A 57,671-nucleotide genomic window follows, 5' to 3' on the forward strand; every position below is an offset into this window, starting at 1 on the left:
GTGTCAGTGGAACTTTGGCAGCAGTGCGTGGAGCTTTTGCGCGAGGAGCTGCCTGCCCAACAATTCAACACCTGGATCCGTCCACTACAGGTCGAAGCCGAAGGCGACGAGTTGCGCGTCTATGCACCGAACCGTTTTGTGCTGGACTGGGTCAACGAAAAGTATCTTGGGCGCGTCCTCGAACTGCTGGATGAGCACGGCAACGGTATGGCGCCGGCGCTTTCCTTATTAATAGGTAGCAAACGCAGCTCGGCTCCGCGTGCGGCCCCGAATGCCCCGTTAGCCGCTGCGCAAGCGTCTCTGGCCCATGCCAACAACGCACCGGCAAGCGTGCCAGCGCCGGCCCCGGCGCCAACTTCGGCGAAGCGTTCGACGCAGAGAACTGCTGAAGTCAGCGAAGAGCCTTCTCGCGACAGCTTCGACCCGATGGCCGGTGCAGCGTCGCAGCAGGCGCCGGTTCGCGCCGAACAGCGCACTGTGCAGGTCGAAGGTGCGCTCAAGCACACCAGTTACCTGAACCGCACGTTCACCTTTGAAAACTTCGTCGAAGGTAAATCCAACCAGCTCGCCCGCGCGGCGGCCTGGCAAGTGGCGGACAACCCGAAGCATGGCTACAACCCACTCTTCCTATATGGTGGCGTTGGCCTGGGTAAAACTCACTTGATGCACGCGGTGGGTAACCATCTATTAAAGAAGAACCCGAATGCGAAGGTCGTGTACCTGCATTCCGAGCGTTTCGTGGCCGACATGGTCAAGGCGCTGCAACTGAACGCCATCAACGAGTTCAAGCGCTTCTACCGTTCGGTGGATGCCTTGCTGATCGACGACATTCAGTTCTTTGCCCGGAAGGAACGTTCCCAGGAAGAGTTTTTCCACACCTTCAACGCTCTGCTTGAAGGTGGCCAGCAGGTCATTCTCACTAGTGACCGCTACCCGAAAGAAATCGAAGGCCTTGAAGAACGTCTGAAATCCCGCTTCGGCTGGGGCCTGACCGTTGCCGTCGAGCCGCCGGAACTGGAAACCCGTGTAGCAATCCTGATGAAGAAGGCCGACCAGGCCAAAGTCGATTTGCCGCACGATGCAGCTTTCTTCATTGCCCAGCGCATTCGCTCCAACGTCCGTGAGCTGGAAGGCGCGCTAAAACGCGTGATTGCCCACTCGCACTTCATGGGCCGCGACATCACCATCGAGCTGATTCGCGAATCCCTGAAAGACCTGTTGGCGTTGCAAGACAAACTGGTCTCTGTGGATAACATTCAGCGTACCGTCGCCGAGTACTACAAGATCAAGATTTCCGATCTGCTGTCCAAGCGCCGTTCGCGCTCGGTGGCACGTCCGCGTCAGGTCGCCATGGCGCTGTCCAAAGAACTGACCAACCACAGCCTGCCGGAAATCGGTGATGTGTTTGGCGGCCGCGACCACACGACTGTTTTGCACGCCTGCCGCAAGATCAACGAACTTAAGGAATCCGACGCGGACATCCGCGAGGACTACAAGAACCTGCTGCGTACACTGACCACTTGATGAACACCAGCGCAGCTTATTAAGGCAAGGGACTAGACCATGCATTTCACCATTCAACGCGAAGCCCTGTTGAAACCCCTGCAACTGGTCGCAGGCGTCGTTGAGCGCCGACAGACCTTGCCGGTACTCTCTAACGTGCTGCTGGTTGTCGAAGGCCAACAATTGTCGCTGACCGGTACCGACCTGGAAGTCGAACTGGTCGGTCGTGTGCAACTTGAAGAGCCGGCTGAAACAGGTTCCATCACCGTGCCTGCGCGCAAGCTGATGGATATCTGCAAAAGCCTGCCCAACGATGCACTGATCGACATCAAGGTCGACGAGCAGAAGCTGGTGGTGAAGGCTGGCCGTAGCCGCTTCACCCTGTCGACCCTGCCTGCCAATGATTTCCCGACTGTGGAAGAAGGCCCGGGCTCGCTGACCTGCAGCCTGGAGCAGAGCAGACTGCGTCGTTTGATCGAACGCACCAGCTTCGCCATGGCCCAACAGGACGTGCGTTACTACCTCAACGGTATGCTGCTGGAAGTCTCCGAAGGCATCATCCGCGCAGTGGCCACCGATGGTCACCGTCTGGCGATGTGCTCGATGAAGGCCGATATCGGTCAGCCGGATCGCCACCAGGTGATCGTGCCGCGCAAAGGTATTCTCGAACTGGCACGTCTGCTCACTGAGCCGGACGGCATTGTCAGCATCGTCTTGGGTCAGCATCACATTCGCGCCACCACGGGTGAATTCACCTTCACCTCGAAATTGGTCGACGGCAAGTTCCCGGACTACGAGCGCGTTCTGCCGAAGGGCGGCGACAAGCTGGTGCTGGGCGATCGTCAGGCGCTGCGTGAAGCGTTCAGCCGTACCGCGATTCTGTCCAACGAGAAATACCGCGGTATCCGTCTGCAACTGGCCAGTGGTCAGTTGAAGATCCAGGCCAACAACCCGGAGCAGGAAGAAGCGGAAGAAGAAGTGGGCGTTGAATACAACGGCGGCTCTCTGGAGATCGGCTTCAACGTGAGCTACTTGCTCGACGTGCTGGGCGTGATGACCACCGAGCAGGTTCGTCTGATCCTGTCCGACTCCAACAGCAGTGCGCTGGTGCAAGAGTCCGACAACGACGATTCGGCTTACGTTGTCATGCCGATGCGCCTGTAAACAGCTGATCCTGGATGTCCTTAAGTCGTGTTTCGGTCACCGCGGTGCGTAATCTGCACCCGGTGACCTTCTCCCCCTCCCCCCGCATCAACATCCTTTACGGCGCCAACGGCAGCGGCAAAACCAGTGTTCTGGAAGCCATTCACCTGCTGGGGCTTGCCCGTTCGTTTCGTAGCACGCGGCTGTTGCCAGTCATCCAGTACGAGCAACTTGCCTGCACCGTGTTCGGTCAGGTCGAATTGGCCGAGGGTGGCCACAGTGCTTTGGGAATATCACGCGACCGTCAGGGCGAGTTCCAGATCCGCATCGACGGCCAGAATGCCCGAAGCGCGGCGCAACTCGCGGAAATCCTGCCGCTGCAGCTGATCAACCCGGACAGCTTCCGCTTGCTGGAAGGCGCGCCGAAGATTCGCCGGCAGTTTCTCGATTGGGGCGTGTTCCACGTCGAGCCACGCTTCATGGCCACTTGGCAGCGCTTGCAGAAGGCCCTGCGCCAGAGAAACTCTTGGCTGCGGCATGGTACACTTGACGCCGTTTCACAAGCGGTTTGGGACAGGGAACTGTGCCAGGCCAGCGCTGAAATCGATGAATACCGCCGCGCTTACATCAAAGCCTTGAAACCAGTCTTTGAACAAACCTTGAGCGAACTGGTTGAGCTCGAAGGTTTGACGCTCAGCTATTACCGAGGTTGGGACAAAGACCGGGAGTTGAGTGCCGTACTTGCTGGGTCCCTGCAACGGGATCAGCAGATCGGCCATACCCAGGCTGGGCCACAACGAGCTGATTTGCGTCTTAGATTGGGTGCACACAACGCCGCGGACATTTTGTCCCGGGGTCAGCAGAAGTTGGTGGTCTGTGCATTGCGGATTGCCCAAGGGCATCTGGTGAGCCAGGCCCGTCGCGGTCAGTGTATTTATCTGGTGGATGACTTGCCGTCCGAGCTGGACGAGAACCACCGTCGCGCGCTGTGCCGCTTGTTGGAAGACTTACGCTGCCAGGTTTTTATTACCTGTGTAGATCACGAATTATTGAGGGAAGGCTGGCAGACGGAAACGCCAGTCGCTTTGTTCCACGTGGAACAGGGCCGTATCACCCAGACCCACGACCATCGGGAGTGAAGGCATTGAGCGAAGAAAATACGTACGACTCAACGAGCATTAAAGTGCTGAAAGGCCTGGATGCCGTACGCAAACGTCCCGGTATGTACATTGGTGACACCGACGATGGCAGCGGTCTGCACCACATGGTGTTCGAAGTGGTCGACAACTCGATCGACGAAGCCCTCGCCGGCCACTGCGATGACATCAGCATCATCATCCACCCGGATGAGTCCATCACCGTTCGCGACAACGGCCGTGGCATCCCGGTAGACGTGCATAAAGAGGAAGGTGTTTCCGCCGCCGAGGTCATCATGACCGTCCTCCACGCTGGCGGTAAGTTCGACGACAACTCCTACAAGGTATCCGGTGGTCTGCACGGTGTAGGTGTTTCCGTAGTGAACGCACTGTCTGAAGAGCTGATCCTGACCGTTCGCCGCAGCGGCAAGATCTGGGAACAGACTTACGTGCACGGTGTTCCGCAAGAACCGATGAAAATCGTTGGCGACAGCGAAACCACGGGTACGCAGATTCACTTCCGCCCTTCCGATGAAACCTTCAAGAACATTCACTTCAGCTGGGACATCCTGGCCAAGCGCATTCGTGAACTGTCCTTCCTCAACTCCGGTGTCGGCATCGTCCTTAAAGACGAGCGCAGCGGCAAGGAAGAGCTGTTCAAATACGAAGGTGGCTTGCGTGCGTTCGTTGAATACCTGAACACCAACAAGACTCCGGTCAACCAGGTGTTCCACTTCAACATCCAGCGTGAAGACGGCATCGGCGTAGAAATCGCCCTGCAGTGGAACGACAGCTTCAACGAGAACCTGTTGTGCTTCACCAACAACATTCCGCAGCGCGACGGCGGCACTCACCTGGTGGGCTTCCGTTCCGCACTGACGCGTAACCTGAATACCTACATCGAAGCTGAAGGCCTGGCGAAGAAGCACAAAGTCGCCACCACGGGTGACGATGCGCGTGAAGGCCTGACCGCGATCATTTCGGTGAAAGTGCCGGATCCGAAGTTCAGCTCCCAGACCAAAGACAAGCTGGTCTCTTCCGAAGTGAAGACCGCCGTCGAACAGGAAATGGGCAAATACTTCTCCGACTTCCTGCTGGAAAACCCGAACGAAGCCAAGCTCGTTGTCGGCAAGATGATCGATGCAGCACGTGCCCGTGAAGCAGCGCGCAAGGCCCGCGAGATGACCCGCCGCAAAGGCGCGCTGGACATCGCCGGCCTGCCGGGCAAACTGGCCGACTGCCAGGAAAAAGACCCGGCGCTGTCTGAACTGTACCTCGTGGAAGGTGACTCCGCGGGCGGCTCTGCCAAGCAGGGACGTAACCGCAGGACCCAGGCCATCCTGCCGTTGAAGGGTAAGATCCTCAACGTCGAGAAGGCGCGCTTTGACAAGATGATCTCTTCCCAGGAAGTGGGCACCTTGATCACCGCGCTTGGCTGCGGCATCGGTCGCGACGAGTACAACATCGACAAGTTGCGCTATCACAACATCATCATCATGACCGATGCTGACGTCGACGGTTCGCACATCCGTACTTTGCTGCTGACCTTCTTCTTCCGTCAGTTGCCGGAGTTGATCGAGCGTGGCTACATCTACATCGCTCAGCCGCCGCTGTACAAGGTCAAGAAAGGCAAGCAAGAGCAATACATCAAAGACGACGACGCCATGGAAGAGTACATGACGCAGTCGGCCCTGGAAGATGCGAGCCTGCACCTGAACGAAGAAGCGCCAGGCATTTCCGGCCCGGCGCTGGAACGTCTGGTGAATGACTTCCGCATGGTGATGAAGACTCTCAAGCGTCTGTCGCGCCTGTACCCACAGGAACTGACCGAGCACTTCATCTACCTGCCGGCCGTCAGCCTTGAAAAACTCGGCGACCATGCTGCGATGCAAGACTGGCTGGCTCAGTACGAAGTCCGTCTGCGTACCGTCGAGAAGTCCGGTCTGGTCTACAAGGCCAGCCTGCGTGAAGATCGTGAACGTGGCGTGTGGCTGCCAGAGGTCGAATTGATCTCCCACGGCCTGTCGAACTACGTGACGTTCAACCGCGACTTCTTCGGCAGTAACGACTACAAAACTGTCGTCACCCTCGGCGCTCAACTGAGCACCCTGCTCGACGACGGCGCATACATCCAGCGTGGCGAACGCAAGAAAGCGGTCACCGAGTTCAAGGAAGCCCTGGACTGGCTGATGGCCGAAAGCACCAAGCGCCACACCATCCAGCGATACAAAGGTCTGGGCGAAATGAACCCGGATCAGCTGTGGGAAACCACCATGGACCCAAGCTCGCGTCGCATGCTGAAGGTCACCATCGAAGACGCCATTGGCGCGGACCAGATCTTCAACACCCTGATGGGTGATGCGGTCGAACCTCGCCGTGAGTTCATCGAGAGCAATGCGCTGGCAGTATCCAACCTGGATTTCTGATCCCGGTCGGCACCAACAAAAAAGGCCAACGCATTTGCGTTGGCCTTTTTTTGTTGGCAGGTCAAAAGATCGCAGCCTTCGGCAGCTCCTACATTGATATCTTTATCTCGTGTAGGAGCTGCCGAAGGCTGCGATCCTTTGATCTTTATTCTTGTCCCGTCGCCACACTTTCCAGCCGATACCCGTACCCATAAATCGTCAGCAGCTGCCAGCCGCGATCCGCTGTCAGCCCCAGCTTGTTGCGCAGTCGATAGATGTGCGTGTCCAAGGGCCGCGACGAGGCGACTTCTTCATGGGGCCAGAAGCGCTCATACAGATAATCCCGTGACAGCGGTCGGCCGAGGTTGCTGAACAGGCATCGTGCGAGGCGGTATTCGCGTTCGGTCATGACGATCGGTTTGCCCTCACGGGTGACCGTCAGCTCGGCATCGTCGAACTTCAAATCATTGAAGCTCAGCACTTCGTTCGCTGCGCTGCGTGGCTGGCTGTGTCGGCGTAATACTGCGGCGACTCGGGCTTTCAGTTCATTGGGCCGGAACGGTTTGCTGACGTAATCGTCTGCGCCAGCATTCAGTGCCTGGACGATATCGCTCTCGCCGTCACGGCTGGTAAGCATGATCGCCGCTGGTGGCGCCTCCATGTGTTCACGGGTCCAGCGCAACAAGGCCAGCCCGGTGAGGTCGGGCAGTTGCCAGTCGAGAATCAGCAGGTCGAAGGTTTCCCGGCGCAACTGTCGCAGCAGGTCTTCACCGCGTTCGAAGCTATGTAGCGACCAAGGCTGTTCTCCGGGTTCGGCCATTTGCTGCAGGGTCTGCTCGACCCGGCGCAGTTCGGCAGGTTCGTCGTCCAGTATCGCAACGCGCATACGCGGTGGTTCCTTGTTGCTGGGGCAGTTGGCCGTCAACCATAGTCGCTCGGCGATTCTCAGGAAAGTAAGCGGCCCGTCGTTGGTCGACGTCCGCTATGATTCTTCGGGTCAAGTATCAGACCTGTGACCTATGAAACCATTCACCACCCCCTGCCCTTTTTCCCATGAATGACCGCAGACGGCATGAAAGCCGCGAGCCGAGCCAGGTGCAGCGACTGTTTCGCCAGTTGGTGCGCGAGTGGTTGTGGATAAGTCTAGTGCTGTTGCCGCTGACTGCGCTGTTATCTTATCGAGCGCAGGTCAATCTGAATGACGCATCCCCGGTCTTTGGTGCATTGCTCTCGGTGGGCCTGGTGGCTTGTGTTCTTGGGCTGCTGTTGTGGCGTCCTCGCCTGGCCCTTTGGATGACGCTGATCGGTATGGCCTGCGTGCTGCTGACCAGCGCCGGACTGGCGGAAATCCGCGAGTGGTGGTCGCCGACGCCAGCGGTGCTGGGGATGTTGTTCGGCTATCTGATCTGGAACTGGCGGCGCCTGAGTGTGGTGCTGACGTACTTCGGTTGGGAGCTGGCGCGGCTGGACAGCGAACCGAAAGTCTTTCCCGAACGCCGCCGCGCACAGTTCACCGGCGCTGATCACTTGCAGCGCCAGATCATGGCGCTCGAACAAGCCATGAGTCGTACCCGCGATACCCGGCGCTTTATCGCTGACGGGCTGGAATATTTACCCGTCGCCACGCTCATCAGCGATCCCAAGGGCCAGATCCTGTTGGGCAATCGCAAGGCTCGCGAGCTGTTCGATCATGCTTTGGTGGGTGACGACGTTCTCGATCAGCTGGCGCTGCTCGGATATCCAGAGTTGTCCACAGCCCCGCGTCCCCTGTTATCCGCACTGCCGTTGCTGGAATTTCGCGATCACAAGGAGCGCAGCCTGCGCCTTGAGCGTGCTGCGCTGCTGCCGGTGGACGGTGACACGCCAATCGGCTGGCTGCTGAGTTTGACCGACCTGAGTGCCGAGCGCGCCGCCGAGGAACAACGCGGCGTCTTGTTGCGCTTCCTCTCGCATGATTTGCGTGCCCCCCATTCGGCGATTCTTGCGTTGCTCGATGTGCATCGTCATCAGGCCGGAGCCGATGCGCCATTGTTCGAACAAATAGAGCGTCAGGTTCGCCAGGCTCTGGATCTGACCGACGGCTTTGTGTTGCTGGCGCGGGCTGAATCCGAGGCGTATCAGTTCCAGCCGACGTTGTTCGGGATGCTGGTGCTGGATGTGCTCGATCAGGCCTTGCCGATCGCTCAGCAGAAACGCATCGAACTGCTGCACGACATGGACGAGCAGTCCCAGGAACGGCTGGTGTCTGCTGACCAAGGCTTGCTGACCCGTGCGTTGTTCAATCTGCTGGAAAACGCCATCAAGTACAGCCCGGCTGACACCACGATTCAGTTGCGCGTCACGTGTCAGGACGATTGGCTGCGCTGCGAGCTGATTGATCAGGGCAAAGGCATTGCTGCCGCGGAACTGCCCGACCTGTTCAGCCAATACCGGCGCTTTTCTTCGGCTCAGGGCATTGATGGCGTTGGCCTGGGCCTGTCGATGGTTAAAGCCGTGGTCGATCACCATGGCGGCAGAATCGAATGCCGCAGTGTGGTCGATCAAGGCACGACGTTCAGGCTTGAGTTGCCGCTGTTCGTTGAATGAACAGGCACAAAAAAACCGGCTATATCAGCCGGTTTTTTTACATCCAAAAAAAACTTATGCACCTTTTACGGTGTTTTATGATCTTGAGAAATATATAAGTAAATCAGTAAGTTATATCTAATATTCAAGCTTTTTCAACAAAAGCGTACACAGGTTATCCACAAAATCTCAGACAGCGATCTGGTCACTTGCAGCGGGTGCCTGTGGCGCGGGTGGCAATGAACCCATTTCCCGTTGCGTCTGCTCGTTCCAGGCTTGCACCCGGTCATTCAACGCTGCAATGGCTCGCGGCCCAGTACCTTCGGCGTACATCGGTTCGCCAATGACCACAGTGATTACCCCAGACTTCTTCGCCCAACCGGTTTTTGGCCAGAATTTGCCAGCATTGTGTGCAATCGGCAGTACCGGAAGCTCGGCATTCACCGCCAAAGCGCTGCCACTGCGGGAGAATTTTCCGACAGTGCCGTAGGGCACGCGAGTGCCTTCCGGAAAGATCAGCACCCAGACATTGTCTTTGAGCAACTCATCACCTTTTGCCGCGACTTGCTTGAGCGCAGCTTTCGGGTTGTCGCGATCAATCGCGATCGGTCGCAGCATGGCCATTGCCCAGCCGAAGAACGGCACGAACAGCAATTCGCGCTTGAGCACCTGGCTCAAAGGCGAGAAATAAGCGGAGAGAAAAAACGTCTCCCAAGTGCTCTGGTGGTTCGACTGAATCACGCAGGGCCGGTCTGGCACGTTATCCGCGCCTTTGATTTCGTAACGGATACCGAGGAACACCTTGGTCAACCACAAGGCGCAACGGCACCAGTACACGTTGATAAAACGATAACGCGCCTTGAACGGCAAAAAGGGCGCGATGAAAAAGCTCAGGCTGCACCACAACAGAGACGTGGTGCCCAGCAGCAGGTAAAAGAGGAAGATTCTGATGGCCCGCAGTATCGACATGGCGACGTTTACCGTTACGGGGCAATGCCCGTCTGTTCAAGCGCACTCCCGATCAATCCCTGGTCAGGAATTTCAGAAGTACTCTAGTTGTGGATAAGTTCTGCGGCAATCGCCGCGAGATCGTCAAAAATCAGAGTGCCAACCGGCAGGGTTTTGCCCTGAGTCTTTTCGCCTTTTCCGGTCTTTACCAAAACTGGCTGTGAATCGACGGCTTTGGCAGCCTCCAGGTCACCAAGGCTGTCGCCGACGAACCAGACATTGGTCAGCGGCACGTTGTAATGCTGCGCAATGGTTTTCAACATGCCCGGTTTCGGTTTGCGACAATCGCAACCCTCGTCCGGCCCATGCGGACAGTACACGATCAGCCCGACTTCACCGCCCTGCTCCGCCACCAATGCGCGAAAACGCGCGTGCATGGCGTCGAGGGTGGCGAGGTCGTAGTAACCGCGAGCGATGCCCGACTGGTTGGTGGCGATCGCCACCGTCCAGCCGGCCTTGCTCAACTGCGCAATCGCTTCGATCGAGCCGGGCAAAGGAATCCACTCCTCCACCGACTTGATGTAAGCGTCGGAGTCGTAATTGATCACTCCGTCCCGATCGAGAATCAGCAGTTTCAACAGCAATCCCTCAACCCAGCAGCGAAATGTCGGCAACACCCAGGAACAGGCCACGCAGACGCGCCAGCAGCGCGTAACGGTTCGCTCGCACTTTGGCGTCTTCGGCATTGACCATCACCGCGTCGAAGAACGCATCAACCGGCTCGCGCAGTGCCGCAAGGCGTGCCAGCGATTCGTTGTACTGACGCGCCGCAGCCATTGGCTGCACAGCCTGATCCGCTTGCTGGATCGCCGAGTACAGCGAGAACTCGTTGGCGTTGTCGAAGTACTTGGCTTCAACCACGCTTGGCACGGCGCCTTCAACTTTGCTCAGCAGGTTGGAAACCCGCTTGTTCACCGCCGCCAGCGCTGCCGCTTCCGGCAGTTTGCGGAAGGCTTGCACCGCTTGCACACGCTGGTCGAAGTCCAGCGCCGAACCCGGCTTCAGGGCACGTACCGACAGGTAAGTGGCAACATCGACGCCTTCGTCTTCGTAACGCGCGCGCAGACGGTCGAAGATGAATTCCAGTACCGACTCATTCAGGCCGGCAGCCTTGACCTTGGTACCGAACGCATTCACGGCGAAAGCCACGGCGTCGTTCAGGTCCAGATCCAGTTGTTTCTCGATCAGGATACGCAGCACGCCCAGTGCCGCGCGACGCAGGGCATACGGGTCTTTGCTGCCGGTTGGCAGCATGCCGATACCGAAGATACCGACCAGAGTGTCGAGTTTGTCAGCGATCGCAACAGCCGCACCGGTCAGGGTCGCAGGCAGTTCAGCACCGGCACCGCGTGGCATGTACTGCTCGTTCAGCGCCAGCGCGACGTCTTGCGGCTCGCCGTCATTGAGGGCGTAGTAGTAGCCGGCGACACCTTGCATCTCCGGGAACTCGCCGACCATTTCGGTGGACAGGTCGCACTTCGACAGCAAGCCTGCGCGGGCAGCCCACGAAGCGTTGCCGCCGATGCGTGCGGCGATGTAAGCCGCCAGTTTCGAAACGCGCTCGGCCTTGTCATAGACGCTGCCGAGTTTTTCCTGGAACACCACGTTCTTCAGGCGCTCGTTGAACACTTCGAGTTTCTGCTTCTTGTCTTGCTTGAAGAAGAACTCGGCGTCGGTCAGGCGTGGGCGAACCACTTTCTCGTTACCGGCGATGATCTGCTGCGGGTCTTTGCTTTCGATGTTGGCCACAGTGATGAAACGTGGCAGCAACTTGCCGTCGGCATCCAGCAGGCAGAAGTACTTCTGGTTGTCCTGCATGGTGGTGATCAGCGCTTCTTGCGGCACGTCGAGGAAACGTTCCTCGAACGAGCACACCAGCGGCACCGGCCACTCAACCAGCGCGGTCACTTCGTCGAGCAGCGCCGGCGGAACGATTGCGGTGCCTTCCTGACGGGTGGCCAGCTCTTCAGTGCGCTTGCTGATGATCTCGCGACGCTCGTTGGCGTCGGCCAGAACATAAGCGGCACGCAGATCGGCGAGGTAGCTTGCCGGCGAACCGATGCGTACGTTTTCCGGATGGTGGAAGCGGTGACCACGGGAATCACGGCCAGCCTTCTGCGCAAGGATGGTGCAGTCGATGACCTGGTCACCGAGCAGCATCACCAGCCATTGGGTCGGACGCACGAACTCTTCTTTGCGCGCACCCCAACGCATGCGTTTCGGGATCGGCAGGTCGTTCAGCGAATCTTCGACGATGGTCGGCAGCAGGCTCGCGGTCGGCTTGCCGGCGATGCTTTGGCTGTAACGCAGCTTCGGGCCGCTCTGATCGATTTCGCTCAGATCGACGCCGCACTTCTTGGCAAAACCCAAGGCTGCCTGGGTCGGATTGCCGTCGGCATCGAAAGCCGCCTGACGTGGCGGGCCGTCGAGGTTGATGCTGCGATCCGGTTGCTGGGTGGCCAGCGCGGTAATCAACACAGCCAGACGACGCGGCGCGGCGTAGACGGTTTTTGCTTCATAGCTCAGGCCGGCAGCTTGCAGGCCCTTGTCGATACCGGCGAGGAACGCATCAGCCAAAGTGTTCAGCGCTTTGGGTGGCAGTTCTTCGGTGCCCAGTTCAACCAGAAAATCTTGCGCACTCATTGTGCAGCCTCCAGCTTGGCCAGTACTTCGTCACGCAGGTCCGGGGTCGCCATCGGGAAGCCCAGCTTGGCACGCGCCAGCAGGTAGGCTTGCGCAACGGAACGCGCCAGGGTGCGTACGCGCAGGATGTATTGCTGACGCGCGGTCACCGAGATTGCCCGGCGCGCATCCAGCAGGTTGAAGGTGTGCGAGGCCTTCAGGACCATTTCGTAGCTCGGCAGCGGCAACGGCTGGTCGAGTTCGATCAGGCGCTTGGCTTCGCTTTCATAGAAGTCGAACAGTTCGAACAGTTTGTCGACGTTGGCGTGTTCGAAGTTATAGGTGGATTGCTCCACTTCGTTCTGGTGGAACACATCGCCGTAGGTGACTTTGCCCATCGGACCGTCAGCCCAGACCAGGTCGTAGACCGAATCCACACCTTGCAGGTACATGGCCAGACGTTCGAGACCGTAGGTGATTTCGCCGGTCACCGGGTAGCACTCGATGCCGCCCGCCTGCTGGAAGTAAGTGAACTGAGTCACTTCCATGCCGTTCAGCCAGACTTCCCAGCCCAGACCCCAGGCGCCGAGGGTCGGCGATTCCCAGTTGTCTTCGACGAAGCGAATGTCGTGGACCAACGGGTCCAGGCCGACATGCTTGAGGGAGCCCAGGTACAGTTCCTGGAAGTTGTCCGGGTTCGGCTTCAGGACGACCTGGAACTGATAGTAGTGCTGCAGACGGTTCGGGTTTTCGCCGTAACGGCCGTCAGTCGGACGGCGGCTTGGCTGCACGTAGGCGGCGTTCCAGGTTTCCGGGCCGATGGCGCGCAGGAAGGTCGCGGTGTGGAAAGTGCCGGCGCCTACTTCCATATCGTAGGGCTGAAGTACCACACAACCTTGCTCGGCCCAGTATTGCTGGAGCGCGAGGATCAAGTCTTGGAAGGTACGCACGGCTGGCGTAGGCTGGCTCACGAAATTCACCTGTTTCTTGGGCTGCGATTTAAAGAGCGGGAGTATACCCGATTCAGTCGCACCTCCACCCCCTGGAGCCTTATGCCACGCTGCTTTTGGTGTACCGAAGATCCGTTGTACATGGCTTATCACGATCAGGAGTGGGGCACGCCGCTACGCGATGCGCAGGGTTTGTTCGAGTTGCTTTTGCTCGAAGGGTTCCAGGCCGGGCTTTCCTGGATCACCGTGTTGCGCAAACGCGAGCGCTATCGTGAGGTGTTGTTCGGCTTTGATGTGCAACGTGTGGCGCAGATGAGCGACGCCGAAATCGAAGAATTGATGCTCGATCCGGGGATCATCCGCAACCGCCTCAAACTCAATGCCGCCCGGCGTAATGCCCAGGCCTGGCTGGCGCTGGAAGATCCGGTGACGTTTCTCTGGTCGTTCGTCGGCGGCCAGCCGATCATCAATCATTTCAAGGATCGCAGCGAAGTCCCGGCGATCACCCCCGAAGCGCTGGCGATGAGCAAAGGCCTGAAAAAGGCTGGCTTCACGTTCGTCGGTCCGACCATTTGCTACGCGCTGATGCAGGCCTCTGGCATGGTCATGGATCACACCCGCGACTGCGACCGCTACGCGCAGCTCGTCAACGGCGGTTAGAATGGCCGCCTCGCGCACAGCACAAGATCAGGAGTGACCTGTGGAAAAGTTTAAAGGCGCCTTGCTGGTAGGCGCTCTGCGGCTGTTTGCCCTGCTGCCATGGCGGGCGGTGCAGGCCGTGGGTTCGGCAATTGGCTGGATCATGTGGAAAACCCCCAACCGCTCCCGCGATGTAGTGCGGATCAACCTCGCCAAATGTTTTCCACAGATGGACCCGACCGAGCGCGAGCGTCTGGTTGGCCAGAGTCTGAAAGACATCGGCAAGTCCCTGACCGAAAGCGCCTGCGCGTGGATCTGGCCGGCGCAGCGCTCCATCGATCTGGTGCGCGAAGTCGAAGGCCTCGACGTGCTCAAAGACGCATTGGCCTCGGGCAAAGGCGTGGTCGGCATCACCAGTCACCTGGGCAATTGGGAAGTGCTCAACCACTTCTATTGCAGCCAGTGCAAACCGATCATTTTCTATCGCCCACCCAAGCTCAAGGCTGTGGATGAATTGCTGCGCAAGCAACGCGTACAACTGGGCAACAAAGTCGCGGCGTCGACCAAGGAAGGCATTCTCAGCGTCATCAAGGAAGTGCGCAAAGGTGGTGCAGTGGGCATTCCCGCTGACCCGGAACCGGCCGAATCAGCGGGCATTTTCGTGCCGTTCTTTGCTACGCAGGCGCTGACCAGCAAATTCGTGCCGAACATGTTGGCCGGTGGCAAAGCCGTTGGCGTGTTTCTGCATGCGCTGCGTCTGCCCGATGGCTCCGGCTACAAGGTGATCCTTGAAGCCGCGCCGGAAGCGATGTACAGCACCGATACGGCAGAGTCCTGCGCCGCGATGAGTAAAGTCGTCGAGCGCTACGTCGCCGCTTATCCAAGCCAGTACATTTGGAGCATGAAGCGCTTCAAGAAGCGTCCACCGGGCGAAGAACGCTGGTACTGAGCAAATTGGCACACTCTGTGGATAACCAGTAGGAGCTGCCGCAGGGCGCGATCTTTTGATCTTGCGCCTGCGGTTATCCACAACCCGTTCATCAAAGGGCGCGAGAAGATGTCCGAACACCGCAAATCATTCCGCATCAAGATCACCCACGACAGCTTCGGCGAATGCTTGGGTGAGACCCGCAACCTGTCGCCCACCGGCGTCTATGTCCAGCATCCGCGCCTTGCCTCGTTGCCCAAAGGCGCTGTGGTCTATGGCCAGGTGCAGGATTTACCCGCAGGCGCGCCGCGAGTGCGGATGGAAGTGGTGACGGTGGATGCCGAGGGGATCGGCCTGCGCTACTTGTGAGTAAGATCCGCTGACTTATTGCGCCTGACGATCGAGCTTCTTCAGAAACACCGTCATTTCTTTCTCGGCCTGCTTGTCGCCATGGGCGCGGGCGGCTTCCAGACCGTGTTCCCACGCCTGACGCGCGGCGGCGTGATCGCCCTGCGCCAGTTGCGCCTTGCCCAACAGTTTCCAGGCTGCCGAGTATTTCGGATCGAAGCCGACGCAGCGCTGGAAATGCTCGGCGGCCTTGGCGTTTTCCCCAAGATCCAGATAACCCTTGCCCAAGCCGAAGCGCAGCAGGGAGTTATCCACACCCTTGGCGAGCATTTTTTCCAGGGATTCGAGCATGGGTTGAGTCCTTTTCGGGTGTGTCAGGGAAGATGTGTGGCGCCACCATCGCTGGCAAGCCAGCTCCCACAGGGATCTCTGCTGGGCATCACATTTGTGAACAACCAAAAACCTGTGGGAGCTGGCTTGCCAGCGATAGGGCCAGTCTGATCACCAGATAATCCGGATCAGAAAAAGCTCAACCCCACATGGAACAGCTTCTCCACATCACGAATATGCTTTTTATCCACAAGGAACAGAATCACATGGTCGCCCGCTTCGATCACCGTATCGTCGTGGGCAATGATCACTTGATCATTGCGGATCACCGCGCCGATGGTGGTGCCCGGCGGCAGGCCGATTTTCTCGATGGGCTTGCCGATGACCTTGCTCGACTTGGCATCACCGTGGGCAATCGCCTCGATCGCTTCCGCCGCACCGCGACGCAATGAGTGCACGCTGACGATATCGCCACGGCGCACGTGGGCCAGCAGCGTGCCGATGGTCGCCAGTTGCGGGCTGATGGCAATGTCGATGTCGCCGCCCTGGATCAGGTCGACGTAAGCCGGGTTGTTGATGATCGTCATCACCTTCTTCGCCCCCAGCCGTTTGGCCAGCAGCGACGACATGATGTTGGCTTCGTCGTCGTTGGTCAGTGCGAGGAAAATATCCGCGTCGGCGATGTTCTCTTCCATCAGCAAGTCGCGATCCGAGGCGCTGCCCTGCAACACCACGGTGCTGTCGAGGGTGTCGGAGAGATAGCGGCAGCGCGCCGGGCTCATCTCGATGATCTTCACCTGATAACGGCTTTCAATGGCTTCGGCCAGCCGCTCGCCGATCTGCCCGCCGCCGGCGATGACGATGCGCTTGTAAGTCTCATCGAGACGGCGCATTTCGCTCATCACGGCGCGAATATCCTCACGCGCAGCGATGAAGAAGACTTCGTCATCGGCTTCGATCACCGTATTGCCTTGCGGCAAAATCGGTCGATCGCGGCGGAAAATCGCAGCGACGCGGGTCTCGACATTCGGCATGTGCTCGCGCAATTGCCGCAGTTGCTGACCCACCAGAGGCCCGCCGTAGTAAGCGCGCACGGCCACCAGTTGCGCCTTGCCTTCGGCGAAGTCGATCACCTGCAAAGCACCGGGATGCTGGATCAGGCGTTTGATGTAGTTGGTCACCACTTGCTCGGGGCTGATCAACACGTCGACCGGAATGGCTTCGTTCTGGAACAGCTGCTCTTCGCGGTTCAGATAGGACGCTTCGCGCACCCGGGCGATCTTGGTCGGGGTGTGGAACAACGTGTGGGCGACCTGGCAGGCGACCATGTTGGTTTCGTCGCTGTTGGTCACCGCCACCAGCATGTCGGCGTCGTCGGCGCCGGCCTGGCGCAGCACCGACGGCAGCGAGCCACGGCCCTGCACGGTGCGGATGTCGAGGCGATCACCAAGGTCGCGCAAGCGCTCGCCATCGGTGTCGACCACCGTGATGTCATTGGCTTCGCTCGCCAAGTGTTCAGCCAGCGAACCGCCGACCTGTCCTGCACCGAGGATGATGATTTTCATCCAGTCACTCCAATGAATCCGTTTAGCCGCGTGCGGCAGCGATCTTGATCAGTTTGGCGTAGTAGAACCCGTCATGCCCGCCCTGCTGGGCCAGCAGTTGGCGACCATGGGGCTGCTTGATCCCGGCGGTCGTGGCCAAGTCCAGCTCGCGTGCGCCAGGGGTGCGCTCAAGGAACGCGGCAATGACTTCGGTGTTCTCGGTCGGCAGGGTCGAGCAGGTGGCGTAAAGCAGGATGCCGCCGACTTCGAGGGTTTTCCACATCGCCTCGAGCAACTCACCTTGCAGTTGCGCGAGGGCGACGATGTCGTCGGGCTGACGGGTCAGTTTGATGTCCGGATGACGGCGGATCACCCCGGTGGCCGAGCACGGTGCGTCGAGCAGGATGCGCTGGAACGGTTTGCCATCCCACCATTTCTCGATATCACGACCGTCGGCAGCGATCAGCTCGGCGCTGAGGCCGAGGCGTTCGAGGTTTTCTCGCACGCGCACCAGACGCTTGGCTTCCAGATCCACCGCCACCACGCCGGCCAGTGCAGGCTCGGCTTCAAGGATGTGGCAAGTCTTGCCACCGGGTGCGCAGCAGGCGTCGAGCACGCGTTGGCCCGGCGCCAGATCGAGCAGATCGGCAGCCAGTTGTGCGGCTTCGTCTTGCACGCTGATCCAGCCTTCGGCGAACCCCGGCAGGCTGCGCACATCGGCAGCGGCTTCAAGAATGATGCCGTCGGCGCTGAAGACACACGGCGTTGCGGCGATACCGGCTTCAGTCAGCAGACCGAGGTAGGCGTCGCGGCTGTGATGGCGACGGTTGACCCGCAGAATCATTGGCGGATGCGCGTTGTTCGCTTCGCAGATCGCTTCCCACTGCTCTGGCCAGAAAGCCTTCAGGGATTTTTGCAGCCAGCGTGGGTGGGCGGTGCGTACCACGGGATCGCGTTCCAGCTCGGCGAAAATCGTTTCGCTTTCACGCTGGGCATTGCGCAGTACGGCATTGAGCAGGCCCTTGGCCCAAGGCTTTTTCAGCTTGTCGGCGCAACCGACGGTTTCACCGATGGCTGCGTGGGCCGGGACACGGGTGTAGAGCAACTGATAGAGGCCGACCAGCAGCAGCGCCTCGACATCGGCATCCGCAGCCTTGAACGGCTTCTGCAGGAGTTTTTCCGCCAGCGCCGACAGCCGTGGCTGCCAGCGTGCAGTGCCGAACGCCAGATCCTGAGTGAAACCGCGATCGCGATCCTCGACCTTGTCCAGTTGCGTCGGCAGAGAGCTGTTGAGCGAGGCTTTGCCGCTGAGTACGGCGGCGAGTGCCTTGGCGGCGGCCAGACGCGGATTCATTGTGCGTCCACCGCTGCGCCGAGAATGGTGCCGACGGCGAACTTCTCGCGGCGACTGTTGAACAGGTCGCTGAAGTTCAGCGCCTTGCCGCCTGGCAATTGCAGGCGGGTCAGGCACAGCGCTTGCTCGCCGCACGCGACGATCAAACCGTCCTTGCTGGCGCTGAGGATTTCACCCGGTGCGCCGTTGCCCTGAGCTACAGTCGCCGCGAGCACTTTCAATGCTTCACCGTTGAGGGTGCTGTGGGTGATCGGCCACGGATTGAAAGCGCGAACCAGACGTTCCAGCTCGACGGCCGGGCGGCTCCAGTCGATGCGTGCTTCGTCCTTGTTCAGTTTGTGCGCGTAGGTGGCGAGGTCGTCGTTCTGCACTTCGCCTTCAAGAGTGCCAGCAGCCAGACCGGCAATCGCTTGCACCACCGCGGGTGGGCCCATCTCGGCGAGACGGTCGTGCAGCGTGCCGCCGGTGTCTTCGCCGGTGATCGGCGTGACGACCTTGAGCAACATCGGACCGGTGTCGAGGCCGGCTTCCATGCGCATCACGGTCACGCCGCTTTCGGCATCGCCCGCTTCGACGGCGCGCTGGATCGGCGCCGCCCCGCGCCAGCGTGGCAGCAAGGATGCGTGGCTGTTGATGCAGCCCAGACGCGGAATATCGAGCACCACTTGCGGCAGGATCAGGCCGTAGGCGACCACCACCATCAAGTCCGGCTTCAATGCAGCTAGTTCAGCCTGAGCGTCAGCGTTGCGCAACGTCGGCGGCTGCAACACCTGGATATTATTTTCCAGCGCCAGCTGTTTAACCGGGCTCGGCATCAGTTTTTGCCCGCGACCGGCCGGACGATCCGGTTGGGTGTAGACCGCAACGATCTCGTAAGGGCTGCTCAGCAGGGCCTTGAGGTGCTCGGCGGCGAATTCCGGGGTGCCGGCAAAAACGATGCGCAGTGGCTCGGTCATTGAATGGCTCTCTATGGCAAAGCTTCATAAAAAGAAAAAGGCTTGCCGCAGCAAGCCTTTGAAGGAGGGCATCAAGCGTTCTGGCGATGGAGCTTTTCCAGTTTCTTCTTGATCCGGTCGCGTTTGAGCGTGGACAGGTAATCGACGAACAATTTGCCATTGAGGTGGTCGCATTCGTGCTGGATGCACACCGCGAGCAGGCCTTCGGCGATCAGCTCATAGGGCTTGCCGTCGCGGTCCAGCGCCTTGATCCTGACCTTCTGCGGACGGTCGACGTTTTCATAGAAACCCGGCACCGAAAGGCAGCCTTCCTGATACTGATCCATTTCTTCGGTCAGCGATTCGAACTCGGGGTTGATGAACACCCGTGGCTCGGTACGGTCTTCGGAAAGGTCCATCACGACGATACGTTTGTGCACGTTGACCTGGGTCGCGGCGAGGCCGATGCCCGGCGCTTCATACATTGTTTCAAACATGTCATCGACCAACTGACGCACTTCGTCGTCCACTACAGCCACAGGCTTGGCGATAGTACGCAGACGCGGGTCCGGAAATTCGAGGATGTTTAAAATGGCCATAGGCTGATTGCTGCACGTGTTGAGTAAAGTCGGGTCGATGGCCTGGCAGGTCCGAAGATGCAGGCTACCGTTGTGAAGCGTAGCTTGTGCATTTTGCTCAAGCGAGCCACGGGGGCTCTGACGATTCACGCGAGCGCACATGATAAAGGGATTCACTGCATGAGGAAAACACTACTCGCCCTGCTGCTGTTGGCTTCGGCTGGCGCGGCGCACGGGCAAGTGCAACTCAGGGATGGTTTTCCACAGCAATACACGGTGGTTTCGGGGGACACCCTCTGGGACATTTCCGGCAAATACCTGCGCGAGCCCTGGCAGTGGCCACAACTGTGGCGGGCTAATCCGCAGATCGAGAACCCCAACCTGATCTATCCCGGCGACACGCTGACGCTCAGTTACGTCAACGGCCAGCCGCGCCTGACCCTCAATCGCGGCGAGTCGCGCGGCACCATCAAGCTCTCGCCACGCATTCGCACCAGCCCGGTGGCCGAGGCGATTCCGAGCATTCCACTCAAATCCATCGACAGCTTTCTGTTGAGCAATCGCATCGTCGACAAGGCCGAAGACTTCGACAAGGCGCCGTACATCGTCGCCGGCGATGCCGAACGGGTGCTCAGCGGTACCGGCGACCGTATTTTCGCTCGTGGCCACTTCGACCCGGATCAGCCGGTGTACGGCATCTTCCGACAGGGCAAGGTCTACACCGATCCGCAGACCAAGGAGTTTCTCGGGATCAATGCCGATGACATCGGTGGTGGCGAAATCGTTGCCACCGAGGGCGATGTCGCCACCCTCGCCCTGCAACGCACCACCCAGGAAGTACGCCTTGGGGACCGCTTGTTCAGCGGCGAAGAGCGCTCGATCAACTCGAGCTTCATGCCCAGCGCGCCGACCAGCGACATCAACGGCGTCATCATCGACGTGCCGCGCGGTGTCACCCAGATTGGTGCAATGGACGTGGTCACCCTGAACAAGGGCAAGCGTGACGGCCTGGCTGAAGGCAATGTGCTGGTGGTGATGAAAACCGGCGAAACCGTGCGCGACCGGATCACCGGTCAGCCCCTGAAAATCCCCGACGAACGCGCCGGCTTGCTGATGGTATTCCGCACCTACGACAAACTCAGCTACGGCCTCGTCCTTAACGCCTCGCGCTCATTGGCGGTGCTCGACAAGGTGCGAAATCCGTAAGCGTGCTTCACAAGTTACCAACAGAGTTATCCACAGCTTGCTCCGAATGGTTCGGAGCTTATAACGATCAAGGATTGATCCATTATGCTGTCAGCCTGTACGCCAGTTTCCCCTGCGGAACTGGAAGCGCGCCTGCGCCTGCATCGCTTGCCGACAATCGGTCCGAAGCGCTTCCTAAAATTGCTCGAAGCCTTTGGCTCGGCGTCCAAAGCCATCAGCGCCCCGGCCAGTGCCTGGCGTTCGCTGGGATTGCCGGCGGCGTGTGCCGAGTCGCGGCGATGTCCCGAAGTGCGCGATGGCGCCAGTCACGCAATGCGCTGGCTAGAGCGGCCCAATCAACATTTACTGATGTGGGATCAAGCGGACTATCCGGTGCTGCTCGCACAGATTCCGGATCCACCGCCGCTGTTGTTTGTCGCGGGTGATCCACTGATTCTTGAAAAACCGCAACTGGCGATGGTTGGCAGCCGCCGTGCTTCGCGTCCGGGAATGGACACCGCCGCAGCCTTCTCTCGCTGCCTGGCGGGCGCCGGTTTTGTCATCACCAGTGGTCTGGCGCTGGGCATTGATGCCGCCGCGCATCAGGCCGCGCTGGATGTTGGCGGGCAAACCGTGGGTGTGCTGGGCACCGGCCTGGAAAATTTTTATCCACAGCGCAATCAGCGGCTGGCCGACGCGATGATTGCCTCGGGCAGCGCAGTGCTTTCGGAGTTTCCGCTGGATGCCGGCCCGAGCGCCAGCAACTTCCCGCGGCGCAACCGGATCATCAGTGGTTTGTCCCTTGGCGTGCTGGTGGTAGAGGCGAGTGTCGCCAGTGGTTCGCTGATCACCGCGCGGCTGGCGGCGGAACAGGGACGAGAGGTTTACGCCATTCCCGGCTCGATTCATCACCCCGGCGCACGGGGCTGTCACCAGTTGATTCGCGATGGCGCGGTGCTGGTGGAAACCATCGAGCACATTCTTGAAGCCTTGCGCGGCTGGCAGCATTTACCGATGTCTACGGACACTCCCCAAGAGACTCATCCACTGCTCACGCTGCTGCACGCCGCACCGCATACCAGCGAGGGCTTGGCTGATAGCAGTGGCTGGGCCTTGCCCAAAGTGTTGGCGGCCCTTACTGAACTGGAAATGGATGGCCGTGCGGTGTGTGAAAACGGTCGCTGGCTGGCCAGGACGAGCTAGGTTTTACAAGGAAGATCGGTAAACTGCGCGAAACCTGTTTGTGGAGAGTTTTTTCATGGTCAACAGTTGGCGTGTGCAACAAGCCGCGCGAGAGATTCGCGCCGGGGCGGTGATTGCCTATCCAACCGAAGCTGTCTGGGGGCTGGGTTGCGATCCGTGGAATGAAGAAGCGGTGGATCGGCTGCTGGCGATCAAGAATCGTTCGGTCGACAAGGGCCTGATTCTGGTCGCCGACAATATTCGCCAGTTCGACTTTCTGTTTGAAGACTTCCCGCAGGACTGGATCGACCGCATGTCCAGCACCTGGCCAGGACCGAACACCTGGCTGGTACCGCATCAGAACTTGTTGCCGGAATGGGTCACCGGGGTGCATGACACCGTCGCGCTGCGGGTCAGCGATCACCCGCAGGTGCGAGACTTGTGCTCAATGGTAGGGCCACTGATTTCGACCTCGGCCAACCCGCAAGGACGTCCGGCGGCGCGCACGCGTTTGAGGGTCGAGCAGTATTTCCGCGGACAGATTGATCTGGTCCTGGGTGGAGAACTGGGTGGGCGCAAGAACCCCAGCGTGATCCGTGACTTGGCCAGCGGTAACGTCATTCGTCCTGACTGACGTTCTGTTTCGAGCTTATATAGATATAGGTAGTACTCCTCGGCTTTCAAGGCGAGAAGTACTACCTATACCTGCGATTTTTCCTTCAAGTAATCATCAAAGTACAACAACTCTTTGTTTATATCTGTCTTTGCCGTGTCGGACTAATCGACGAACATTCAGTTTCAGTAATTTTTCCTACGTCATTATCAGAAATCGCGCAGTGGCGATATTTCTAAAAGCATCCATTATTTCAATGCGCTCAGAAAACTTCGATAAGTTAACGTCTGCGGAGAAGGAATGGATACTACGGATTTACAACTCACGGATTATCTGCATGCACTTCAGGCGACATTAAAACGTCAGCATGAAGACTGTCGTGTGGTTACTCTTGAAGCCGGATCAGACACGCGAGAGTTCGAGCGGTTTATTGGTCGGCAGTTTCGGCTGCGACTGCAACATTACATGCTGACCTCCAGAGCCCGTTTGCTGGAAACCAGCTTGGCGATAACGGCCCGCAGCACTCACTTTCTGCTCTATCAACAAGACCGGTTGATGGCGGTATTGAGGGTGACTCCCTCACCTTTTGAATGGGCATCACTGGCGCATCAGCATCTTTCGCCAACCCAGGCACTGTCGCGTCATGTCGAGTTCAGCCGGTTGATCACCCTCTCCCATGGTCAGCTGCCGGTGTCGGTCAACTGCCTGCTGGCATCGGCCACCGAGTGGGCGATCAAGCGCGGTTATGAGGGCGTCATCGCCCTGTGCCGATCACCCCAACGACGACTGTTCCAGCGCTTCGGTCTGACATCGATCACCACCGACTCCCTGCATATCGAACAACGCGCACGTGCTGATTATTGGCTGCTCTCGGCGCAATGGCCGCAGATCCTCGCAGCCGTTCAGCAACCCGCCCACACAGCCCTGAATCCACCGGAGCATCACGATGACCGCGCACGCCAGTTTTGAACAACAGTTGATCCTGCTGGACGAACGAATCGAACAGTTATGGGCCGATATTCTCGATAACTCGCGCTTGGTAAAAGCCATCCGCGGCGGCAGCGTTTCGAAGGCCTTGTATGCGATTTACATGATCGAGACGTTTCACTACACCGCACACAATGCGCGAAACCAGGGTTTGGTGGGTGTGCGACATGCTGATAATCCGGTGTATGCAAAGTTTTGTTTTGAGCATGCGGCGCAAGAAGTTGGCCATGAAAAGATGGCACTGCATGACGTCATGAGTCTGGGCCTCAAGAATGAAGTCTTCGATATACCGACGGCACTTCCGGCAACCGAAGTGTTAATCGCCTATTTATACTGGATATCTTTTACCGGTAATCCGCTGCAACGGCTGGGGTACAGTTATTGGGCAGAGAACGCCTATCAATTTATTAATCCGATTATTAATAGCTTGAGTGAAACATTGTCGTTAAAATCGGCTCAGCTGACATTCTTTATTGCTCACTCCGATATTGATATCGAACACTTCAACGAGATCAAACTCATCCTGCAGCGAACTTGCAAAGATCAATCCGATTGGGACGCCGTTGCTACCGTGATGGAAACCAGTTTGCGCCTGACCGGCAATATGCTTGAAGCCGTCTATGAACAGTATGAGGCCTGGCAAAACGGCCTCGCGCCGCGCTATGACTTCCTGCACGCACTGGATAACTCATGAGTCCTTTACGGCGATTTTCCCGAATGACGCACGGGGGCAGGCATGGCTGACTATTTCGAGCGACTGAACTATGCGCTGGGGGATGAAGACACCGCACTGGAATACGCCATCTTGCCCCAGCGGGCCAGGCACGTGGTCGGCGTCGCGGGAAGTGGCGGGCGGCTGCTGCCGTTGCTGGCCCGCAACCCCGCACGCATGACTTGCGTCGATATCAGTGCGCCGCAACTGGCGTTCACGCGACTGCGCTTTGCTCTGCTGGAACAGACCGACTACACATCGTTTATGGACTTCATGGGTTACCACCCAGGGGTTTTGCCGTCGCGACGCCAATCCATACTTGAGCAACTGGATCTGCCGCGTGTCGATCGCCACTGGCTGGCGGAGCTTTTCCAGGCACGTCATTGGCAGGCACCGATCTATATGGGGGCCTTTGAACAGGCTTTGCAGCGGTTGGCGAAGGTCAACCGATTGTTTACCGGCGAGGCAGGTAGAGAGATTTTTCAGTGCAGCGATCTCGGCGAGCAAACCGATTATTACCGCACCCGTTTTCCCCTCAGGCGCTGGCGGGCTGTGATCTCGCTGCTGGGCAACGCAGCAGTGCTCAATTCGTTGTTGTACAAGGGATCGTTTCCACCCAACAACCTGGGTATCAGCTCCCGCGCAGCGTATCTGGACATTTTCCACACCTTGTTCACCACGCAGATCGTGCGCGAGAGCTTCTTTCTGCAAATGCTGTTTTTTGGTGAGCTGCGCTATCCGCAAGGGTTCCCGCTGGAGTGCGATCCGCGAATCTTCAAGAGTGCCCGAGAGGCCATTGAGCAATGTGAGTTGCGCATCGTGCAGGCCGACATTATCAACTGCGCCGCCAAACACACGGATGTCGATTTCGTATCGCTCTCGGACGTCCCTTCCTTCATGCCCCAAGCCGCTGGAGCGAGTGTCTTGCAGCAATTGCGTCCGTGCCTTGCCGATGAGGCGTTGCTGGTCATGCGCGGCCATTTGCACATCGTCGAACCCGATTGTGCAGGCTTCTGCGATATCACTGGCCAGTACCAGGATGCGATCGCACGAGAGAAAACCCAGCTCTGGCGCGTGCAGGTCTACCGCCAGACGACACCTTTGCAGGTATCCCGATGAACAATCAGCACCCAACCGTCAACTGGGTAAAAAACCGTGTGCGTCAGGCCCGTGACGATCAGCAGCAGTTGTTTGATGCCGGGCTAAATGGCCTGAAACTGGTCAGCCGTGAGGGCAAGACCATCGAGTTGAGCAGCGGGGAGCGGCTGACCGAGTTTCTCTCATGTTCTTACCTGGGACTGGAGTGCGACCCGCGTCTGATTGAAAGCGCGGTGAGCTCCGTGAAATCCTTCGGCGTGCAATTCGCCGCCGCACGAACCCGTGCGCTGCTACCGCCGATGCGCGAACTCGACGAGCAATTGCACCAGATATTCCAGGGCTACACGGTGACCTTCAACTCGGTGGGCAGTGCGCATCTGGGCTGCCTGCCGTTACTGGGCTCCGGCGAGTTACCGTCCTATCCGTTGCGTCGAGGCCCGGGCTGGATTGTTGACCGGGCGGCCCATGCCTCGATGCAGGTGCTACAAGGGATTCTGTGGCAGTTCGGCCCTGTACAGCGATGCGACTGCAATGACGTGGAGCAAGTCGAACAGGCTTGCTCCACAGCGGTAGCCGCTGGCCATACACCCATCATCCTTACGGACAGCATTGGCTCGATGCGGGGGTTGTATCCGGTCAATCGTCTGTTGCAACTGGCGGAGCGCTTTGAAGGTTATCTGTATGCCGATGACGCCCACGGCACCTCGATTCACGGTGTAACAGGCGGAGGTTATGCGCTGGTCGCCGCCGATGAGCGACGGCGCGATCGTCTGATCCTTCTGTCCTCGCTGTCCAAGGCATTTGGTGCCACGGGCGGAGCGATCACTGTCTTTACCGAAGCCGACGCTGAAATGATCCGCCGCCATGCGTCGACCTATACCTTCGGCGGTCCATTGTCGATGGGTGGCGTCGGTGCGGCGGTAGCGTCTGCGGACATCCACCTTTCGCCGGAGCTGGGGCAGTTGCAGGCGGCTCTGTGGCGAAATGTTGCCCTGATCGACGACCTGCTCGGGCCGGTGCTGGGCAACCATGAAGTCGCCTCGCCCATTCGTTTCGTCCGCGTTGGCGCCGAGCGTGATGCGATCAGTCTGGCGTTGCACCTGCGTCGAAAGGCCATCGCTGTTACCTCCGCCGTGTTTCCAGTGGTGGCCAAAGGCGAAGCGATTCTGCGTCTGGCCGTCAGCGCGAATCACACCCAGGCCCAATTGGAGAGCCTGGCCAATGCCGTCCGTGGCGGTTTCGATGAATTGGGCATTCGCCAGGGTGGTCGTGACGATGAGCGATGATCCCGTGCTCGCTGCCAACCAGGCCTTTGCGCACAAATTGGCCCATGCGCAGTCACTGCCGTGGTTCTGTGCGCTGTGTCCGCAGATCCTGCAGGTGCACAGTCTGAAGGATTTGCAGCGCCTGCCGATTCAGGCCGTGGAGGACGAGCATGGCGGTGTGCTGTTTTCCGCGCTTGGCGAAGCGTCGCACCGTGCGCCGGGTGGCGGCCTGACCCTGACGTCGGGCGGCAGCACCGGCAGCCGCAAACACATCACCCATTCCTGGGCGTTCAACGCCGACATCGTGCCGCTGGGGGCGCGGATGTTTGGCGAGGCGGACGAACGCCCAAGCGTGGTCATCAATTGCCTGACCGCGGGTGAAATGCAGGGCGCTTTCCAGTACGCAGCGGCGATCGTCCAGCATATCGGCGCGCGTCTGCTGCCCGCCGGTTCATTGATGGGAGTTAAGCGAATTGCCGGGCTGATTCAGTCGCAAGCGGCCGATGCACTGATTTGCACGCCTTCATTCGCCGCGGCGCTGTTCAACCACGATGAAATCGACGCACAGCAGTTGGTCAGCCTGAGATGGCTTTACTACATCGGGGAACCCTGCGGTCCTCAATTGCGCGAACAGCTTGGCCGGGGCTGGCCGGCGATAAGGCTCCGGTCGCTGGGCTACAGCTCGACGGAAACCGGGCCCATCGGCTATCAATGCGCGCACCTTGAGCACGGTTTCTATCATCTGCACGCCGATGCGATGTTCGTCGAAGTGGTGGACCCGCTCACCTTGCAAGCAGTAGCCGCGGGCGAAAGCGGTGAGTTCCTGCTGACAGCTTTGCTGCCCGACCATGTGCCGCTGTTGCGTTACCGAATTGGTGATCGTGGGCGAATCCTGCGCAGTGCGGCGAATTGCGCCTGTGGCAGCGCCTTGCCTGTGGTGCAACTTGAGGGGCGGGTGGAGACATCGATCAAGCTGGGTGGCGCGATCATCACGCAGCGACAGGTGATGAGCGTACTCGCACAGGCGTTGCCGGAGCTGGGTTCGACCGACATTCAGGTACAGATCAATCGACAGGCCAACGGTGTGCGCATGTGTCTGGTCATTGCTCAGGACAAACTGCCGTCCGGCGCAGAAGCCGCCATTGAACAGGCGTTACACAATGAGGCGCAGGCAAGCGCATTGCTCAGGTTGCCTGGCGTGTCGGGGTTGCAGGTGCGGCGTATGGCCCGCAACTGTTTCGAAACAACTCCTGCGGGCAAGACACCGTTTTTTATTGAGTTGTAGGCTACCCCGGACTCACCGGGGTAGCGTGTTTTCAGGGCAGCAGGATGGTCGAACCGGTGGTGCGCCGAGCTGACAACTCGGTCTGCGCCTTCGCCGCTTCAGCCAATGGATAGCGCTGGCTGATATCGACCTTGAGCTTGCCGCTGATGATCATCTCGAACAGTTCATCGGCCATGCGCTGCAGGTTCTGCGCATTGTTGGCATAGGTCGCCAATGTAGGCCGGGTGACGTAGAGCGAGCCCTTGGCGGAAAGGATCCCCAGATTCACCCCGTCGACTGCGCCGGAAGCATTGCCGAAGCTCACCACCAAGCCACGGGGCGACACGCTGTCCAGCGAAGTCAGCCAGGTGTCCTTGCCGACGCCGTCATAGACCACCGGGACTTTTTTGCCGTCGGTCAATTCCAGCACGCGTTCGGCAACGTTTTCGTGGCTGTAGTCGATGGTTGCCCAGGCACCGTTGGCTTTCGCCAGTTCGGCTTTCTCCTTGGAACTGACGGTGCCAATCAGCTTCACGCCCAGTGCCTTGGCCCATTGGCAGGCCAGCGAACCGACGCCCCCTGCAGCGGCGTGGAACAGAATGGTTTCGCCACCCTTGAGTTCATAAGTCTGGCGCAGCAGGTACTGCACGGTCAGACCCTTTAGCATCACCCCGGCAGCCGTCTCGAAGCTGATTTCGTCCGGCAGATGCACCAGATTGGCTTCAGGCAGAACGTGCAATTCGCTGTAGGCGCCCAGCGGGCCGCTGCCGTACGCGACGCGGTCACCGACCTTGAACCGGGTCACCTCGCTGCCCACTGCCTCAACAATGCCTGCACCTTCCGCGCCCAGGCCGGACGGCAAGGCTGGCGGTGCGTAGAGGCCGCTGCGGAAATAGGTGTCGATGAAATTCAGGCCGATAGCCTTGTTGGCTACGCGCACCTGATCAGGGCCGGGCGCGGCGGGTTCGTAATCAACAAACTCGAGTACTTCGGGACCGCCGTGGGCGCGGAACTGGATACGCTTTGCCATCTGCCTGCTCTCCTTGGGTCTTTTGTGAGGTCCCTATCCAACGCTTATGCATGATCTTCGTCAACTGCGGCGCGTTGGCCTGCGGTGTTATGCTACGCGCCCATTTGCGCCGACCCCCGCCTGCGGGTTGCCGCGTAGTGATGCCCCGATTCAAGGTGAAGCCATGACGACCCGCACCGACGCCGTAAAGGCCTATCTGCTCGACCTGCAAGACCGCATCTGCGCCGCACTCGAAACCGAGGATGGCGGCACGCGCTTCGTCGAAGACGCCTGGACCCGGCCGGCCGGTGGTGGCGGTCGCACTCGCGTGATTGAAAACGGCACGCTGATCGAAAAGGGTGGCGTCAACTTTTCCCACGTCTTCGGCAGTGGTCTGCCACCGTCGGCCAGTGCCCATCGCCCGGAATTGGCCGGTCGCGGTTTTGAGGCCCTCGGTGTGTCGTTGGTGATTCATCCGCACAACCCACATGTGCCGACATCTCACGCCAACGTGCGTTTTTTCATCGCCGAGAAAGAAGGTGAAGAGCCGGTCTGGTGGTTCGGCGGCGGCTTTGACCTGACGCCGTATTACGGCAACGAAGAAGACTGCATCCACTGGCACCGCGTCGCCGAACAGGCCTGCGCGCCGTTCGGCGCCGACGTCTATCCGCGCTACAAGGCGTGGTGCGACACCTACTTTCACATCAAGCATCGCCACGAACCGCGCGGCATCGGCGGCTTGTTTTTCGATGACCTGAACGAGTGGGATTTCGACACCAGTTTCGCCTTCATGCGCGCCATTGGTGATGCCTACATCGACGCCTATCTGCCGATCGTGCAGCGCCGCAAGCACGATGCGTTCACCGCCCAGCAACGTGAGTTCCAGGAATTCCGCCGTGGCCGCTACGTCGAGTTCAACCTGGTTTACGACCGTGGCACGCTGTTCGGCCTGCAATCGGGCGGGCGTACCGAGTCGATCCTGATGTCACTGCCGCCGCAAGTACGCTGGGGCTACGACTGGAAGGCTGAACCTGGCAGCGAAGAAGCGCGCCTGACCGAGTACTTCCTGCAAGACCGCGACTGGCTGACCCAAGCCTGAGGACATCTGATGGATCGTTACGTCGTTTTCGGTAACCCGATCGGCCACAGCAAATCGCCGATGATCCACAAGCTGTTCGCCGAGCAGACCGGCGAGAGCCTCGACTACGCCACGTTGCTGGCGCCGCTCGACGATTTTTCCGCCTGTGCTACGGCGTTTTTCCGCGAAGGTCGCGGCGCCAATGTCACTGTGCCGTTCAAGGAAGACGCTTATCGGCTAGCCAATAGCCTGACGGCCCGTGCGCAACGGGCCGGTGCGGTGAACACCTTGAGCAAACTGGCCGACGGTTCGCTGCTCGGCGACAACACCGACGGCGCCGGACTGGTGCGGGATCTGACGGTAAACGCCGGGTTCAGCCTGACCGGCAAACGCATCTTGCTGCTCGGTGCCGGTGGCGCCGTGCGTGGAGCGCTTGAGCCGTTGCTGGCGGAGAAACCCGCGTCGGTGATCATCGCCAACCGTACGGTAGACAAGGCCGAGTTGCTGGCGGAATTGTTCTGCGATCTGGGGCCGGTGTCGGCCAGCGGCTTTGATTGGCTGCGCGAGCCGGTGGATGTGATCATCAACGCCACGTCCGCCAGCCTCACCGGCGATGTACCGCCGATTGCGCCGAGCCTGATCGAACCGGGCAAGACGTTGTGCTACGACATGATGTACGGCAAAGAACCGACGGCGTTCTGCCGTTGGGCCAGTGAGCACGGCGCGGCGGTGTCGATGGATGGTTTGGGGATGTTGGCCGAACAAGCGGCGGAAGCCTTCTTCCTTTGGCGCGGCGTGCGGCCGGACACGGCGCCAGTGCTCACAGAACTGCGCCGCCAGTTGGCTCGTTAAAGGCATCGCTGGCAAGCCAGCTCCCACAAGGATCACCTGAATCCCTGTGGGAGCTGGCTTGCCAGCGATGGAAGTCGACACTGATATCAGATCAATCCTCAAACCGGATCGGGCACTTCTCTGGCCCTTCCAGCTTGCGCAGTTCCTCCACCACCTGCGGCCGCGCACCGCGCAACGTCAGGCTGCGACCCTGACTCAACAGGCGCCGCGCTTCCTGATGCAACATCTCCACCCCCGAATAGTCGATGAAGTTGATCTGCTGCGCCTCAATCACCACCCGCGCGCCGTGCATGCGCTGCAAACGCACTTGCAGATAATGGCTGGCGCCGAAGAAGATCGAGCCGCCGACCCGCAGCACATCGTCTTCACCATCACGCCAGTGCTGCACCCGCGGCTGTGAAGTGCGCTTGAGGTAGAAGAACAGCGATGCCAGCACGCCGGCGTAGATCGCGGTCTGCAACTCCAGCAGCAGAGTGGCCAGGCAGGTCAGCGCCATCACCACGAATTCGGCGCGGCTGACCCGCAGTAACGATCGAATCCCGCGATGATCCACCAACCCCCAGGCGATCAGCAAAATGCTGCCGGCCATGGCCGGAATCGGGATGTGCGCGATCAGCCCGGCACCAAAGATCGCAAACAGCGCCACCCAGATCGCCGAAAACACGCCCGCCAGCGGTGAGCAGGCGCCGGCCTCATAACTGAGGCCCGAGCGGGTAAACGAACCCGCCGACAGCGATCCGGAGAAGAATGCCCCGACAATGTTCGAAAGGCCTTGCGCGCGAACTTCCTGATTGGCATCGAGCAACTGCTGCGAACGTGCGGATATCGAGCGGGCAATCGACAGGCTGGTGACCAGCCCCAGCATGCCCACCGCCACTGCGCTGGGTAGCAGGCGCAGGATCAAATCCAGATCCAGCGGCAACCCGCTGAACGGCGGCAAACGCCCGACAAATGCGCTGACCAGATGCACGTGGCCGAACATCGCCGGCCACAGCCACACCAGCAGACTGGCCAGCACTAACGTGATCAACAACGTCGGCCAGCGCGGCAGCCATTGTTTCAGCACAACGCCGACTGCCACCGTGGCTACTCCGAGCAGCAACGATGGGTTATCCACAGCTCGGAGGTGTTGCAGCAGATCCATCAAACTGTCTAGCGCCGTGGCTTTGGCTGGCAAATCCAGCCCCAGCAGGTTTGGCAATTGCCCAATGGCAATCACCACCGCCGCGCCAAGGGTGAAACCGAGCACCACCGAATGCGAGACGAAGTTCACCAGCGCGCCAAACCGGAGCAAGCCAAGCAACCATTGAAATACCCCGGCGAGGAAGGTCAGCAACAGGATCAGGGTGACGTAGTCCTGGGATGCCGGCACAGCCAGTGGACTGACGCTGGCGTAAAGCACGATCGAAATCGCCGCGGTCGGGCCGCAGATCAAATGCCACGACGAACCCCACAGACAGGCGATCAGCACCGGGATGATCGCGGCGTAGAGGCCGTATTCAGGTGGGAGACCGGCGATCAGCGCGTAGGCAATCGACTGAGGTAACGCGAGAATCGCACCGCTGAGGCCGACGATCAGATCCCGTCCGACGCTGGCGCGGGTTTGCCGGGGTAGCCAGGTGAGGAAGGGAAACAGTGAGCGGCGACTGGGGAAGGCCATGGGTCCTCGCGGTTTGGGGTTTTGTTCAAGGGTAACAGGGTGTCAGTTGAGAAAGCCCCTCACCCTAGCCCTCTCCCAAAGGGGGAGGGGACTGACCGAGGTGTTTGATCGAGTTACGCCGACGTGAAAAATCCGCGTCGAAATCAAATTCTGAATAAACCACAGATCAGCTCCCTTCCCCCTCGCCACTCTGGGGGAGAGGGTTGGGGTGAGGGGGCAAAAATCTCAAGCCGAGCACAATTTCGGCAACCCCACGATCAGAGCTTGGCTTTAACCGCCGCCAACGCATCCTTGCCATCCACCGTCTTCACCCCATCCAGCCACTTGTCCAACACCGCCGGATTAGCCTTGATCCAAGCCTTCGCCGCTTCGGCATTGGTGATCTTCTTGTTCACCACCTCGGCCATGATGCTGTTCTCCATTTCCTGAGTGAACGCAAGATTGGTCAGCAATTTACCCACATTCGGACAGGCCTCCGCATAACCCTTGCGCGTCAGGGTGAACACGCTGCCGGTGTCGCCAAAGTATTTCTCGCCGCCCTTCAGATAGCGCATTTTCAACTGCACGTTCATCGGGTGCGGGGTCCAGCCGAGGAAGGTGACGAATTTCTGTTTTTTCACCGCCCGCGACACTTCGGCGAGCATCGCCTGTTCGCTGGACTCGATCAGTTTCCACTGGCCCATGTCGAAGTCATTCTTCTTGATGATCTCCTGCAGCGAGATATTCGCCGGGGCGCCCGAGCCGATGCCGTAGATCTTCTTGTCGAACTTGTCGGCAAACTTGTTCAGGTCGGCAAAGTCATGCACACCGGCATCCCACACGTAGTCCGGCACGGCCAGGGTGAACTCGGTGCCGTCGAGGTTCTTCGCCAGTTGCGTGACATCGCCGGTAGCCACGAACTTATCGTAGAAGCCCTGCTGCGCCGGCATCCAGTTGCCGAGGAAGACATCCACCTGGCCATCCTTCAAACCGCCGAAGGTGATCGGCACCGCGAGGGTGTCGACCTTGGCCTTGTAGCCCATGCCATCCAGCAGAAACCCGGTAATGGCGTTGGTTGCGGCGATGTCGCTCCAGCCGGGGTCGGCCATCTTTACCGTGCTGCAGCTTTGCTCGGCAAATGCCGAGGCACTGCTCAGCGCTATCAGGCCAAACGTCACTGCTGTGGATAACTTGCGCATGGACTTCCCCTTCACATTATTGGTTTTGGCAGGGTTGTGGATAACGGGCTTTGCGCTCCAGGTCATCGAGGTCGATGTGGTTGCGCATGTACTGCTGACTGGCGTCCACCAATGGCTGGTGATCCCAGCTCTTCAGCTTGCCGATGGTTAACGCATCGGCGACGAAACGGCGGCGGCGCTGACTGGCGAGAACGTCCCGGTGGATTGCCGGGATATCCCACTTGGCGCGCGCCTCGACAAGAAAATCGTCGAAAAGCTGGCGATGCAGTGGCGATTGGCTGAGTTCTTCTATTTCACGCGGATCGTTGTCTACGTCAAAGAGTAGGCAAGGGTCGCTTTCGCTGTAGATAAATTTGTAGGCACCACGGCGGATCATCATCAGCGGGCTGATCGTGCCTTCGGCCATGTACTCGCCGAATACTTCGTCATGACCGCCCTGCCCTTGCAGGTGCGGCACCAGCGACCGCCCGTCCAGCGGCAGACCCGGCTCCAGCGTGCCGCCAGCCAGTTCGACGAAGGTTGGCAACAGGTCTGCGGTGGACACCGCAGCGCTGATCCGGCCAGCGCCAAACTGACCTGGCGCACTTATCAACAGGGGGACTCGCGCCGCCATCTCGTACCAGTGCATTTTGTACCAGAGGCCTTTCTCGCCAAGCATGTCGCCATGGTCGCCCGAGAAGACGATGATGGTGTCATCGATCAGCCCGGTTTCCTCAAGGGTTTGCAGGAGTTTGCCGACGTTGGCATCGATATAGCTGCAAGCGCCGAAGTACGCACGGCGCGCGTCGCGAATTTTATCCACAGGCAGAGGTTTATCCCACAGGTCATAAACCTTGAGCAGCCGTTGCGAGTGCGGATCGAGTTCGTGCTGGTCCGGTGTTGCAGGCAACGGGATATCGGCATCGTCGTACAAATCCCAGAATGCCTTGGGAATCGTGTACGGATCGTGTGGGTGTGTCATCGACACGGTCAGACAGAACGGCTGATCGCCATCTTCGCGAATGTGATCGAACAGATATTGCTGCGCCTTGAACACCACCTCTTCATCGAAATCGAGCTGATTAGTGCGCACGCACGGCCCGGCTTGCAGCACCGAAGACATGTTGTGATACCAGGTCGGCCGCACGTCCGGCTCGTCCCAATTCACCGACCAACCGTAGTCGGCGGGATAGATATCGCTGGTCAGGCGTTCTTCATAACCGTGCAACTGATCCGGGCCGCAAAAATGCATCTTGCCCGACAGTGCTGTGCGGTAGCCGAGGCGACGCAGGTAGTGGGCGTAAGTCGGCACATCGGCGGGGAAATCGGCAGCGTTGTCGTACGCGCCGATCTTGCTTGGCAACTGTCCGCTGACCAAGGTGAAGCGCGACGGCGCGCATAACGGGCTGTTGCAGTAAGCGGCATCGAACACCACGCCTTGGTCGGCGAGGCGCGAAAGATTGGGCAGTTTGATCGGCGAAGGCCCGTAGATCGGCAACATTGGCGCGGCCATCTGATCGGCCATGATGAAAAGAATATTCTTGCGCTTCATGTGATCGCGGCATTCCATAGTAAATATTTATGCGACATTGCTGCGATCGAGCATGGAGTCCATGCTTTGTCGGGTAAAGCCCGCGCCGGGCAATGACTAGGATAAGCACAGCTTATGTATGAAGCCCTTGGTGATCTGTCGCTCGACCTGTTGCGCGCCTTTGAGGCCGCTGCCCGGCATCGCAGTTTTACCGCCGCCGCGGTGGAGCTCGGGACCACGCAACCAGCGATCAGCCAACAGATCAAACGGCTTGAAGAACAGCTTGGCTCACGGTTGTTCGATCGAATCTACCGTGGCATTGAACTCACCGAAGTCGGCACTATTCTGTTTGAGCAAGTTAGCCTCGGTTTGCAGAATATCGACGCCGGTTTGAGTGCGATCAGCGCACAGCAGCAACATGAGGTGCTGCAAGTCGCCACCGATTTTGCGTTCGCTGCGTATTGGTTGATGCCGCGTCTGCATCGCTTCCACGAAGCCAATCCGCACGTCGACGTCAGCCTGGTCACCAGCGAGCGCAACCACAACATGCTGCGCACCGATATCGACGTGGCGATCCTGTTTGGCGATGGGCGTTTCAAACAGGGTGAAAGCCATTGGCTGTTCAGCGAAGAAGTGTTTCCGGTGTGCAGTCCGCTATTGCTCAAGGATCGTGCCCTGCCCTTGACCGCGCAGGCATTGCTGGAATTTCCGTTGCTGCATCTGCGGGGGGAAAACAGCAGCAATTGGTTTGACTGGAGCGGGCTGTTCCGCGAACTCGGCATCACTACCCCGCCGGCGCCGGGGCAATTGCGTTTCGACAATTACACACTGCTGATTCAAGCGGCGATCGGCGGGCAAGGCGTGGCGATTGGCTGGCGTCACCTTGTGGATAACTTGCTCAGTCAGGGTTTGCTGTGTCGACCAATTGCCGAGACCACCCTGTCGCGCCTTGGCTATTACGTGGTGTTGCCGCAGCGCAAACGGCGTGGCGTGTTGATTCAGCAGTTTGTCGATTGGTTGATGGAGGAGCAGGCGCGCAGTGCCGAATCTTTGGTCGGGTTGCAGTTGCCGTCGATTGCTAATTGAAGATCAAAGGATTGCAGCCTGCGGCAGCTCCTACAGGTGGATTTTATGGATTTGAAGTTGCGACAAAATTTACGTGCTGGCCGACATGCAGATTCAGTCGCAGCTCATCGGCAATTCCCACTGCCACGCGATTCAAGCGTTCCAGCGGTTCTGCCAGACCCGGCTCCAGATTGCCGCCGATCTGACTGAAATGCTCTATGGTCAGCCCAGCCACGCCGTGCGGCGCATTGACCAGCGTCCAGTGCAATGGACTGCTTTGCACCGCTTCACGAATTTCTTCGGCAGCGTGACGTTGTAAGCGTTCATCCAGCTCCGGCTCGTCGAGTACGGCAAACTCCCCCACCAGAAACAACCGCGAGACATTGGCCGCTTGCAGTCCGTCGACCAGTGCATCCACCGCTAAAACCTGTTCGACCGGGCCAAGCACCACCGAGCGTTCAATATGGTCGCTGCTGAACGGCAGCCCCGGCGCATCGAGCAAGCAGATCACCGCCGAACTGCCGGCGACGCTTTGATTGACCCGCTCGGAATCGAACAGATCACCGCTTTTGGTGCGCAATCCTGGACGCGGCGCGAGCGCGGTCAGGTCGTCGAGAATGGCGATGACTTCGTGCTGTCGGCGCAGCAGTTCAGCCATCAACGCAGCGCCCAGGCTACTCATGGCACCATAGAGCACCACTTTTACTACCGGGGTTTCGGCATTTTTCATGGCTGATCCCTTTTGTTATCCCTTGTATGACGTGTGACATACGGGCTACGTCGAGGGTTCGAACCGATTCAGAGGGTTTGCAATGCAAGCGATCAAGGGCTACCACGCCCACGTCTATTTCGACGCCAGTACGATTGAACAGGCTCGGGCAATGTGCGAGCGGGCCGCGCAGTTGTTTCCATTGAAGATGGGCCGCGTTCACGAACGACCGGTCGGCCCGCACCCGGACTGGAGCTGCCAGTTGGCCTTCGGCCCCGAGCTGCTCGGCGAGGTGCTGCCTTGGCTGGCGCTCAATCGCAAAGGCCTGGTGGTGTTTCTGCACCCGGACACCGGCGATGACTTGCTCGATCACACCGATCATGCGATCTGGATGGGGGCGGTGCGGACGCTGGATCTGTCTATTTTTTGATCAGGTTGTTGATACGCCCAACGCGTTTCTTCGCGCTCACCTTTTGGCTGCTCGTTCGCCAAACGACGCTAATCGCATCCGACGATCGGTTGACCGTTCATTCAAAGCTTTCACCGGCGAAAGGTAGCTGAAAGCTTCCCCGATTAGGATCGCCCTCACTTCCGGCAACAGACCGGTTGGCCAACGCGTGTGATACCTCGCTCGCCCGGCCCAATTAACAACAACAATGGTGATTCTGATGTCCTCTGTAGCCCGCCTCTTCCCGTGTCTTTTCGTTGCCACTCCGCCCGTACGTCTCGTGCTTCCCGTTTTGCGCTGATCCCGCCCGATCCGCTCATTTAACTAGCCGCGCTACGCCTGGAGTAATCCCATGCTGACTTTCCTTGGCTTCGCCATGGTCATCACGTTCATGTTCCTGATCATGACCAAGCGCCTGTCCGCGCTGATCGCTCTGATCATCATCCCGATCCTGTTTGCACTGTTCGGTGGTTTCGCGCCGAAGATCGGTCCGATGATGCTCGAAGGCATCACCAAGCTTGCGCCGACTGGCGTGATGCTGATGTTCGCCATTCTCTATTTCGCCCTGATGATCGACTCCGGCCTGTTCGACCCGGCCGTGCGCAAGATCCTCAAACTGGTCAAGGGCGACCCGTTGAAAGTTTCGGTCGGCACCGCCGTACTGGCGCTCGTCGTTTCCCTTGATGGTGACGGCGCGACCACTTACATGATCTGCGTGGCCGCCATGCTGCCGCTGTACAGCCGCATTGGCATGAGCCCGCGGATCATGGCTGGCTTGATCATCCTTGCCGGTGGCGTGATGAACATGACCCCATGGGGCGGCCCGACCGCGCGTGCGGCGAGTGCGCTGCATGTCGATCCTTCGGACATTTTTGTGCCGATGATCCCGGCCATGGCGGCCGGTGTGCTGGCGATCCTGGTCATCGCCTACTTCTATGGCAAACGCGAACGTGCGCGTCTGGGTGAGTTGCACCTGATCGGCGACGAGATCGATCACAGCGAAATCAGCGTTTCGCAGTTCCCCGACGCCCGTCGTCCGAAGCTGATCTGGTTCAACGGCGCCCTGACCTTCGGCCTGATGTGCACGCTGATCGCCGGCCTGTTGCCGCTGCCGGTGTTGTTCATGGTTGCATTCAGTATTGCCATGATCGTCAACTACCCTTGCCTGCAACAGCAGAAGGATCGCGTCGCGGCGCACGCCGGTAGTGTGCTGGCAGTGGTCGGGCTGATCTTTGCGGCCGGCATCTTCACCGGTATCCTGACCGGCACCGGCATGGTCGATGCGATGTCGAAGAGCCTGTTGGCAGTGATCCCTGATTTCCTCGGCCCGTACCTGGCGGTAATCACGGCGCTGGTGAGCATGCCGTTCACCTTCTTCATGTCCAACGATGCGTTCTACTATGGTGTGTTGCCAGTGCTGACCGAGGCTGCCAGCCACTACGGGATTACTGCGGTGGAAATGGCCCGTGCCTCGATCGTCGGTCAGCCCGTCCACTTGCTGAGCCCGTTGGTGCCATCGACTTATCTGTTGGTGGCGCTGGCCGGGATTGATTTCGGTGATCACCAGCGTTTCACCCTGAAATGGGCGATCCTGGTGTGTATCTGCATCCTGATTGCTGCACTGCTGTTGGGGACTTTTCCGCTCTTCAGCACTCTATAAGCCCAAGACTCACCGCACAGAGTCCCGGCTTCGCTGTTTGAAGCCCGGACTCTTTGTGGTTTAACAATCGCTCAAAGGAATACACATGGAATGGCTGACCAACCCTGAAATCTGGGTTGCCTTCTTTACCCTGACCGCCCTGGAAATCGTCCTCGGTATCGATAACATCATCATGATTTCGATCCTGGTCAGCCGCATGCCCAAACACATGCAGCAGCGCACCCGGATCTTCGGTCTGGCGCTGGCCATGATCACGCGGATCCTGTTGCTGCTGTCGATCACCTGGGTCATGCGCCTGACAGCCGACCTGTTTGTGGTGTTCGGCCAAGGCATTTCCGGCCGCGACCTGATCCTGTTCTTCGGTGGTCTGTTCCTGCTGTGGAAGAGCTCGCAAGAGATGTACCACGCGCTGGAAGGCGAAGACGAAAGCGACGACACGCCAAGCGGCAAGGGTGGCAACTTCCTCTACACCATCATCCAGATCGCGATCATCGACATCGTCTTCTCGCTGGATTCGGTGATCACCGCTGTCGGCATGGTCTCGCACGTTCCAGTCATGGTTGCAGCGATCATCGTTGCGGTACTGGTGATGATGCTGGCGGCCGGGACTATCAGCGATTTCATCGACAAGCACCCGTCGCTGAAGATGCTGGCGCTGTCGTTCCTGCTGGTAGTCGGTACCGTACTGATTGCTGAATCGTTCGATGTGCATGTGCCAAAAGGCTACGTCTACTTCGCCATGGCGTTCTCGCTGGCGGTGGAAGCGATCAACATCAAACTGCGCGGCGCGATGGCCAAGAAGAAACAACAGCAAGATCCGGTGAAACTGCGCAAGGACATTCCGGGGCAGTAACCCGGATTTCCAAGCCAGTACAAAACCTGTGGGAGCTGGCTTGCCAGCGATAGCGGTGTGTCAGTCGACAGAAATGTTGGCTGAACGATCGCCATCGCTGGCAAGCCAGGCTCCCACAGGTTTTTTGTTGTTTGTGATTTTTGTGTTTGATGATTGAAAAACCGTAGTTCACGCAGACAGAAGAACCTGTGGGAGCTGGCTTGCCAGCGATAACGGGGTGTCAGGCGACATCAATGTTTGCTGTGCCGACGCCATCGCTGGCAAGCCAGCTCCCACAGGGTTTTGCCTTGTTTGTGGCGAACGAGAATGAACGCCTTTTCATGACACTTTTGTTTCAATCTGCACTTTAGCTGTGCAATGCTGGCGCGCAGACCGTTAGCCAACTACAGCTTAAGTATCAGAACGTAGAAACGCGCGGCACTGTCAATTTGCTCCTCTGGAGCGCTGCTATTACAGGGGGTCTGCATGCTCACCCTGCTCAATCTGCTTTCCGCCGTCGCCCTGCTGATCTGGGGCACGCACATCGTTCGAACCGGCATCCTGCGGGTGTACGGCACCCAGTTGCGCCATGTGATTGGCCAGAACATGTCGAAAAAATGGCTGGCCTTTGTCGCCGGCATCGTCGTGACCGCGATGGTGCAGAGCAGCAACGCCACCGCCATGCTCGTCACCTCTTTCGTCGGCCAAGGCCTGATGGCGCTGACCCCGGCGCTGGCGACCATGCTCGGCGCCGACGTCGGTACGGCGTTGATGGCGCGGGTGCTGACCTTCGATCTGTCGTGGCTGTCGCCGCTGCTGATTTTTGTCGGGGTGATTTTCTTCCTGTCGCGCAAACAGACGCGGCTCGGGCAGATGGGTCGCGTATCCATCGGCTTGGGGTTGATCATTCTCGCGCTGCAATTGATCGTCGAGGCCGCTGCGCCGATCACCCATGCGCAAGGGGTGAAGGTGATTTTCGCCTCACTGACCGGCGATATCCTTCTCGACGCCTTGGTCGGCGCGCTGTTCGCGATGATTTCCTATTCCAGCCTCGCCGCCGTGCTGCTCACTGCCACACTGGCCGGGGCAGCGGTGATCAGCCTGCCGGTGGCGATCGGTCTGGTGATCGGTGCCAACATCGGCAGCGGCATTCTCGCGTTCATGAGTACCAGCATGCAGAACGCGGCGGGCCGGCAAGTGGCGCTGGGTAGTCTGTTGTACAAGCTGATCGGCCTGCTGCTGATCATCCCGGTGCTCGATCCGCTGGTGCACTGGATCGACAGTCTCGATTTCAGCCCGCAGGAAATGGTCATCGGCTTTCACCTGCTCTACAACACTGCGCGCTGCCTGATCCTGCTGCCGAGTGTCGGGCCGATGGCGCGGCTGTGTGCCTGGCTGCTGCCTGAACGGCCGGAGGTCAACGGCACTGCCAAACCGCGTCATCTCGACGCCACCGCACTGGTCACGCCAAGCCTTGCGCTGGCCAACGCCGCGCGGGAAACCCTGCGCATGGGCGATCTGCTCGACAACATGCTCGATGCCACTCTCGATGTGTTGCGCGGCAAGCAGACCGCCGTCACTCAGGAGATGCGTCGGCTCACCGACGACGTCGAAGCGCTGTACAGCGCAATCAAGCTGTATCTGGCGCAGATGCCCCGCGAGGATCTCGGCGAGCGGGACAGTCGACGCTGGGCGGAGATCATCGAGTTGGCGATCAACCTGAAACTGTCCAGCGATGTCATCGAACGCATGCTGCGCAAGATCCAGCAGCAGAAGACTTCGCAACGTCGTTCGTTTTCCGAGGAGGGGCTGGAGGATTTGGCCGTCCTGCATCAACAACTCATCGCCAACTTGCGGTTGGGGCTGTCGGTGTTTCTCAGCGGCGACCGGGAAAGTGCCCGGCAGTTATTGCGCGAGAAACGTCGCTTTCGCGCACAGGAACGCCGTTTGGCCCACGCGCATGTCAGCCGATTGCAACGCAAGATCGTGCAGAGTCTTGAAACCAGTTCGCTGCACCTGGAGTTGATTGCGGACATGCGGCGGCTCAATTCGCTGTTCTGCGGCAGTGCGTATGTGGTGCTGGAAACGGCGGATACCGGCGCGCTGGCGGCGGATGATATGAGCGACATTACGCATTCGCCTTGAACGTCTGCGGTTGTGGTCAGTCAGTAACTCAGAGTTCAGCCTCAAGGCCGCCATCGCTGGCAAGCCAGCTCCCACAGGGTTTTGTGAGCGCCATACATCCCAGTGGGAGCTGGCTTGCCAGCGATGAGGGCCTGACTGACGACACGGATCTCCAAATCAGCCGTATGGAAGCCTGTTATGCGTTGCCTGTTGTTCGCCTGTCTGTTGCTCGGTTCTCTACCCTCCTACGCCCTGGATCGTTTTCAGGTCGAAGGCTATGCGCTGCCCAACGGTTTGCAGCTGATGCTCAAACCCGGCACCGAGCGTGGGCATGTGGCGATCCGCTTGGTGGTCGGCGTCGGTCTCGACGATTTTGACTGCGACGAAAAAGAGCTGCCACACCTGCTCGAACACCTGCTGTTCAGCGGCATCGACGCCACTGGCGAAGGTGGTCTCGAAGAACGCATGCAGGCCCTGGGCGGCGAATGGAACGCTTTTACCAGCAATGCCGACACCACGTTCGTCATCGAAGCTCCGGCGAAGAACCAACGCAAAGTGCTCGACCTGCTGCTGGCTCTGCTGACCCAGACCCGCATCGACGACAACGCGATCAACGCCGCCAAACGCGTGGTCGAGCGCGAAGACGGCGGCCATTACACGCGCCTGCAACGTTTTCTTGATCGTCAGGATCTGGGCCACACCGCGAGCAACCAATTGGCCGTCGAACTGGGCCTGAAATGCCCGCAGCGCGCTGAAGTCGATCATCTGACCCAAGAGCAGTTAGAGAAGGTGCGCCAGGCCTGGTACGCGCCGAACAACATGACCCTGATCGTCGTCGGCGAACTCGACAAACTGCTGCCGGCTTATCTGGAACGCACGTGGGGCGCCCTCGAGCCGGTCGAACCCAGCGAGCACCGACCGTTGCCGGACATCAGCACCAGCGCCGCTCACGAGCGCACCCTCACCCGCGGCTTCATTGGCGACGGCGCCAAGTTGCACTGGATGGTGCCGGAGCCGGTGCTGGACGATCAGTACGACCAGACCTTCGATATCCTCAAGGATTACCTCGACTGGGCGCTGTACCGGCAGATCCGCCTGAACCACGGTTTGTCTTACGGGCCGTGGGCCGAACGCGAAGTGTTCGGCGGCGTCGGCTTCATGAGCCTCAACGCCGACCTGGATCGCGATGACGTCGACGAAGCCATCCAGGTGCTTGAAGACCTCAAGGCCGACTTGCTGAAAAACGGCCTCGACGCAGACACCTTCGCCCGAATCAAACAGGCCGCTATCGCCCACCAGGCGTGGGCGGTGCAAGGCAACAGTGCGATGGCCGATTATTACTGGAGCGCGCTGAGCGATTATCAGGACGGCCGCTTCGCCAACCCGGCCCGACAGCTGCACGGCGTGACACTGGAAACAGCGAACAAGGCGATGCGCGAGTTGATGTTGCAACCGGGGTATCTGCGCATCGAGAAGCCGTTGATCAGTGATGATCAGGTGTTGTGGCTGGCTGCGGGTGGAGTGGGTCTGGTGCTGCTGATGTTGATCGGCTGGCGTGTGCATCGCCGCCACAAAATTGCTGGAAGCCATTAATCCTGTGGTGAGTGAGCACCTGTGGCGAGGGGATTTATCCCCGTTGGGCGGCGCAGCAGCCCCAATAAGGGCAGCTCGGTATATCCAGACAAAATTCGCTTGCAGGATCTACGACGGCTGCGCCGCCTATCGGGGATAAATCCCCTCGCCACAGGGGTCATGCGGCGTTAACCTTTCCGGGATTTTCCCCATATCGTTGTGAACCGCCAAAATGCCAAAACTGACCCTCCTTATCCAGCGCATTATCGAGCTGATGAAGCGCTACCCCGGGGTCATTGCGCTGGGTGGTTTCATCTCGGGGGTTGGCAGTTTCATGCTGGTCGATCGCCAGCAGGGACTGGCGAGCTGGATCACGGTGATCATGCTGCTCAGCTGGATCTGGCTGATGCTGGAGAACACCCTCACCGGGCTTTTCACGCGGATTTTCAAACGGGAAATCCCCCAGCCGCTGCTGCGTTATGCGACGCAGATGATCCATCAGGAAAGTCTGTTTTTTGTCCTGCCGTTCTTTTTCATCACCACAACGTGGAACAGCAGCCAGCTGGTCTTCACCGGCTTGCTTAGCGTCGCCGCGCTGATCTCTATCGTCGATCCGCTCTATTACAAATGGCTGGCGCCTCGGCGCTGGGCGTTTCTCGCGTTGCACACCCTGACCCTGTTCGCCGCCCTGCTCACGGCGCTACCGGTGATCATGCACCTGACCACTGCGCAAAGTTTCAAATGGTCGCTGGGGATTGCCGTGCTGCTGTCGTTCCCAAGCCTGGCGTCGATCTTCCCGATCCGCACGGTGCGCAACGCGCTGGCGATTCTGTTTATCACCTTCGGCATCGGCGGCGTCGGTTGGGCGCTGCGCTCGTGGGTGCCGCCGGCGACGTTGTGGATGACCGACGTAGCCATCAGCACGCAGATGCAGGATCGCACCCCCGGTGCCAGTCTCGATAAGGTCAGCGCCGAGCAGATCCGCAATGGCGGCCTCTACGCCTACACCGCGATCAACGCACCGCGCGGGCTCGATGAGCGGATTTATCACGTCTGGAAGTTCAACGGTAAAGAAGTCGACCGCATTGCCCTCGACATCCATGGCGGGCGCAAGGAAGGCTACCGGGCGTGGACGCACAAGCAGAATTTCCCTGGCAACCCGGCGGGCAAATGGCAAGTGCGGGTATTGACCGAGGATGGCCAGCTGATCGGCGTGCTGCGCTTTGAAATCACCGACAGCACACCGGCCAAAGAAAAGTAACCCGGTTCGTGCTATTACGTTAGTTCGCTTAGCAGCCGAACAAGCACGGAGCTTATGACCAGCAGCTCAATGACAGGCAGTGCCCGATTGGACACGTCCAACACCCCTGCCCGCTTGCAGGTCAGCGGGGACTGGACGCTCGCCCATTACACCGAGCTCAAGCACCTGAGCGAAACCCTGCGCGGTCAGTACGACACCGACACGCTTATCGACCTCAACAGCCTCGGTGCCCTCGACACTGCTGGCGCCTCGTTGCTGGTGGAGTTGCTCGGCTCCGAGCGCCTCGGCAAATCCGCCGAACACCCCGATTGCACAATCTCCAGCGCCGACCGCGCGCTGCTGCAAACCGTGTATCAGTCGATGACTGATTTCTGCGTGCCGATCAAAGAGCCGGAAATCAGCGTCAGCGTGCAATTGCTGACGCGCATCGGCCGCGCCGTCGATACCGTTTGGCAAGACACCCTGCAACTGCTCGGCTTCGTCGGCCTGATTCTGGAAACCATCGCCCGTGGCTTGTTCCGGCCCAAGCGCTGGCGCATCACGCCCGTGATCGCGCACATTGAACAGACCGGCCTCGACGCTGCGCCCATCGTGGCGCTGCTGACCTTTCTGGTGGGTGCTGTGGTGGCGTTTCTCGGCGCGACGGTGCTGGCCAGTTTTGGCGCGAGCATCTTCACCGTCGATCTGGTGGGCTTTGCCTTCCTGCGTGAGTTCGGTGTTTTGCTCACCGCGATCCTGATGGCCGGGCGCACCGCCAGTGCGTTCACCGCGCAAATCGGGTCGATGAAGGCCAACGAGGAAATCGACGCGATCCGCACCCTCGGCCTCGATCCGATGGAGTTGCTGGTGGTACCGCGTGTGCTGGCGTTGCTGGTGGCGCTGCCGCTGCTGACCTTTCTGGCGATGATCTGCGGGATCGTCGGCGGTGCCGTGGTCTGCGCGGTGTCGCTGGATATCTCGCCGGCGATGTTCCTCTCGCTGCTGCAAAGCGACATCGGCGTTCAGCATTTTCTGGTCGGCCTGGTGAAGGCGCCGATCTTCGCGTTCCTGATTGCGGCGATTGGTTGTCTGGAAGGCTTCAAGGTCAGCGGCAGCGCCGAATCGGTCGGCGCACACACCACGTCGAGTGTGGTGCAGTCGATTTTCGTGGTGATCGTGCTCGACGCGGTGGCTGCGCTGTTCTTCATGGAGATGGGCTGGTGAGTCGTCTACCCCGTGCGCCCTCGGAGGCGGTGATTGAAGTCCGTGGCCTGTGCAACCGCTTCGGTACGCAGAGCGTGCACGAAAACCTCGATCTGGATTTGTACAAAGGCGAAATCCTCGCCGTGGTCGGCGGTTCCGGCAGCGGCAAATCGGTACTGCTGCGCAGCATTGTCGGCCTGCGCCGGCCCAGCGAGGGCATCGTCAAAGTGTTCGGCCAGAATCTGCCGAGCCTGGCGGAGCATGAGCGCTCGTTGATCGAACGGCGCTTTGGCGTGCTGTTCCAGAAAGGCGCGCTGTTCTCTTCGCTGACCGTGACCGAGAACGTCGCCCTGCCGCTGATCGAACACGCGGGCCTGAGCCGCGAAGATGCCGAGCATCTGGCCGCCGTCAAACTGGCGCTGGCCGGGCTACCGCTGTCGGCGGCAGACAAATACCCGGCGTCGCTGTCCGGCGGCATGATCAAACGCGCCGCTCTGGCTCGAGCTTTGGCGCTGGATCCGGACATTCTTTTTCTCGACGAACCCACCGCCGGCCTCGATCCGATTGGCGCGGCGGCGTTCGACCAATTGATCCTGACCCTGCGTGATGCGTTAGGTCTGAGCGTCTTTCTGGTGACCCACGACCTCGACACGCTCTACACCATCACCGACCGCGTGGCGGTGTTGGCGCAGAAGAAAGTGTTGGTGGCCGATGCCATCGACGTGGTCTCGGAAACCGATGACGCGTGGATTCACGAATATTTCCACGGCCCGCGCGGCCGCTCGGCGCTGGACGCCGCCAAACTGCTCAACGAGGTCTGACATGGAAACCCGAGCGCATCATGTGTTGATTGGCCTGTGCACCGTGCTGGTGGTGGCCGGCGCCCTGCTCTTCGGCCTGTTCCTGGCCAAATCCAGCGTCGACACCGAGTTCAAGGATTACGAGGTAGTGTTCAACGAGGCGGTCAGCGGCCTGTCCAAGGGCAGTTCGGTGCAGTACAGCGGGATCAAGGTCGGCGACGTGGTCAGCCTGCGCCTCGATCCGCAGGACCCACGGCGGGTGCTGGCGCGGATTCGTCTCGGTGGCGATACGCCGGTCAAGGAAGACACCCAGGCCAAACTGGCCCTGACCGGGATCACTGGCACGTCGATCATCCAGCTCAGCGGTGGCACGCCGCAGAGCCCGACGCTCAAGGGGCATGACGGCAAGCACCCGGTGATCATTGCCTCGCCCTCGCCTATCTCGCGGCTGCTCAATGACAGTAACGACCTGATGAGCGGCATCAGCGCCCTGCTGCACAACGCCAATCAGATGTTCTCCGAAGATAACGTCGAACGCGTCAGCAAGACCCTCGCCCATCTCGAACAGACCACCGGCACCATCAACGATCAGCGCGGCGACATTCGCCAGGCCATGCAGCAACTGGCGAGCGTCGGCAAACAGGCCGGCAGCATGCTCGAACAGACCTCGGCGTTGATGCGTAACGCCAACGGCCTGCTCAACGATCAGGGCAAACAGGCGCTGGGCAGCGCCGAGCAGGCAATGAAATCGCTGGAAGACAGCAGCGTCACCATCAATGCGTTGCTGAACAAGAACCAGAACTCCCTCGACAGCGGCATGCAGGGCCTCAACGGCCTGGCGCCGGCGATCCGCGAACTGCGCGAAACCCTGACTTCGCTGCGGGCCATTTCTCAACGTCTGGAGGCCAACCCCAGCGGTTACCTGCTGGGCAGTGACAAGAACAAGGAGTTCACGCCATGAAGCTGACTCGCCTCGCCCTCCTCGCCACTGGCTTTACGCTGATCAGTGCGTGCACGATCTTCCCCGAAGCCGAGCCACTGGATGTCTACCGCTTGCCGGCAGCACAGGCGCCCGTCTCGCGCGGTTCGGCGGCAACTCAGCCGTGGTCGCTGCGCTTGAACAAGTTGCAGGCCAGCGAAGCGCTGAACCGGCCGACCATCGCAGTGATCCCACAAGGTGACGTGATCAGCAGCTACAAGGCTTCGCGCTGGAGCGATCCGGCGCCGGTATTGCTGCGCAATCGGCTGCTCGACGGTTTTCAGCGCGATGGCCGGGTGACGTTGCTGAGTACCGATGACAGCAACTTTCAGGCAGATCTGGAGCTGGGCGGGAATTTGCAGGCGTTTCAGACTGAATATCAAGGCACCCAGGCCAGCGTCGTCGTGCGCCTCGATGCGTTACTGGTGCGCGGTTATGACCAGCGAATCCTGGCCAGCCGCCGATTTGAGGAACGTCAGCCGCTGAGCGATGTGCAGGTGCCGGCAGTGGTCGCCGGGTTTGGCCAGGCCAGTGATCGTCTTACCGCCAAAGTCGTGGATTGGGCCGTAGACCAAGGCCAGAAACTGGCGCCCTCGCCCAGACCTTGAGCCCCACACAAAACCCATGTAGGAGTGAGCCTGCTCGCGATTGCGGTTTGTCAGTCACCAACACTGGTGACTGTCAGTCCGCAATCGCGAGCAGGCTCACTCCTACAGTTTTGATCTGTGCTTAGCCGAAGAACCAGTAGCACACAGTGATGGCGCCGATCACGCCGGCCAGTTCCGCCAGCAACGCACACCCCACCGCATGCCTTGCGCGCTGAATCCCCACCGCACCGAAATACACCGCCAGCACATAGAACGTCGTCTCGGTACTGCCCTGCACCGTCGCTGCCACGAGCGCCGGGAAGCTGTCCACGCCTGAGGTCTGCATTGTTTCGATCAGCATCGCCCGCGCAGCGCTGCCGGAGAACGGTTTGACCATCGCTGTTGGCAGCGCATCAACGAAACGGGTGTCCCAACCGGCCCATTCGACCAAATGGCGAATCCCGTCGAGACCAAAATCCAGCGCCCCGGATGCGCGCAATACGCCGACGGCGCAGAGCATCGCGACCAGATACGGCAGCAGGTTCTTGGCGACATCGAAGCCTTCCTTCGCGCCTTCAACGAACGCTTCGTAAACCTTCACTTTGCGCAACGCACCAATCACCAGAAACAGCATGATCAGCCCGAACAACGTGAGATTGCCGAGGATCGACGAAAGCCCCGCCAGCGCCGTGGCCGACATCGTCCCCAGCAGCGCCATGAACGCGCCGAGGATCAGCGCGCCGGGGATCAGATACGCCAGCACCACCGGGTCCCAGACCCGCAGACGCTGCATGAAGGCGACCGAGAGAAAGCCGACGATGGTCGAGCAACTGGTCGCCAGCAGAATCGGCAGGAACACCAGCGTCGGATCCGGCGCGCCTTGCTGGGCGCGGTACATGAAGATCGTCACCGGCAGCAGGGTCAGGGAGGAGGCGTTGAGCACCAGGAAGAGGATTTGCGCGTTGCTGGCGATGGTCGCGCTGGGGTTGAGTTCCTGCAACGCCTTCATGGCTTTGAGGCCGATCGGCGTGGCGGCGTTGTCCAGACCGAGGCCGTTGGCGGCGAAGTTCAGAGTGATCAGGCCAAGGGCCGGGTGACCGGGCGGAACCTCAGGCATCAGCCGCAGAAACAGCGGGCCCAACACCTTGGCCAGCCAGTCGACGATCCCGGCTTTTTCGGCAATGCGCAGAAAACCCAGCCACAGGGTGAGGGTGCCGAACAGCAGCACCATGACTTCGACCGAGAGCTTGGCCATGGCGAAAATGCTTTCCACCATCGCCGCAAAGATCCCGGCGTTACCGCCGACCAGCCACTGCACCAGCGCCGACACGGCTGCCACGATGAAGAAGCCAAGCCACAGGCCATTAAGCATCAGTCAAATCCCCCGGAAGATGCGGCGAATGATAACGGGGTCGCCAGAAACGACAAACCCCGGATTTCTCCGGGGTTTGTCTACGATTGCTGGTGCCCCCGATTACAGGGTTGACCGCCATCTACTGTAGGAGCTGCCGAAGGCTGCGATCTATTGCTCTTGCTTTTGAAAACAGAATCAAAAGATCGCAGCCTGCGGCAGCTCCTACACAGGGTGTGTCAGTTCTTCGAGATTTCACCCGCTGGCAGTTTTTCCTTGCTGCGCCAGTGCGGCAGGGAGTTCCAGTAGCGCTCGCCCTTGGCGTCGTCGTACATGCCTTCCCAGCGCGAGATAACCAGCACGGCCAAGGCGTTGCCGATCACGTTCAGCGCGGTACGGGCCATGTCCATGATGCGGTCGACACCAGCGATGAACGCCAGGCCTTCCAACGGAATACCCACGCTGCCCAAAGTAGCCAGCAGCACCACGAAGGACACGCCCGGTACGCCGGCGATGCCTTTGGAGGTGACCATCAGGGTCAGCACCAGCAGCAGTTGCTGGCTGATCGACAGGTCGATGCCGTACAGCTGGGCAATGAAGATTGCGGCGATGGACTGGTACAGGGTCGAACCGTCGAGGTTGAACGAGTAACCGGTCGGTACCACGAAACTGCAGATGGCTTTCGGCGCGCCGTAGGCTTCCATCTTCTCGATCACGCGCGGCAGCACGGTTTCCGAGGAGGCGGTGGAGTAGGCCAGGACCAGTTCATCCTTGAAGATGCGCATCAGCTTCAACACCGAGAAGCCGAACAGCCTGGCGATCAGGCCCAGCACCACAAAGGCGAAGAAGGCGATGGCGACGTAAACCAGGATCACCAGTTTGGCCAGCGGTATCAGGGAAGCGAAACCGAAGTTGGCCACGGTCACCGCGATCAGTGCGAATACGCCGATCGGGGCGTAGTTCATGATCATGTGAGTGACTTTGAACATGCTTTCCGAGACGCCCTGGAACATCTTCACCAGCGGCTCGCGCAGGTCCGACTGCAGGCTCGACAGACCGAGACCGAACAGCACGGAGAAGAAGATGATCGGCAGCATTTCGCCGCGGGCCATGGCCGCGAAGATGTTCGACGGGATCAGGTTGAGGATGGTCTCGATGAACGCGTGTTCATGCTGTACTTCGGCGGCAGTCGCCTGGTACTTGGAGATGTCCACCGTGCCCAGGGTGCTCATGTCGATGCCGGTGCCCGGGTGGAACACGTTGGCCAGCACCAGCCCGACGACGATGGCGATAGTGGTGACGATTTCGAAATAGATGATCGTCTTCAGGCCGATACGCCCGAGCTTCTTGGCGTCGCCCACGCCGGCAATGCCGACAATCAGGGAAGAGATGACAATCGGGATCACGATCATCTTGATCAGACGGATAAAGATATCGCCTGCCGGTTGCAGGACGTTGCTGATCCACCAGGCCTTTTCGGCACTGAAATGGTTGAGCAACGCACCGATTGCAATCCCCAGTACCAGACCGATGAGGATCTGCCAGGCGAGGCTAATTTTTGCCTTCTTCATTATCTTTACCCTTACTTGCGTTTGACTCAGGCACATGCAGGAACTGGAACGCTTTTTAGCGGAAAAGTCTGTGCATCTGCCTCCGTATAAGGTGCCCCGAAGTACGTATTGACGGCTCTTCGGCAGGCGAAAAAAGGCGCAACTATTCCGATGCAAGGTTGCGCCGTCTAATGCCGTAAACGCCTACCCTATGCCGAATCGGCATGAGCTTTTTCAAATGAAACTGGCGTCCCAACCGGTTCGATTGTGACATTTCAGCCAGCATAAGTGCCGTGAACCGGCCATTCCAGCGAAGGTTGATTGTTTTTTGAGCGAGAATTTTCGATCGATATTTGAGGAAAAAGCCTACGTAATCAGACCAGATGTCCGACTGTTTAAAAGATCTCTTTCTCGATATACGGTCGCCAGGAAACACCGCGTAATGTTTTCGCGCGCAGTGTGGACGATAAAAAGAAGGGGCTGGACGCTCTGGATCAACGTTTTGCTTAAATGAAAGCTCGGCGCAAGCCCGTCGAACCCCTTTGGATTGACGAACTTGCGGCAGCTTTTACCCTGACCCGGCCCTCGCGCAGGTACTCCCTGTACCCGTAGGTCACTCCGACCCTGTAGCAGTCAGAACGTCCCGGCCCCCTGGTCATGCGCCGACCTTCATCGGGTGGGCGCAATAGAGGGCAGCGCAGGCGCTGCCCTCATGTTCAAACTCAGTACCACTTCGGATCTTTTTTCAAAGTTTCCATCAACAGATCCTGCATGCCCTGATCGGGTTTGCCGAAGAACCTGTAAGTGGCATGTCGCGTTGGCGACTTGTCGGACGGCAGGCCTTCGGGCACATCAACCAGCATGCCGTAGGCGTCGTCCTTGTCGAAGCTGAACGCAACGATCAAGCGATGATTGAGGCACTTGTCTGCATTTTCGCAGAGCGGGCCAACCAGATACTTGTCGCCATCCTCTTCCACAGCATTCATCTGCTGTTCGGAAGTGCCGGACAGGTTCATCACCCATTCCGGCAGGCGTTCTTCCTTCTTCACCACGCCTTGCCAGGTTTCCCTGTACTGCGGGTCGGAACTCAACAGCTCGTTGACCCGCGCCTGGCCGTCATTGGCCGCCATCGCCATGGCACTACCGCCCAGAAGCAGGGCGGCTGCCAGTGTCTTTAAAGCGCTCATCGTCAACCTCGGCCACGACGGCCCATGAAGAACGACACAACAAACATCACCAGGAACACGACAAAGAGAATCTTGGCGATACCCGTGGCGGTGCCCGCGATACCACCGAAGCCCAGTACTGCAGCGATGATGGCAATGATCAAGAATGTAATTGCCCAGCTCAACATGGTGATTCTCCTTACTTCTCTATTTAGGGATGTTGCGTGTTCCGGCGCATCGCGCCCGAATTCGTTTGATTCAATTAGAAAACCCAGCGCTCTTCACGTGGCAGCTGATCCATTGGCTGCGCCTGGTCGACGTCCATCATGCGCATCGAAGCGTTTTCTGCTGCAGTGCTGCTGACGGCACTGAAGTGCTTCTGCGTGCTGTGCTGGATCGAGATCAGCGGCTCAGGTTTCTGGCTGTTTTCCCAGCTCAGGTATTGCTGGCACGCGATCAGGGTGATCAACAGCGCGAGCACGCCAAACAGGCCTTGCTGGATATGCAAAGGCGAGATACGCATTTGGGCGGCACGTTGGCGAGTCATCCTGGGTTCCTCACGCTTATTCGGTTGGGGCAGTTCTGATCTGCCCGGGATGAATAAGGTATTGCAGCCTGCATGCCAGTTTTTTATCTTAAAAATAACCAATAAAAACAATGACTTAAGTGGGTGTGAAAAATTTCAGGGGACGCATCCTGCACGATGGAGCATCTGTGGTCGTGCGCAATGCACGATTTTTTCGTAGGAGAATTCATTCTTATGGAATTGAGAGCGGGGCGCAGATGTCAGAAAAGGACGCAGGGAAAGGCCTGCAAAGCGGTGATTGTTTAAAAATTCAACAAAATCAGTGGATTAGCCGTAAAGGCAGGAGAGGGCTACCCTCCTATGGCTGGCATCGTTCAGAATCAACCATGCAACTTGCCCGATTTTTCCGGGCTTAACTCAAGATCAATCACTATGGAGCGTAGGAAAAATGGAATCTGCCACTGAGCAACAAGGCCGCATTCTGCTGGTGGATGATGAATCCGCCATCCTGCGAACTTTCCGCTATTGCCTCGAAGACGAAGGTTATACGGTGGCCACCGCCAACAGCGCGGCTCAGGCCGAGGCACTGCTGCAACGTCAGGTCTTCGACCTGTGCTTCCTTGATTTACGTCTGGGCGAAGACAATGGCCTCGACGTATTGGCGCAAATGCGCATTCAGGCACCGTGGATGCGGGTAGTGATCGTCACCGCTCACTCGGCTGTCGACACGGCCGTGGATGCGATCCAGGCTGGCGCCGCCGACTACCTGGTGAAACCGTGCAGCCCGGATCAATTGCGCCTGGCGACTGCCAAGCAATTGGAAGTGCGCCAGCTCTCGGCGCGTCTTGAAGCGCTTGAAGGCGAAATCCGCAAGCCCAAGGACGGCCTCGATTCCCACAGCCCGGCTATGAAAGTGGTGCTGGAAACCGCGAGGCAAGTGGCGGGTACCGATGCCAACATTCTTATTCTTGGCGAGTCCGGCACCGGTAAAGGTGAGCTGGCCCGAGCAATTCACGGCTGGAGCAAACGCGAGAAGAAATCCTGCGTGACGATCAACTGCCCGTCGCTGACCGCCGAACTGATGGAAAGCGAGTTGTTCGGTCACAGTCGCGGGGCGTTTACCGGCGCCAGCGAAAGTACCTTGGGTCGAGTCAACCAGGCAGACGGTGGCACACTGTTTCTCGACGAGATCGGCGATTTTCCCCTGACGTTGCAACCCAAGTTGTTGCGGTTCATTCAGGACAAGGAGTATGAGCGGGTAGGTGACCCGGTGACTCGCCGCGCCGATGTGCGGATTCTGGCGGCGACCAACCTCAACCTTGAAGATATGGTGCGCGATGGGCGCTTCCGTGAAGATTTGCTGTATCGCTTGAACGTCATCACCTTGCACCTGCCGCCGTTGCGCGAGCGTGCCGAGGACATCCTGACGCTGGCCGACCGCTTCCTCGCACGTTTCGTCAAAGAGTACGCACGTCCGGCGCGCGGTTTCAGTGACGAGGCCCGTGAGGCGCTACTCGGCTACCGTTGGCCGGGCAACATTCGCGAGCTGCGCAACGTGGTCGAGCGGGCGAGCATCATCTGCCCGCAGGAACGGGTGGAAATCACTCACCTCGGTATGGCTGAGCAACCGGCCAACAACGCGCCACGCGTCGGTGCCGCGCTGAGCCTGGATGAGTTGGAGAAAGCCCACATCGGCGCAGTACTCGCCACCGCCGGCACTCTGGATCAAGCCGCGAAAACCCTGGGCATCGACGCCTCGACGCTGTATCGCAAGCGTAAGCAGTACAACCTGTGAGTGCCCGTCGATGAAACTGGCGATGAAGTTGCGGACCCGGTTGTTCCTGAGCATTTCGGCGCTGATCACCGTGGCCTTGCTTGGGCTGCTGCTTGGGCTGGTCAGCGTGATGCAGATGGCCGGCACTCAGGAAACATTGATCCGCAACAACTTTGTCACCCTCGACCTGGGGCTGAAACTGCGCCAGACCCTCGGCGATCAACTGATCATGATGCTCGCCGAGAAACCTGACCCGGTGGCGTTCGAAGCGTCCAAACAACATTACTTCCAATTGCTTGACGAAGGCATTGCTCAAGAAGAGGAGGGCGATGGCCGTCATTACGGGTTCTCGCAGGCCAAATCCGATTATCTGAAGTTTCTCCAGGTGTTTGATCAGTCCCGTGACCCGGGTTCGGCCCTGAGTGGCAATGGTGATCTTCGTGAACGCTTCAACATCTTGCGCAATGGCTTGATCGCCGAGCACAAGCAGGCGCTCGACAATATCAATTCGGTACAGCACGCGGCGCGTGACCGGGCGTTGCTGATTGCGAGCCTGCTCGGGTTGGTCGGGCTGGCGGTGTTGATCATCGGGTTCGTTACCGCCCACGGGATTTCCCGACGCTTTGGTGCGCCCATCGAGGCGCTGGCCAAAGCAGCCGACAACATCGGCCAAGGCAATTTTGAAGTGGTCCTGCCAACGTCCTCGGCCATGGAAGTGAATTTGCTGTCGCGCCGCTTCGGGCTGATGGCTGAAGCGCTGCGCGAGCATCAGGCCACCAACGTCGATGAGCTGCTGGCTGGCCAGCAACGCTTGCAAGCGGTGCTCGACAGCATCGACGACGGCTTGTTGATGATCGACCGCCAAGGCCATCTCGAGCACCTCAACCCGGTCGCCCAGCGCCAATTGGGCTGGGACGACGACCGTCTCGGCCAAGGCTTGGGCAGCGCACTCGAGCGGCCGGAACTGGATGAGCAGCTGCAACTGGTGCTGCGCGGCGGCACCCTGGAGCGGGCGCCGGAAGACTTGAGTATCGAGGTCGACGGCGAATCGCGACTGCTGACTTACAGCCTTACCCCGGTCAGCCACACTCAGGGCCACATTCTTGGCGCGGTAATGGTGTTGCACGATGTCACCGAGCAACGCGCCTTCGAACGGGTGCGCAGCGAGTTTGTCCTGCGCGCCTCCCATGAGCTGCGTACGCCGGTCACCGGCATGCACATGGCGTTCGGGCTGTTCCGCGAGCGGGCGAAGTTTGCGCCGGAGTCACGCGAGGCCGACCTGCTCGACACCGTGAATGAAGAAATGCAGCGCCTGATGCAGTTGATCAATGACTTGCTCAACTTCTCGCGTTACCAGAACGGCTTACAGAAACTGACGCTCGCGCCGTGTTCCATCGAAGATCTGCTGACGCAGGCGCAGTTACGCTTTGTCGATTTGGCGGCGGAAAAAGGCATCGATCTGACTGTGGAAGTACAAGGGCCATTGCCACGCTTGCAGGCTGACCAGGCACAGCTTGACCGGGTGCTCGACAACCTTATCGATAACGCCTTGCGCCATACCGCCCGTGACGGCCAGATCCGTTTGCAGGCACGTCGTCATGGCGAGCGGGTGATCATCAGCGTCGAAGATAATGGCGAAGGCATTGCTTACGGCCAGCAAGGGCGGATCTTCGAGCCGTTCGTTCAGGTCGGGCGCAAGAAGGGCGGGGCCGGGCTCGGCTTGGCGCTATGCAAGGAGATTGTTCAGTTGCATGGTGGAAGGATGGGCGTTTATTCGCGGCCGGGGCAGGGCACGCAGTTTTATATGGCGTTGGCGGTTTAGGCTTCGTCATCCATCCGGCGTCCCGCAAGCCGCCGTCCACGGGTGATCAGTTCGATGAACTGCACCGCGCTCAGGGCATGGGCGAACAGCCAGCCCTGACCGAACTTCACGCCTTCGCTGCTGAGCAATTCGGCTTGTGATTCCAGCTCGATCCCTTCGGCAATCACCTTCAGATCCAAGGCCTGCGCCATGTGAATGATGTGTGGAGCGACGCCGCTGCTGGCGGCGTCATGGCCGAGCGCGTCGATGAACGCCTTATCGATTTTCAGGCAATCCACCGGCAGGGTTTGCAGGTAGGCGAGGCTGCAATAGCCGGTGCCGAAATCGTCGATCAGCACTTGATGGCCCACATCGCGCAGCGCTTGCAGGTTTTCCCGGGCGACCACGACATCAATCAAGCCGCGTTCAGTCACTTCGAAGGCAATCTGCTTGGCTGCCACTCTGTGCAGGCTCAGCAGCCGCGCCATGACCGGTCCGATGCGCGGCACCATCACGTCGCACGCGGCGAGGTTGACCGAGATATACAGCTGCGGATTGGCGCGCAGCACCGGGCCCAATTGCTCCAGTAAGCGCTGAAGGACAAAGTCGGTCATCTGGCGAATCTGCCCGGTGTTTTCCGCCAGCGGGATAAACAGGTCCGGGCTGGTCAAGGTGCCGTCCGGACGGCGCCAACGCAGCAAGG

The 57,671-nt window shown here is 59.4% G+C and carries 52 protein-coding genes (1 of these 52 running past the window's edge); 31 read left to right on the forward strand and 21 right to left on the reverse strand.

What is annotated here, in order from left to right; translation table 11 throughout:
* From dnaA to gyrB, 4 genes are read left to right on the forward strand one after another with little or no spacing between them, the layout of a single operon-like run.
* On the forward strand, positions 1-1,524 hold the full coding sequence (gene dnaA / locus ACA061_RS00005) for a chromosomal replication initiator protein DnaA (protein WP_150616969.1): 1,524 nt from the start codon (positions 1-3) through the stop codon (positions 1,522-1,524).
* Between the two features lie 39 nt (positions 1,525-1,563).
* A complete protein-coding gene (gene dnaN, locus ACA061_RS00010) occupies positions 1,564-2,667 on the forward strand; it encodes a DNA polymerase III subunit beta (RefSeq protein ID WP_042556902.1) in 1,104 nt (367 codons plus the stop codon).
* A gap of 14 nt (positions 2,668-2,681) precedes the next feature.
* Entirely contained in the window at positions 2,682-3,785 is a 1,104-nt protein-coding gene (gene recF, locus ACA061_RS00015; RefSeq protein WP_150595884.1) for a DNA replication/repair protein RecF, read from the forward strand.
* Positions 3,786-3,790: 5 nt separating this feature from the next.
* Complete coding sequence (gyrB, locus tag ACA061_RS00020) at positions 3,791-6,208, forward strand: DNA topoisomerase (ATP-hydrolyzing) subunit B (protein WP_150603659.1); 2,418 nt, start codon at positions 3,791-3,793, stop codon at positions 6,206-6,208.
* A gap of 145 nt (positions 6,209-6,353) precedes the next feature.
* On the opposite strand, the gene ACA061_RS00025 is transcribed toward gyrB, so the two are convergent.
* The gene (locus ACA061_RS00025) at positions 6,354-7,073 is read right to left on the reverse strand and encodes a response regulator transcription factor (RefSeq protein ID WP_150616970.1); all 720 of its coding nucleotides are present in this window, start codon (positions 7,071-7,073) and stop codon (positions 6,354-6,356) included.
* 167 nt (positions 7,074-7,240) lie between these two features.
* On the opposite strand from ACA061_RS00025, the gene ACA061_RS00030 reads away from it, so the two are divergent.
* Positions 7,241-8,773, forward strand: coding sequence for a sensor histidine kinase (locus tag ACA061_RS00030; protein ID WP_497300345.1), 1,533 nt, complete (start codon positions 7,241-7,243; stop codon positions 8,771-8,773).
* A 168-nt stretch (positions 8,774-8,941) separates the two neighbouring features.
* Here ACA061_RS00030 and ACA061_RS00035 read toward each other — a convergent pair whose 3' ends face one another.
* The 4 genes from ACA061_RS00035 to glyQ form a co-directional block, all read right to left on the reverse strand.
* On the reverse strand, positions 8,942-9,721 hold the full coding sequence (locus ACA061_RS00035; RefSeq protein ID WP_150616972.1) for a lysophospholipid acyltransferase family protein: 780 nt from the start codon (positions 9,719-9,721) through the stop codon (positions 8,942-8,944).
* Positions 9,722-9,804: 83 nt separating this feature from the next.
* Positions 9,805-10,344, reverse strand: a complete 540-nt coding sequence (gene gmhB / locus ACA061_RS00040) for a D-glycero-beta-D-manno-heptose 1,7-bisphosphate 7-phosphatase (protein WP_497300346.1) — start codon at positions 10,342-10,344, stop codon at positions 9,805-9,807.
* A gap of 4 nt (positions 10,345-10,348) precedes the next feature.
* Positions 10,349-12,403 (reverse strand): glycine--tRNA ligase subunit beta, encoded by a 2,055-nt coding sequence (gene glyS / locus ACA061_RS00045; protein ID WP_150603664.1) that lies wholly within the window; start codon positions 12,401-12,403, stop codon positions 10,349-10,351.
* On the reverse strand, positions 12,400-13,353 hold the full coding sequence (gene glyQ / locus ACA061_RS00050; protein ID WP_025112261.1) for a glycine--tRNA ligase subunit alpha: 954 nt from the start codon (positions 13,351-13,353) through the stop codon (positions 12,400-12,402). Before glyQ ends, glyS begins: the two co-directional genes overlap by 4 nt.
* A gap of 81 nt (positions 13,354-13,434) precedes the next feature.
* Between glyQ and ACA061_RS00055 the strand changes: the two genes are divergently transcribed.
* The 3 genes from ACA061_RS00055 (at position 13,435) to ACA061_RS00065 (ending at position 15,268) form a co-directional block, all read left to right on the forward strand.
* Complete coding sequence (locus ACA061_RS00055; RefSeq protein WP_150603665.1) at positions 13,435-13,992, forward strand: DNA-3-methyladenine glycosylase I; 558 nt, start codon at positions 13,435-13,437, stop codon at positions 13,990-13,992.
* Positions 13,993-14,032: 40 nt separating this feature from the next.
* Positions 14,033-14,920, forward strand: coding sequence for a lysophospholipid acyltransferase (locus tag ACA061_RS00060; RefSeq protein ID WP_497300347.1), 888 nt, complete (start codon positions 14,033-14,035; stop codon positions 14,918-14,920).
* A 108-nt stretch (positions 14,921-15,028) separates the two neighbouring features.
* Positions 15,029-15,268, forward strand: a complete 240-nt coding sequence (locus ACA061_RS00065; RefSeq protein ID WP_150616975.1) for a PilZ domain-containing protein — start codon at positions 15,029-15,031, stop codon at positions 15,266-15,268.
* 15 nt (positions 15,269-15,283) lie between these two features.
* Here ACA061_RS00065 and ACA061_RS00070 read toward each other — a convergent pair whose 3' ends face one another.
* From ACA061_RS00070 to def, 5 genes are all read right to left on the reverse strand, one after another.
* On the reverse strand, positions 15,284-15,598 hold the full coding sequence (locus ACA061_RS00070; RefSeq protein ID WP_042556911.1) for a tetratricopeptide repeat protein: 315 nt from the start codon (positions 15,596-15,598) through the stop codon (positions 15,284-15,286).
* 167 nt (positions 15,599-15,765) lie between these two features.
* Entirely contained in the window at positions 15,766-17,142 is a 1,377-nt protein-coding gene (trkA, locus tag ACA061_RS00075; protein WP_150593319.1) for a Trk system potassium transporter TrkA, read from the reverse strand.
* Positions 17,143-17,164: 22 nt separating this feature from the next.
* The gene (gene rsmB / locus ACA061_RS00080) at positions 17,165-18,475 is read right to left on the reverse strand and encodes a 16S rRNA (cytosine(967)-C(5))-methyltransferase RsmB (protein ID WP_150616976.1); all 1,311 of its coding nucleotides are present in this window, start codon (positions 18,473-18,475) and stop codon (positions 17,165-17,167) included.
* Positions 18,472-19,431, reverse strand: a complete 960-nt coding sequence (gene fmt / locus ACA061_RS00085; protein ID WP_497300348.1) for a methionyl-tRNA formyltransferase — start codon at positions 19,429-19,431, stop codon at positions 18,472-18,474. The genes rsmB and fmt overlap by 4 nt, the downstream gene beginning before the upstream one ends.
* 71 nt (positions 19,432-19,502) lie before the next feature.
* Complete coding sequence (gene def, locus ACA061_RS00090) at positions 19,503-20,009, reverse strand: peptide deformylase (protein ID WP_150603671.1); 507 nt, start codon at positions 20,007-20,009, stop codon at positions 19,503-19,505.
* 159 nt (positions 20,010-20,168) lie between these two features.
* Here def and ACA061_RS00095 point away from each other — a divergent pair, with 159 nt between their 5' ends.
* The 8 genes from ACA061_RS00095 (at position 20,169) to ACA061_RS00130 (ending at position 28,315) form a co-directional block, all read left to right on the forward strand.
* Entirely contained in the window at positions 20,169-21,194 is a 1,026-nt protein-coding gene (locus ACA061_RS00095) for a LysM peptidoglycan-binding domain-containing protein (protein WP_497300349.1), read from the forward strand.
* Positions 21,195-21,275: 81 nt separating this feature from the next.
* Positions 21,276-22,376 carry a DNA-processing protein DprA gene (gene dprA, locus ACA061_RS00100; RefSeq protein WP_497302004.1) on the forward strand — a complete coding sequence of 367 codons (1,101 nt, stop codon included), beginning with the start codon at positions 21,276-21,278 and terminating at the stop codon, positions 22,374-22,376.
* 55 nt (positions 22,377-22,431) lie between these two features.
* Entirely contained in the window at positions 22,432-22,989 is a 558-nt protein-coding gene (gene tsaC / locus ACA061_RS00105; protein ID WP_150603674.1) for an L-threonylcarbamoyladenylate synthase type 1 TsaC, read from the forward strand.
* A 279-nt stretch (positions 22,990-23,268) separates the two neighbouring features.
* On the forward strand, positions 23,269-23,937 hold the full coding sequence (locus tag ACA061_RS00110) for a hypothetical protein (protein ID WP_497300350.1): 669 nt from the start codon (positions 23,269-23,271) through the stop codon (positions 23,935-23,937).
* On the forward strand, positions 23,915-24,649 hold the full coding sequence (locus tag ACA061_RS00115) for an iron-containing redox enzyme family protein (RefSeq protein ID WP_497300351.1): 735 nt from the start codon (positions 23,915-23,917) through the stop codon (positions 24,647-24,649). The genes ACA061_RS00110 and ACA061_RS00115 overlap by 23 nt, the downstream gene beginning before the upstream one ends.
* A 42-nt stretch (positions 24,650-24,691) precedes the next feature.
* Positions 24,692-25,786, forward strand: coding sequence for a DUF3419 family protein (locus tag ACA061_RS00120; protein ID WP_497300352.1), 1,095 nt, complete (start codon positions 24,692-24,694; stop codon positions 25,784-25,786).
* Positions 25,783-27,051 carry an aminotransferase class I/II-fold pyridoxal phosphate-dependent enzyme gene (locus tag ACA061_RS00125; RefSeq protein WP_497300353.1) on the forward strand — a complete coding sequence of 423 codons (1,269 nt, stop codon included), beginning with the start codon at positions 25,783-25,785 and terminating at the stop codon, positions 27,049-27,051. The genes ACA061_RS00120 and ACA061_RS00125 overlap by 4 nt, the downstream gene beginning before the upstream one ends.
* Positions 27,041-28,315 carry a phenylacetate--CoA ligase family protein gene (locus tag ACA061_RS00130; protein WP_497300354.1) on the forward strand — a complete coding sequence of 425 codons (1,275 nt, stop codon included), beginning with the start codon at positions 27,041-27,043 and terminating at the stop codon, positions 28,313-28,315. The genes ACA061_RS00125 and ACA061_RS00130 overlap by 11 nt, the downstream gene beginning before the upstream one ends.
* A gap of 31 nt (positions 28,316-28,346) precedes the next feature.
* On the opposite strand, the gene ACA061_RS00135 is transcribed toward ACA061_RS00130, so the two are convergent.
* On the reverse strand, positions 28,347-29,324 hold the full coding sequence (locus ACA061_RS00135; protein WP_210553256.1) for a quinone oxidoreductase family protein: 978 nt from the start codon (positions 29,322-29,324) through the stop codon (positions 28,347-28,349).
* Between the two features lie 163 nt (positions 29,325-29,487).
* Between ACA061_RS00135 and hemF the strand changes: the two genes are divergently transcribed.
* Complete coding sequence (gene hemF, locus ACA061_RS00140; RefSeq protein ID WP_210553255.1) at positions 29,488-30,402, forward strand: oxygen-dependent coproporphyrinogen oxidase; 915 nt, start codon at positions 29,488-29,490, stop codon at positions 30,400-30,402.
* Between the two features lie 9 nt (positions 30,403-30,411).
* Positions 30,412-31,233: a shikimate dehydrogenase gene (gene aroE / locus ACA061_RS00145; RefSeq protein ID WP_497300355.1), complete on the forward strand. Its 822-nt coding sequence runs from the start codon at positions 30,412-30,414 to the stop codon at positions 31,231-31,233.
* Positions 31,234-31,324: 91 nt separating this feature from the next.
* Here the strand turns inward: aroE and ACA061_RS00150 are convergent, their stop codons facing one another.
* The 3 genes from ACA061_RS00150 to betC form a co-directional block, all read right to left on the reverse strand.
* On the reverse strand, positions 31,325-32,893 hold the full coding sequence (locus ACA061_RS00150) for a SulP family inorganic anion transporter (RefSeq protein WP_497300356.1): 1,569 nt from the start codon (positions 32,891-32,893) through the stop codon (positions 31,325-31,327).
* 257 nt (positions 32,894-33,150) lie between these two features.
* Positions 33,151-34,071: a choline ABC transporter substrate-binding protein gene (gene choX, locus ACA061_RS00155; RefSeq protein ID WP_210553252.1), complete on the reverse strand. Its 921-nt coding sequence runs from the start codon at positions 34,069-34,071 to the stop codon at positions 33,151-33,153.
* 16 nt (positions 34,072-34,087) lie between these two features.
* Positions 34,088-35,602: a choline-sulfatase gene (gene betC, locus ACA061_RS00160; RefSeq protein WP_210700754.1), complete on the reverse strand. Its 1,515-nt coding sequence runs from the start codon at positions 35,600-35,602 to the stop codon at positions 34,088-34,090.
* Positions 35,603-35,716: 114 nt separating this feature from the next.
* Between betC and ACA061_RS00165 the strand changes: the two genes are divergently transcribed.
* Positions 35,717-36,667 (forward strand): choline sulfate utilization transcriptional regulator, encoded by a 951-nt coding sequence (locus ACA061_RS00165; protein ID WP_210553250.1) that lies wholly within the window; start codon positions 35,717-35,719, stop codon positions 36,665-36,667.
* Between the two features lie 43 nt (positions 36,668-36,710).
* Here the strand turns inward: ACA061_RS00165 and ACA061_RS00170 are convergent, their stop codons facing one another.
* Positions 36,711-37,376, reverse strand: a complete 666-nt coding sequence (locus tag ACA061_RS00170; protein WP_210553249.1) for an NAD(P)-dependent oxidoreductase — start codon at positions 37,374-37,376, stop codon at positions 36,711-36,713.
* An 82-nt stretch (positions 37,377-37,458) separates the two neighbouring features.
* On the opposite strand from ACA061_RS00170, the gene ACA061_RS00175 reads away from it, so the two are divergent.
* From ACA061_RS00175 to ACA061_RS00220, 10 genes are all read left to right on the forward strand, one after another.
* Positions 37,459-37,785, forward strand: a complete 327-nt coding sequence (locus ACA061_RS00175; protein ID WP_210553248.1) for a DOPA 4,5-dioxygenase family protein — start codon at positions 37,459-37,461, stop codon at positions 37,783-37,785.
* A gap of 370 nt (positions 37,786-38,155) precedes the next feature.
* Positions 38,156-39,463, forward strand: a complete 1,308-nt coding sequence (locus tag ACA061_RS00180) for a CitMHS family transporter (RefSeq protein WP_150605060.1) — start codon at positions 38,156-38,158, stop codon at positions 39,461-39,463.
* 85 nt (positions 39,464-39,548) lie between these two features.
* Positions 39,549-40,316 carry a TerC family protein gene (locus ACA061_RS00185; protein ID WP_210553247.1) on the forward strand — a complete coding sequence of 256 codons (768 nt, stop codon included), beginning with the start codon at positions 39,549-39,551 and terminating at the stop codon, positions 40,314-40,316.
* A gap of 465 nt (positions 40,317-40,781) precedes the next feature.
* Positions 40,782-42,440 (forward strand): Na/Pi cotransporter family protein, encoded by a 1,659-nt coding sequence (locus ACA061_RS00190; protein WP_497300357.1) that lies wholly within the window; start codon positions 40,782-40,784, stop codon positions 42,438-42,440.
* 177 nt (positions 42,441-42,617) lie between these two features.
* Complete coding sequence (locus ACA061_RS00195) at positions 42,618-44,012, forward strand: M16 family metallopeptidase (protein WP_497300358.1); 1,395 nt, start codon at positions 42,618-42,620, stop codon at positions 44,010-44,012.
* A gap of 211 nt (positions 44,013-44,223) precedes the next feature.
* Positions 44,224-45,252 carry a DUF5924 family protein gene (locus ACA061_RS00200; RefSeq protein WP_497300359.1) on the forward strand — a complete coding sequence of 343 codons (1,029 nt, stop codon included), beginning with the start codon at positions 44,224-44,226 and terminating at the stop codon, positions 45,250-45,252.
* A gap of 54 nt (positions 45,253-45,306) precedes the next feature.
* A complete protein-coding gene (locus ACA061_RS00205; RefSeq protein WP_497300360.1) occupies positions 45,307-46,455 on the forward strand; it encodes an ABC transporter permease in 1,149 nt (382 codons plus the stop codon).
* On the forward strand, positions 46,452-47,255 hold the full coding sequence (locus ACA061_RS00210) for an ABC transporter ATP-binding protein (RefSeq protein ID WP_150593294.1): 804 nt from the start codon (positions 46,452-46,454) through the stop codon (positions 47,253-47,255). Before ACA061_RS00205 ends, ACA061_RS00210 begins: the two co-directional genes overlap by 4 nt.
* 1 nt (position 47,256) lies before the next feature.
* On the forward strand, positions 47,257-48,195 hold the full coding sequence (locus tag ACA061_RS00215) for an MlaD family protein (protein WP_150605066.1): 939 nt from the start codon (positions 47,257-47,259) through the stop codon (positions 48,193-48,195).
* Complete coding sequence (locus ACA061_RS00220; RefSeq protein ID WP_210700761.1) at positions 48,192-48,821, forward strand: ABC-type transport auxiliary lipoprotein family protein; 630 nt, start codon at positions 48,192-48,194, stop codon at positions 48,819-48,821. The genes ACA061_RS00215 and ACA061_RS00220 overlap by 4 nt, the downstream gene beginning before the upstream one ends.
* A 121-nt stretch (positions 48,822-48,942) precedes the next feature.
* On the opposite strand, the gene ACA061_RS00225 is transcribed toward ACA061_RS00220, so the two are convergent.
* From ACA061_RS00225 to ACA061_RS00245, 5 genes are all read right to left on the reverse strand, one after another.
* Positions 48,943-50,172, reverse strand: a complete 1,230-nt coding sequence (locus ACA061_RS00225; protein ID WP_150593291.1) for a nucleoside recognition domain-containing protein — start codon at positions 50,170-50,172, stop codon at positions 48,943-48,945.
* 218 nt (positions 50,173-50,390) lie between these two features.
* Complete coding sequence (gene gltP / locus ACA061_RS00230; protein WP_150605068.1) at positions 50,391-51,722, reverse strand: glutamate/aspartate:proton symporter GltP; 1,332 nt, start codon at positions 51,720-51,722, stop codon at positions 50,391-50,393.
* A gap of 701 nt (positions 51,723-52,423) precedes the next feature.
* The gene (locus tag ACA061_RS00235) at positions 52,424-52,888 is read right to left on the reverse strand and encodes an inhibitor of vertebrate lysozyme family protein (protein WP_150605069.1); all 465 of its coding nucleotides are present in this window, start codon (positions 52,886-52,888) and stop codon (positions 52,424-52,426) included.
* Between the two features lie 2 nt (positions 52,889-52,890).
* A complete protein-coding gene (locus ACA061_RS00240) occupies positions 52,891-53,055 on the reverse strand; it encodes a DUF1328 domain-containing protein (RefSeq protein ID WP_042556943.1) in 165 nt (54 codons plus the stop codon).
* Positions 53,056-53,129: 74 nt separating this feature from the next.
* Positions 53,130-53,414, reverse strand: coding sequence for a hypothetical protein (locus ACA061_RS00245; protein WP_150605070.1), 285 nt, complete (start codon positions 53,412-53,414; stop codon positions 53,130-53,132).
* 427 nt (positions 53,415-53,841) lie between these two features.
* On the opposite strand from ACA061_RS00245, the gene algB reads away from it, so the two are divergent.
* Complete coding sequence (algB, locus tag ACA061_RS00250; RefSeq protein WP_042556945.1) at positions 53,842-55,188, forward strand: sigma-54-dependent response regulator transcription factor AlgB; 1,347 nt, start codon at positions 53,842-53,844, stop codon at positions 55,186-55,188.
* A 10-nt stretch (positions 55,189-55,198) separates the two neighbouring features.
* A complete protein-coding gene (locus ACA061_RS00255) occupies positions 55,199-56,989 on the forward strand; it encodes a KinB sensor domain-containing domain (protein WP_497300361.1) in 1,791 nt (596 codons plus the stop codon).
* Here ACA061_RS00255 and ACA061_RS00260 read toward each other — a convergent pair.
* Positions 56,986-57,671: the final stretch of an EAL domain-containing protein gene (locus tag ACA061_RS00260; protein WP_411959654.1), read on the reverse strand. The gene runs 928 nt beyond the window's last position; 686 of the gene's 1,614 nt are visible here — the last part of the coding sequence; its start codon lies beyond the right edge, outside the window; it ends in the stop codon at positions 56,986-56,988. The two genes, ACA061_RS00255 and ACA061_RS00260, sit on opposite strands and share 4 nt — an antisense overlap.

The organism is Pseudomonas sp. LBUM1668 (genome assembly GCF_059695715.1).

What these genes read in the sequence shown, in the direction of transcription:
- dnaN (WP_042556902.1), top strand. Translation starts at nt 1,564, where the DNA reads ATGCATTTCACCATTCAACGCGAAGCCCTGTTGAAACCCCTGCAACTG.
- recF (WP_150595884.1), top strand. Translation starts at nt 2,682, where the DNA reads ATGTCCTTAAGTCGTGTTTCGGTCACCGCGGTGCGTAATCTGCACCCG.
- ACA061_RS00025 (WP_150616970.1), bottom strand. Translation starts at nt 7,073, where the DNA reads ATGCGCGTTGCGATACTGGACGACGAACCTGCCGAACTGCGCCGGGTC.
- ACA061_RS00030 (WP_497300345.1), top strand. Translation starts at nt 7,241, where the DNA reads ATGAATGACCGCAGACGGCATGAAAGCCGCGAGCCGAGCCAGGTGCAG.
- ACA061_RS00035 (WP_150616972.1), bottom strand. Translation starts at nt 9,721, where the DNA reads ATGTCGATACTGCGGGCCATCAGAATCTTCCTCTTTTACCTGCTGCTG.
- glyS (WP_150603664.1), bottom strand. Translation starts at nt 12,403, where the DNA reads ATGAGTGCGCAAGATTTTCTGGTTGAACTGGGCACCGAAGAACTGCCA.
- ACA061_RS00055 (WP_150603665.1), top strand. Translation starts at nt 13,435, where the DNA reads ATGCCACGCTGCTTTTGGTGTACCGAAGATCCGTTGTACATGGCTTAT.
- ACA061_RS00065 (WP_150616975.1), top strand. Translation starts at nt 15,029, where the DNA reads ATGTCCGAACACCGCAAATCATTCCGCATCAAGATCACCCACGACAGC.
- ACA061_RS00070 (WP_042556911.1), bottom strand. Translation starts at nt 15,598, where the DNA reads ATGCTCGAATCCCTGGAAAAAATGCTCGCCAAGGGTGTGGATAACTCC.
- trkA (WP_150593319.1), bottom strand. Translation starts at nt 17,142, where the DNA reads ATGAAAATCATCATCCTCGGTGCAGGACAGGTCGGCGGTTCGCTGGCT.
- rsmB (WP_150616976.1), bottom strand. Translation starts at nt 18,475, where the DNA reads ATGAATCCGCGTCTGGCCGCCGCCAAGGCACTCGCCGCCGTACTCAGC.
- fmt (WP_497300348.1), bottom strand. Translation starts at nt 19,431, where the DNA reads ATGACCGAGCCACTGCGCATCGTTTTTGCCGGCACCCCGGAATTCGCC.
- def (WP_150603671.1), bottom strand. Translation starts at nt 20,009, where the DNA reads ATGGCCATTTTAAACATCCTCGAATTTCCGGACCCGCGTCTGCGTACT.
- ACA061_RS00095 (WP_497300349.1), top strand. Translation starts at nt 20,169, where the DNA reads ATGAGGAAAACACTACTCGCCCTGCTGCTGTTGGCTTCGGCTGGCGCG.
- tsaC (WP_150603674.1), top strand. Translation starts at nt 22,432, where the DNA reads ATGGTCAACAGTTGGCGTGTGCAACAAGCCGCGCGAGAGATTCGCGCC.
- ACA061_RS00110 (WP_497300350.1), top strand. Translation starts at nt 23,269, where the DNA reads ATGGATACTACGGATTTACAACTCACGGATTATCTGCATGCACTTCAG.
- ACA061_RS00115 (WP_497300351.1), top strand. Translation starts at nt 23,915, where the DNA reads ATGACCGCGCACGCCAGTTTTGAACAACAGTTGATCCTGCTGGACGAA.
- ACA061_RS00120 (WP_497300352.1), top strand. Translation starts at nt 24,692, where the DNA reads ATGGCTGACTATTTCGAGCGACTGAACTATGCGCTGGGGGATGAAGAC.
- ACA061_RS00125 (WP_497300353.1), top strand. Translation starts at nt 25,783, where the DNA reads ATGAACAATCAGCACCCAACCGTCAACTGGGTAAAAAACCGTGTGCGT.
- ACA061_RS00130 (WP_497300354.1), top strand. Translation starts at nt 27,041, where the DNA reads ATGAGCGATGATCCCGTGCTCGCTGCCAACCAGGCCTTTGCGCACAAA.
- ACA061_RS00135 (WP_210553256.1), bottom strand. Translation starts at nt 29,324, where the DNA reads ATGGCAAAGCGTATCCAGTTCCGCGCCCACGGCGGTCCCGAAGTACTC.
- hemF (WP_210553255.1), top strand. Translation starts at nt 29,488, where the DNA reads ATGACGACCCGCACCGACGCCGTAAAGGCCTATCTGCTCGACCTGCAA.
- aroE (WP_497300355.1), top strand. Translation starts at nt 30,412, where the DNA reads ATGGATCGTTACGTCGTTTTCGGTAACCCGATCGGCCACAGCAAATCG.
- ACA061_RS00150 (WP_497300356.1), bottom strand. Translation starts at nt 32,893, where the DNA reads ATGGCCTTCCCCAGTCGCCGCTCACTGTTTCCCTTCCTCACCTGGCTA.
- choX (WP_210553252.1), bottom strand. Translation starts at nt 34,071, where the DNA reads ATGCGCAAGTTATCCACAGCAGTGACGTTTGGCCTGATAGCGCTGAGC.
- betC (WP_210700754.1), bottom strand. Translation starts at nt 35,602, where the DNA reads ATGAAGCGCAAGAATATTCTTTTCATCATGGCCGATCAGATGGCCGCG.
- ACA061_RS00165 (WP_210553250.1), top strand. Translation starts at nt 35,717, where the DNA reads ATGTATGAAGCCCTTGGTGATCTGTCGCTCGACCTGTTGCGCGCCTTT.
- ACA061_RS00170 (WP_210553249.1), bottom strand. Translation starts at nt 37,376, where the DNA reads ATGAAAAATGCCGAAACCCCGGTAGTAAAAGTGGTGCTCTATGGTGCC.
- ACA061_RS00175 (WP_210553248.1), top strand. Translation starts at nt 37,459, where the DNA reads ATGCAAGCGATCAAGGGCTACCACGCCCACGTCTATTTCGACGCCAGT.
- ACA061_RS00180 (WP_150605060.1), top strand. Translation starts at nt 38,156, where the DNA reads ATGCTGACTTTCCTTGGCTTCGCCATGGTCATCACGTTCATGTTCCTG.
- ACA061_RS00185 (WP_210553247.1), top strand. Translation starts at nt 39,549, where the DNA reads ATGGAATGGCTGACCAACCCTGAAATCTGGGTTGCCTTCTTTACCCTG.
- ACA061_RS00190 (WP_497300357.1), top strand. Translation starts at nt 40,782, where the DNA reads ATGCTCACCCTGCTCAATCTGCTTTCCGCCGTCGCCCTGCTGATCTGG.
- ACA061_RS00195 (WP_497300358.1), top strand. Translation starts at nt 42,618, where the DNA reads ATGCGTTGCCTGTTGTTCGCCTGTCTGTTGCTCGGTTCTCTACCCTCC.
- ACA061_RS00200 (WP_497300359.1), top strand. Translation starts at nt 44,224, where the DNA reads ATGCCAAAACTGACCCTCCTTATCCAGCGCATTATCGAGCTGATGAAG.
- ACA061_RS00205 (WP_497300360.1), top strand. Translation starts at nt 45,307, where the DNA reads ATGACCAGCAGCTCAATGACAGGCAGTGCCCGATTGGACACGTCCAAC.
- ACA061_RS00215 (WP_150605066.1), top strand. Translation starts at nt 47,257, where the DNA reads ATGGAAACCCGAGCGCATCATGTGTTGATTGGCCTGTGCACCGTGCTG.
- ACA061_RS00220 (WP_210700761.1), top strand. Translation starts at nt 48,192, where the DNA reads ATGAAGCTGACTCGCCTCGCCCTCCTCGCCACTGGCTTTACGCTGATC.
- ACA061_RS00225 (WP_150593291.1), bottom strand. Translation starts at nt 50,172, where the DNA reads ATGCTTAATGGCCTGTGGCTTGGCTTCTTCATCGTGGCAGCCGTGTCG.
- gltP (WP_150605068.1), bottom strand. Translation starts at nt 51,722, where the DNA reads ATGAAGAAGGCAAAAATTAGCCTCGCCTGGCAGATCCTCATCGGTCTG.
- ACA061_RS00235 (WP_150605069.1), bottom strand. Translation starts at nt 52,888, where the DNA reads ATGAGCGCTTTAAAGACACTGGCAGCCGCCCTGCTTCTGGGCGGTAGT.
- ACA061_RS00240 (WP_042556943.1), bottom strand. Translation starts at nt 53,055, where the DNA reads ATGTTGAGCTGGGCAATTACATTCTTGATCATTGCCATCATCGCTGCA.
- ACA061_RS00245 (WP_150605070.1), bottom strand. Translation starts at nt 53,414, where the DNA reads ATGACTCGCCAACGTGCCGCCCAAATGCGTATCTCGCCTTTGCATATC.
- algB (WP_042556945.1), top strand. Translation starts at nt 53,842, where the DNA reads ATGGAATCTGCCACTGAGCAACAAGGCCGCATTCTGCTGGTGGATGAT.
- ACA061_RS00255 (WP_497300361.1), top strand. Translation starts at nt 55,199, where the DNA reads ATGAAACTGGCGATGAAGTTGCGGACCCGGTTGTTCCTGAGCATTTCG.